Genomic DNA, 55278 nt, shown 5'->3' on the forward strand with positions numbered 1-55278 from the left:
CCGATCTTCGCTCCCGGAAGGAAGTTCAGGGTGACATCGTCGAGGATCACCTTGTCGCCGTGCGCTTTGCGCGCCTTGCGCATGGTGTAGATGTACTCAGCCAAGAGAAACCGTCCGGCAGCTTGAAATCTGGCAGTGGGCAGATACACCCCATCTTGCCCGACGTCCACCCCGCGACGGAAACCCGTATAAGTGCGCGCTCCTGACCTGGGGTTTTCGCTAGCGGCGTCGGGTCAGCAGCAGTGCGGTGGCTGCTGCCGCGCCGGCCGCGGCCGTGATGCCGGCCGAGCGGAAGGCGCGGGTCGAGCGCCAGCTCAGGATCGACCAGCGGGACTGGGCGGAGAGCACGGAGCCGGTGCTCAGCCAGGAGCCCGCCGAGATCAGGGACAGGGCGGAGCCGATGGAGCCGACCGAGAGGGTGCTGCCCACGGAGCCGATGGACAGGACCGAGCCGACGGAGCCGATGGACAGGGCGGAGCCCACCGAGCCGATCGAGAGGACCGAGTCCTGCGACCAGAGGGACAGACGGGAGCCCGAGGACGTGCAGGGTGCCGAGGGTGCGGTCGGATCGGTCATGACGGCATCCTGCCCCCGGTCCGGCCGGCCCGCACCCCGTACGCCCGATTCCCTTGCCGTGACTCGCTGTTGAGTTGCCGAGGAACAGGTACCGCCCGCCTGCTCAGCCCCGCGTCCGCGCCTGCGCCTCTTCCTTCTTGCGGACCACGACCAGTGCCGCCCCGCCGATCACCACGAACCCGATGGCGAGGCCCGCGATCAGCGGGGTCGTGCTGGAGCCGCCCGTCGCGGCGAGGTTGGTGTCGTCGGCCGTGCCGCCCACCGTGGCCGGGCTCGGCTCACTGAGGGTCTGGACCGCGTCGCCGGCGCTCGCGCTGCCCTGCGTCCTGCAGTCGAGGATGCCGGTGAAGCGCTGGTCGAGCCCGTTCGGGCCGGTGATCGTGAAGTCGTAGGGCTGGTCCTCCTGCAAGGGGATCGTCACGGTGTGCGACTCCCCCGCCGGGATCTCGTAGTCGGCGCCCATCAGGGAGAAGGTGAACGCCTCGTCGCCCTGGTTGGCCGCGGTGATGTCGACACCGCTCTTCGCGCAGTTCCGCGCCGCCGAGAGGGCCGGTATGGCCCCCTTCTCCGCCCAGCTCGCACTCGCCGTCGCCGAGACCGTGGACTCGCTGGAGCCGGCCAGGATCTGGGTCTGGCTGCGGCTCTCGGAGGCGAAGGCCCGGCCGACCGGCACGGTGGTCGAGGCCTGCACGGTCAGCTCGGCCGAGCCGGCCGCCGCGTCCTCGGGCACGTCGAAGAAGACCTGGCTGCCGTCGGCCGCCGTGGTGAGGGGCTTGCCGTCCTTGCCGACGATCCGCACACCCGTGGTGGCCGCGTCGGCCGGCGGGGTCAGCGTGACGCCGGCCGCGTTGGTGTGCACGGTCACCGGACCGAGCAGCTCACCGGGGTGGCCGGAGACCGCGGGCCGGTCGAGCGACAGGGAGGCCCTGGGCTCCGCCACGTCGACGGCGCTCTTCGAGAGGTAGTCCGCGAGCTTCTCCGCCTGCGGGTCGACGGCGTCGACGTCCGCCCCGTCCGAGTAGCGCCAGATGGCCACCTGGGTGCCTGCCGCGGCGTCCTGCTCGGTCAGTCCGCCCTGGACACCGGCCTTGGCGGCGAGTGCCGCGAGATCGTTGACCTGCGGATAGGAGTTCTCCAGGATCCAACGGATCCTGCCGGCGTCCTTGTTGGCGCCCAGCGAGGTCCCGCTCCAGGGCGTCTCGTGGTACCGGGCGTCCCGCTGGGTGGGGTTGTGCAGGTCGACGCAGTACGTCTGCAGGGTGCCGCCGCCGTCGACGGACATCTCGAACAGGCCCGCCGAGACCTGCTGGTCCCCGGCGGTCCTGTCATGGATCACGGCGGTGCCGTACGTCTTGAGCCCGCCTATGGTGGCGGTCGCCCCGCCCTGGGTCTGTGTCGTCTCCCCGGCGAAGGCCGTACCGGCACCGGTCAGCGCGCCGGCCGCCACGAGCCCGGAGACCACCAGCGCGGAGGCGAGCCGGACCGCGGTCCCTCGCCTGCGCGCACACAGCGCAGAGAACGAAGCAAACACACATTCCCCTTCGAGCAGGACCCGTTGAAGTGGGGGTACGGTCCCACCAGCAGAATCGGCAGCCCCGGGAGTCCCAGGAGCCATGCCCGGCATCCTAGGGATCCGGCGCGGCGCACTTGACAAGTCGGATGATCTGACGACCGATCCGACTCGCAATCGTTATCGCCAGGACGGCGCACGACAGTCCCTCCGAGCAGGGCTTATCGACAAATACACCAGGTCGTTCGGGATGTGCTCGCCGATAAGCCGCAGTCCGGTCAGCTCAGTTCCAACTCCAGCTCCAGCTCCAGCTCCAGATCCAGATCCGGGCAGGAGCTGACATCACGTCACCGCCGCTGGCTCCGGCTCCCGTTGGGCTGCCTCCGGGTCCGAAATCCCTGGCGGCGTCTCCCAGTTGGGCTCGGGCTGCGCCGCCGTGGCGGCCTGTTCCGTCCTGACCGCCCGCCGGAAGGCCGACGTACCGCGCGACAGATCGTGGCCGATGGCCATCGCGTCGAGATCCGCCGAACTCCAGTTCTGCCCCTCGCGCGACTCGCTGCGCACCTTGAGCCTGCCCTGCACCATCACCGGATCGCCGACGTTGAGCGAGGCCGCCACGTTCGCGGCCAGCTGCCGGTTGGCCCACACCGTGAAGAAGTTGGTGTGGCCGTCGGTCCAGACGTTCTTCTCCCGGTCCAGGTAGCGCGCCGTCACCGCGAGCCGGAACCGGGCCGACGGGCCCGAGACCAGTTCCCTGAACACCGGCCTGGTCGCCACATTGCCCACGGCGCAGATGATCGTCTCGTTCATCGCGTATCCCTCCCTCACACGCCTACGGGCCCGTCCCGTACGGCTGCGTCCGCCGCCGCGGCCGCACGCCTCGCGCACCGCCGCCGCCACGCCGACCGCGCCTTCGCGATCGCCGTGCCGCCAGACTGCCTCCGTCGGGCCGAGCCCGCTGAGCGCTGTGGACAACCCACAGCCTGTGGACAACTCCGTCACCCGGACGAGTGAGCCACCGTCATGATCGGATTCACCTGCCCGCGATCACCGCACCGCGGCTCGACGCACCCCCACTCACCGCGCCGTCGCCCCCACCCCCGCCACCCGCCCGAACTGCTCCCGGACCTCCCGGTACCGCAGCAGTTCTGCCGCCACCGGGTCCAGCACCCGGGCCCGTCCGCACCCGGCCGCCGCTTCCCTGAGCCGACGTTCCGCGTCGGTGCCGTACCGCCGGGCGGGTCCCCGTGCCGCCATCCGGCAGCTCCACTCGATCAGCGGGCCCCCGACGATCCCGATCACCATCAGCAGCACAGGCACACCGAGGTTCGGCGCCATGAACCCGACGATCTGGCCCAACAGCCACAGTCCGCCCACCACTTGGAGGATGGTCATGGCGGCCTGGGACAGCACGGCGGCCGGCCACCAGCCGGGCCGCGGCGGCCGGCCCGGCGGCAGTCCGGCGCGCGCCGCCAGCTCGTCGAGCGCCTCGGGCAGCCCCTGCGATCCCCGTACGGCCGCCTCGCGCACCGCCTGCGCCCACGGCGCCGGCAGTCCGGCCGAGGCACGGTCGGCCAGCGTCCGCACCGCCTGCTCGACGCGCTGCCGCGCCGTGGCCTCCTCGTCGGCCTGGGCGCTCAACGGCAGCCGTCCGGTGGCCGGTTCGTACCGGTCCTGGTACCACCGCCACAGCCGTAGCCACGGCGTCCCGCACGCGCGGTTGGCGTTGCGCAGCCAGGCGCGCTCGGCGGCCTCGCCGGCCGCCGTGGCACCGACCGCGTCCGCGAGCCGCGCGGCGAACTCGTCCCGCGCCTCCTCGCTCAGCCCGGTCCGCCGGCGGGTGGCGTACACGGGCCACAGCCCGACCGCGGCGGCGTCCACGTCGGCCGAGATCCGCCGCGCCGGGGCGCCGCGCTCGGCCACGAACTGGCCCAGCGCCTCCCGCAGTTCCCCGACGCCGTCCCCGGTGAGCGCGGACAGCGCGAGCACGGTGGCGCCCGGTTCGCCGTACTCGCCGAGCGCGATCCCGTCCTCGTCGAGCAGTCGCCGTAGATCGTCGAGGACCTGGTCGGTGGCCTCGCCGGGCAGCCGGTCGGTCTGGTTGAGGACGACGAACATGACCTCCGCGTGTCCGGCCATCGGCCGCAGATAGCGTTCGTGCAGCATCGCGTCGGCGTACTTCTCGGGGTCGACGACCCAGATGACCGCGTCCACGAGCGCCAGGATGCGGTCCACGTGCTCGCGGTGCTGTACGGCGGCCGAGTCGTGGTCGGGCAGGTCGACCAGGACGAGACCGCGCAACTGGGCCTCCGCCTCGGCGCTCTGGAGGGGGCGTCGGCGCAGCCGGGGCGGGATGCCGAGCCGCTCGATGAGACTCGCCGCCCCGTCGCTCCAACTGCACGCGATGGGCGCGGCCGTGGTGGGCCGTCGTACGCCCGTCTCCGAGATGGGCACCCCGGCGAGCGTGTTGAACAGCTGCGACTTGCCGCTTCCGGTGGCGCCCGCGATGGCGACCACGGTGTGCTGCCCGGAGAGCCTGCGCCGCGCCGCCGCCTCGTCCAGCACCCGTCCGGCCTCCGCGAGCGTCCGGCTGTCGAGCCGGGTGCGGGAGAGCCCGACCAGCTCCCGCAGCGCGTCGAGGCGTGAGCGCAGGGCCCCGTCGTACGCGAGCGGGGCCGCGGGCTGGGTGCTGTGCGACCGGATCTCCACCGCGGCCACAGGCTCGGCGCCGGCGCCTTCGGCAACCCGCCGGGCGATGAGCCCGTCGCCCCAGGGTCCCGAGGAGTCGGTAGAGCCGATGGAGCCGATCGAGCCGGTGGAATCCGAGTCCGTACGGCCATGCCGGTCGCCTTTCTCCTCCTCGGGACGGCCGCCTTTCGGATCGCGCTCCTCGGGGAGACGGTTCTCGCCGCCGCCGTTCCCGTGCTCGTTCCCGTGCTCGTGCTCGTTCTCGGTACCGGTCCCGGTCTCGGTCACCGTGTCCCCCGCGTGGTCGGCGTGCTCGGTGTGGTCCTGGTCAGTGACGGCGGTCACCGGTCACCTCTCCTTCTGCAGTACGGACAGCGCGGCGATGAGCTCGGCCTGGGGTTCGGGATGGATGTCGAGGGCGTCGAGGGGGGCGAGCCGGCGTTCGCGCTCGGTGTGCATCACCCGGTCCAGATGCTCGTTGAGGAGCCGTCCGCCCCGGTCGCGCAGCCGCAGCGCCCCGTGCGCCCCGATCCGCTCGGCGAGCCCCTCCCCGGCCGAACGCGCCCGGCGGCCGCCCAGCAGCGCGGTGGCGACGAGGGCGGCGATCACCTCGGGGTCGGGCGCGAGAGCGCGCTCCAGGTCGCGCACCTCGTCCTCGGCGCACTCCTCGAGCTCCCGCCGCCACCGTCGTACGGCCATCCCGATGCGGTGCTCGGCGCTCTCCAGGGAGGGATCGCGCCTGTCGAGCTCCGGGGCGGCCGCCGCGGGTTCGCGCCGCCAGGCCTCTTCGACGCGCTCGTCGGCGGCGGTGACGGCGCACAGCAGCAGTGCGGCGAGGCTCTCCGTGAGCGCGTCGAGCAGCTCTCGGGCGGCGCAGTCGAGCGGAAAGGCGCGCCACCGCTTCAGCGCGTCCCCGGCGAGTACGGCACCTGCCTGCAGCCGCCCCCGTACGCGCGCGTGCTCGCTGTCGTACGCCCCCTCGACGGCGGAGGTGAGGCGCAGAGCGGCCGCGTACTGCGCGGCGGCGGCTCCGGCGAGCTCGGGCATGCGTGCCTTGAGGGAATCGAGCACCCCGTAGGCCGTACGGGCCATGGCGTGCTGCCGCGCGCCCGGGTCCTGCGCGAGGTGGACGAGCCAGGTCCGCAGCGGCGCCACCGCGGTGGCCGGCAGCAGCCCACCGCCCCAGGCGGACTCGGGCAGTTCGGGCACGGTGAAGCGGGGTACGTCGCCGAGGCCCGCCTTGGTGAGGAGCGCCCCGTACTGCCGGGACACCTCGGAGACGACCTGGTGCGGCACCCGGTCGAGCACCGTGACGAGGGTGGCGTCGTACTCCTTTGCGGTGCGGAGCAGATGCCAGGGGACGGCGTCGGCGTAGCGGGCGGCGGTGGTGACCATGACCCAGATGTCGGCGGCGCAGACGAGTTCGGCGGCCAGGACGCGGTTGTCGGCGACCAGGGAGTCGATGTCGGGGGCATCGAGGAGGGCGAGGCCGCGCGGGAGTGTCTCGGCGGTCTCCACGCGCAGCACGCGCGCGGGGTCCTCGCCGGGCAGCAAGAGGTCGTCCGCCGCGTCCTGGTGGGGCACCCACACGCGCGTGAGGTCGGGCAGCACGCGCATTCCGCTGAACCAGTGATGGTCCTCCGGATGGCAGACGAGCACCGGCGTCCGCGTGGTCGGCCGCAGTACGCCCGCCTCGCTGACCCGGCGTCCGACAAGGGAGTTGACGAGGGTGGACTTGCCGGCGCCGGTGGATCCGCCGATCACCGCCAGCAAGGGTGCTTCGGGTTCTCTCAACCGGGGCACCAAGTAGTCGTCGAGCTGGGCGAGCAGTTCGTCGCGGTTGGCACGCGCGCGTGGAGCCCCCGCCAGGGGCAGCGGGAAGCGTGCGGCGGCGACACGGTCGCGCAGGGCGGAGAGTGCGTCGAGCAGCTGAGGCCGTACGTCCAAGGTCACCACATGCGAAGAATGCCCAATTTTAGGGGAATTCTGAAGCATATGAGCATGTCTGCGCGCCGACAGGACACAAGGGACGGAAGGGGCGACTGGGACGCGGGCACAGTCCAGGCATAACGAGTGCACAACACCCGGTGCGCGAGGGCCCAAAAGCGATGCACGATTCGTACCTGCCTGCGATTATCAGGACCGCTTCACCGAACCTCCACATCGAGCCACGGAGGCGAAGCAACAGGGACAAGGACGCGGGAGCCCTATCCTTGTCCCCGGCAACGTCACGGAACGGCCCACACCCGGGCACCCACGACAGAGGCCACCACACCCGGCCCCCGTAGCTCAGTGGATAGAGCAGGCGCCTTCTAAGCGCTTGGCCGCAGGTTCGAGTCCTGCCGGGGGCGCCCTTTCCTCGCTCTCCTTCGGGAGAGCGTTTTTGCTGTTCAGAGCGGGTATCGCTCGGCATGAAGAAGCCCCGGCCCCTCCCCTGACGATCAAGGGAGAGCTCCGGGGCTGACCGGCTGTCACCGGGTTTTTGCGGGTGGCCGTGTCGAATACGTGTCGAAGTTCTTTGGCTGAAGATCAACCAGCGTCGGGCGGCTCGGGGAGGTCTCCGGCGGCTTCAAGTCGCTTCTTCAGGTCCGGCAGTTGCCTGTCGACGCACCGGGCGTAGGTGGCAAGCAGCAGGGGCACGCTGTTGCCGGCCCACTCGGGAACCTGCGCCGGTGGGATCCCGTCGTTCAGCCATTTGGTGAGGCGGGTGTGCCGGATGTCGTACACACGCTTGCCGGTCGGCGAGTCGAAGACGTGCGGAGCCAGCACCGCCCGGCGAGCACTACGCCAGGCCCGGCGAATGACGGAGCCCGCGAGGATGCCGCCGTTCTCGCCCTGGAACAAGATCACCCGGTTTGAGGTCTTCGTCGTCGATGTGCCGGCGGAGGATGCGTGTCAGGGCGGGATGGCCCGGCACCGTGCGCGTGTCCCCTTCGGCGCGGCCTTTGAGGTCGCGCTGCTCGTGAATCTCGCCCGTGTCGGTCCACTGCTTTCCCACTTCCGGGGTCGCCGTGTGAATCATCAGTTCGCACCACTGGTCGGCGGCGTCGACCTCGGGCAGGCTCACCTCCCGTACGCGCATCGCCACGGCCTCTTCAGGGCGCGGCCCGCAGTAATACAGGGTGGCGAAGAAGGCATGCAGCCTCTTGCCGCCTCGGGGCCGCTGACGGATCCAGTCGAGGAGTGCCGCCGCCGGCTCGGGGTTCATCAGGCTGCGCTTGTCCACGGCGTTCGTCGTCCTGGTGGCCGTCGTCACCTCCTTGCCCTTGGGCAGAGGGTTGGCCCGCAGAATGCGCCGCCGGATCGCGTACTTCATGACGACGTTGAGGATCCGGCGATGCCGCTTGCGAGACCAGGCCGCCGCCTGCTTGCCGTCCAGGCGGGTGTCGACGGCTCGTAGGACGTCGTCGACCTTTTCGGGGTCCTCCCAGACCGAGACGGGAAGCGAGTTCCGCTCAACCCATCTGAGGGTGGCCACCACGTCCCCGCGGGGCTTCCGATCGACGGTTGGCGTTGAACGCCCACTCGCGCAGCGCCGTCCGCACGGCCACGGGATCGAACTGGGTGGGCTGTGCCCGGAGCAGAGCAAGGGTGGCCGCGGTGAGGGTCTTGGCGGTGTTCTTCCGGCTATTGCCGCCGAGTTGAGGCCATCGAGCGTCCACGTACTCAACCGCGAACTTGTACCAGCTCATCGCGGCCGACTTGGAGCGATGGGAGACCGGCGGCCCCGTGGCGATGATGAATGCCTCACCCTTGCCTGTGGCTTGGATCAGTTCCGAGCGAAAGCCCTCGACGAGTGCCGGCGCGGAGCCTGCGCCTGATCAGCCCCGTGCAGCGGCGGCCTCCTCGGCGCCAACCCGCGATGAGCGCTGGGCGATTGGAACGCGTTGCCAGGCAGTACGCCAGCCCTCGGGGTGGGAGGAACGACCGTCGTGGCTCAGAGCGGAGCGCTCGGCGGTTGACCGGGAGCACTGGGGACCGTGACTGCGCACGGGTCAGTGGCCGCCTGGTAGCGCAGGTCGGTAGCCCTGATCCGCAAGCCAGGCCCGGCCCCGGCCGTGCTCCCGCTCCGCGGCGAACAGCCAATACCGCTGGAGCTCCGCCGGCGAGGTGGCCAGCACGTCCTTGAAGCGGCGAAACGCTCCTGGGCCCTGGATTGCGATGCCGAGGAAATGGGCGAGGTCCTGGTCGTCGAGGGTGGTGATGAAGTCCTCCATGTCGCGGTAAGCATCGCGCGATCCCTGACACGGGACATGGAGCCACCGCTCGGCGCCTTCTGGTTCCTCCTGGTCCCACAACTCCTCGGTGTCCGCAAGGGCGGGCCGGCACTCGCCGGTGTCCAGGTCGATGCGGCCACCGCCCCAGGCCGGATCGCCTTCGAGTAGACCGGAGAGTTTTTCCAGATCGACCGGCAGCGGCCGCAGCATCGAGACGGCACCGCCACCCGCCGCGTCGAGTTGTTCGGCGAGGACCGCGTCTCCGGGCCGGCCCCGTTCGCGCAGAGCGGATGTACACACGATCGCCGTCTCCCGGGCGCCGGGCACGCCCTGAAAGACGGCTGCGGTGAGTGTGTCTCCGCACTGCTGCAGCACGCCGACGGGGTCATGCGTACGCAGCATGGCGAGCAGCAACGGGCCGTCCACGGTGTGACAGGCGGCGCGGAGCGCCTTCAACGCGTGGTCGGTCCAAGCCTCGGTCATGCCCGCGACGCTACGCCGCCGCATGCTGCGAGTGCCATGGACTCCCGTGCGACAACCCACCGACGTGTTCTGACCCGAATTCCCTGAACTCCTATCTGAAGTCGGCGGCTTTGGCGGATGTACCGGCAGGAGGGCAAGAGGCGGGGTGCTGCATTGTTCATCAGCCAAGCGTCCGCGCAAGCCCGACGAGCGCCTCGACTGCGAGGTAGAGGACCTCATCACAGCCTGCCCACGTCGTTTCAGCCCTCGCTCGCACCGGCTATACGTCCGCCGTGTGAGCGAGTACCAGTACTACGAGTTCCAGGCCCTCAACCGACCGCTCAGCCGCGAGGAACAGGAACAGCTGCGGGCCATCTCCCCCCGGGGCCCGGATCACCGCAACCAGCTTCACCAACACTGGTCGAGCGCTACCTCGACGCCCACCTGTACGTCACCAAGCAAACCCTGGCCCTGACCACAGCGAAGCCGTACTGCCTCCACCACCACGTCGACGCGTGGGCCACCCGCACCCACCTCCTGCTCGATCTGACCAGCGAGGACGAGGGCCCGCGGACTTCCTGCGCGTGGATGGCGATCTGCTGGCGATCGCGGCCCTGTTGTTGCTACGGCTCGTCCTCGGCGCGGAGCCCCGGTTGCGCACCGACCTCCTGCACCGCCTGCACGGCACCGCTGCTCCGGCCGCCGTCCCCGGGCGCAGCTCCGCAGCCCAGCTCCTGGATGCCGCCCACACATGGCGCACCAAGCCCCCACACAGCGTCGAATAGGAACGAGCCGCAGCTCGCGCCTTCAGGAACCCGGAACGGCCTGCAAACGTTTCTGCTGGTCAGCCCACTTATTCTTCGATCACTCAAGGCAGTGAATCAGCCTGAAACCTGCAACCGGTCAACGGCGGACGCGGTTGTCCCAGGTGCTCATCGAAACATCACAGAAGAGGACAACCTTCCTCATGCCCTACGTCACGCGCCTCGCCACGGCTCTGACCGCCGCAGGAGCCCTCGTTCTCACCGCGCCAACGGGTGCGCATGCCACCGCGCTCGGGTCGACTCCCGTGCAAACCTTCGAGTACAGCGTGGGCGGCGTGACGATGAAGGTCCCGACCGGCTGTATGTTCACGCACATCATCCGAGGCAGCGGCAGGAAGATCACGTATCAGAACGCCGGCGTCGACTGCGCCTTCGTGGGAGCGCTCAGCAGCGGTTTCTGCAACTGGCGCATCGACTTCACGTACGCCGACACCGACAACCGGACCTACCGCACGTCACGTGGCCTCACCCACAGCGAGTGCAAGATCGACCCGATGAGGAACAACTCTCCCCAGAGGCTGCCTCGTTATGGCAAAGCGTGTGCCCACCTCTACGTCAACGGGGTGCGCCGCGCGAGCCAGTGCCACCACATCACGAAGTGAGTCGTTTCATGACCGAGCAGCAAGAGGATCAGGACTCGGACCAGGCCTGGGAAACACGCCGGCGCCGGATCGGGATCACCGCGTTCCTCGCCGGCCTCGTCGCCACGCTCGCCTTCTTCGCCTTCTTCCCCGGACTCCCGCACATCGTCGACTGGGGCGCCCTTCTCGTGTCCCTCGCCGTGGGCGGCCTTGCCCGATGGGCCTGTCAGTCCTCGATGACGAAGACGGCGGAGAAGAAGCCCGAACACAAGTAGTCGCCTCGGTGGAGCCCTTGGGCTCCACCGAGCGCCATTTCGAGCCGCCCACGCCTGACCGTCGACATCCCGGTCGTCTGGCACGTCAATCGCGTCCAAGACCGCCCGGCGTGACCAGGGGCCGCTGGTCGTCCCGGTGCTGGTCAGCGGCGGACGGTACGGCATCGGCGCCATGCCCGCGGAGGCCATGCGCCCACCTAACTGGTCCGGTCGCTTCCTGGCCGAGGAGGTCCCGCCCCGCAGGAGTTCACGGAGCGGCTGGTGGGCTTTCTGCGGTGTCCTCGGCAGTGCCGATCGGATAGCGGACGTAGGCGATGTGCCCGGAATCCGGGGCCCAGCACGAGACGTTGAGGGAACCCTGGCCGCCGGGGAGGGCGACCAGGTCGACCAGTGCGCCGTCCGGCAGCTCGATCAGGCGCAGGACGACGGGAAGGTCGGCGGGGTGCCCGATTGTTCCCGGCGGGTAGCTGAGATGGATCAGTCGGCGGCCGTCGGGTGAGGGGTGCGGGAACCAGTTCACCCTTTCGTCGGACGTGAGCCGGCGCACCGGTTCCCCGGCGAGGTCGTGCCGGAACAGCTGGGCGTGACCGGGCCTGTTGGACGCGACCTCCGAGTTGGAGAACACGCTCGCGCCGTCGGCGGAGAACTCCGGCCCGTCCGCGGGTGAGTACCCGTCACCGATGCGCCGTTCCGCTCCGGTCGGCAGATCGAGGGACCACAGGGCGCGTCTGCCCCACTCGTCCTTGTCCAGGATCTCCGTGCCGACGTAGAGGAGCGTGCCGCCGTCCGGGGAGACACCGTGCAGGAAGTGGCGGAACTTCCGCTCCGGCGCCTTGTCGGCCGTGATCCGCTCGGGGTGTCCGCCCTCCCACGGCACCTGGTACAGATGCCAGTCGTTGGCCGAGACGTAGTGCCAGCGGCCGTCGGGGGAGACGAGATGGTCGTTGTTGAGTTCGGGCAGCCCGGGGGTGTGGATCGGCACGAGACCCGAGGGATCCCGGCTGTCCACCCGGTACAGGGCGCCGTCGGCGTTGACGACGATCCAGCGTCCGTCCGGGTGCCAGTTGGGCGACTCGAACAACTGGTCCTCGGAGGAGAGCAGCAGCCGGGACTCGCCGGTGTCCACGTCCAGGACGCACAACTCGGCACGCTGGCCGGGAAGGAGCGTGCGCGCGTAGCGCACCGGCCGCCCGGTCTCCCGGGAGTCGAACTGGTCCTTGTCGTTCACGGCTGCGTCCACCTTCGTTTCCGGGTGTCGTGTCGCCTGCATAGGGAGGGCGCGGCTACCTGCCGGCCCGTGCCAGTTCGCCGGCGCAGCGGTAGGCCAGCACGAGGATGGTCAGTACGGGGTTCACGCCCCCGTTGGTGACGTGCAGGGACGCGTCGGTGATCCAGAGGCCGGGGTGCCCGTGGACCCGTCCGAAGGGGTCGGTCACCGAGGTCGCCGGGTCCGCGCCCATACGGGCGGTGCCCGCCTGGTGCTGGCCGGCGGACAGTGCGCTCCCCACGGGCTGCGTCCACACCCGCCGCGCGCCGGAGGCCTCCATCCACCGTCGCGCACGCGCGCGCAGTGCCGTCGCCGCTCGGACGCTCTCGGGATGCTGCGCCCCGGAGAGCCGTACGACGGCGTCACCGCCGGAATCGAGCACGCCGGCGGCGAGCGTCACCCTGGCCTCCGGATTCGGGATCTCCTGGATCGGGCCCATGATGTGGGCCGTACGCAGATAGGAGTCCCGCATCCAGCGCTTGGCCTCATGGCCCCAACGCGGGACGTCCGAGGGCCTCGCCCAGGCGTGGAACAGCACGGGCATCTTCACCACCTCGTTGGCCAGTACCCCGCCGCCGATCGCTTCGCCGCCCAGGTCGTGGGTGTAGTCGGCGGTCGCGATCGACACTCCCGGGCCCTGGAGATCCTGGACCGGTTCGTCGAACAACCCGAACGCCCCTGTGTGGTTGTGCCCCTGAAGATGGCGCCCGACCTGGTCCGAACGGTTGCCCGGTCCCGCCGGGTGCGCGTCGGTGGCACTGGCCAGCAGCAGCCGGGCGGTCTCGATGGCCCCGGCGGCCAGGACCACGGCACCGGCGCGCACTTCGCCCCGAGCGCCCGTGTTCATGTCGCGTACGACGACACCGACGGCGCGCCCGGTGCCGTCCACCCGCACCCGCCGCACCCGCTGTCCGGTGACGAGCAGGCACAGTCCCGTCCGCAGGGCCAGTGGGATGACGGTGTTGTGGGAGCCGGCGCGGGCGTCGACCGGAGTAGCCGTGGGCGGCCACGGTGGCCATCGTCTCGATGAACTCGGCCGGCGAGACCGCCCATCCCGGCCGTGTCCGAGCCGTCTCCAGCTCGGCGACGAGTTCGCTTCCCAGGACGGCTCCCGCCGCGAGTTCGGCGGTGAGCACGTCCAGGGCCGGGGTGAACAGCCCGGCCCAGTACGCCGCGTGGTCCCGCTCGGCGAGGGTGTCCAGCCAGTCGGCCAGCCCGGCCTGGCTCGCGCCGGGCTGGGAGTCGGCCGGGAGGAGGATGTCGAGCAGCTCGACGACGAGCGCGCGGTGGGAGTGGGGGATCACGGTTTCGGCCCTTCTCGATCAGGTGTCTCGCATACGACCCCGAGCCGGGGGTCAGCCGTCGGGGCCGCCGACCGCCCGCCTCAGGACCACCGGCCGCACGCCCTCAAAACTGCTGGCCGCACGCCCTCAGGACTGCTGGCTGAACGCGGCGTCGAAGGAGTGGGTGCTGGGGGCGAGGTCGAACCGCTTCAGGGCCCGGAGCGCTTCGGGGGCCCCGGCGAGGCGGTCCATGCCGGCGTCCTCCCATTCGACGGAGATGGGACCGGTGTAGCCGATGGCCGTCAGGGCGCGGAACGAGTCCTCCCAGGGGACGTCTCCGCGGCCGGCGGAGACGAAGTCCCAGCCGCGGCGGGGGTCACCCCAGGGCAGGTGCGAGGAGAGGATGCCGGCGCGGCCGTTGCCCATCCGCATCCGGGTGTCCTTGCAGTCCACGTGGTAGATCCGGTCGGCGAAGTCGGTGATGAAGCCGACCGGGTCGATCCCCTGCCAGAGCATGTGGGAGGGGTCCCAGTTGAGCCCGAAGGCCTCGCGGTGGCCGATGGCCTCCAGGGCCCGCCGGGTGGACCAGTAGTCGTAGGCGATCTCGGACGGGTGGACCTCGTGGGCGAACCGGACCCCGCACTCGTCGAACACGTCGAGGATCGGGTTCCACCGGTCGGCGAAGTCCTGGTAGCCGGCGTCGATGACGTCGGCGGGGACAGGCGGGAACATCGCCACGTACTGCCAGATGCTGGAGCCCGTGAACCCAACCACGGTCTTCACACCCAGGGCCTTGGCGAGGCGGGCGGTGTTCTTCAGCTCCTCCGCCGCGCGCTCGCGTACGCCCTCGGGTTCGCCGTCGCCCCAGACCCGGGAGCCGACGATCGCCCGGTGGCGGAAGTCGATCGGGTCGTCGCACACGGCCTGGCCCTTGAGATGGTTGGAGATGGCCCACACCTTGAGGCCGTGGCGTTCGAGGATGCCGAGGCGCTCGGCGACGTAGGCCTCGTCGTCCCAGCGCCAGGCGTCCAGGTGCTCGCCGGAGACGGCGATCTCCAGGCCGTCGTAACCCCATTCGGACGCGTGACGGGCTACTTCCTCCAGCTTGAGGTCGGCCCACTGGCCGGTGAACAGGGTGAAGGGGCGGGGCATGGCTACTCCGTAAGGTGTTGGGGCGGTTTCGGGTCACAGCCGGACGGGCTTGGTCGCGGAGGACTCCTCGATCGCGGCCAGGACACGCTGGACCTGCAGCCCCTCCTCGAAGGAGGGGCTCGGGGCGACGCCGTCGCGGACGGCGACGAGGAAGTCACGGATCTGATGGGTGAAGGTGTGCTCCCAGCCGATGGTGTGCCCTTGCGGCCACCAGGCACCCACATAGGGGTGGTCGGGTTCGGTGACGAGGATCCGCCGGAAGCCCGCCTCGGTGGCCGGAGCGGAGGCGTCGAGGAATTCCAGCTCGTTGAGGCGCTCCAGGTCGAAGGCCAGCGCCCCCGCGGTGCCGTAGACCTCGATGCGCAGTGAGTTCTTGCGGCCGAGTGCCACCCGGGAGACCTCCACGGAGGCCACCGCGCCGCGGGCCAGGGACAGGGTGGCCCAGGCCGCGTCGTCGACCGTGACGTCCTCGGGACCGTCGGGGCCCGGGCGCTGAGCGGTGAAGGTGTGCAGGCGCCCGGCGGCCTCGGTGACCGTGTCGTCGAGGAGGAACTGGATCTGGTCGATGGCGTGGCTGGCGATGTCGCCCAGGGCGCCGGATCCGGCGGTCTCCTTCCGCAGCCGCCAGGTCATGGGCGCGGCGTCGTCCGCGAGCCAGTCCTGCAGATAGGAGGCCCTGACCTGGCGGACGGTGCCCAGACGGCCGTCGGCGACGAGCCGGCGGGCGTGGGCGAGGGCGGGCACGCGCCGGTAGTTGAAGCCGACCATGGACCGCACCCCGCGCTCGCGTGCCGAACGCGCGGCGGCGACCATGTGCTCGGCTTCCTCGATCGAGTTCGTGAGCGGCTTCTCGACCAGGACGTGCTTGCCCGCCTCCAGGGCGGCGACCGCGATCTCCGCGTGCAGCCATCCGGGGGCGCAGATGTCCACGATCTGCACGTCGTCCCGCGCGATGACCTCCCGCCAGTCCGTCGCGGCCTCCGCCCAGCCGGACCGGGCGGCCGCCCGCGCGACCTGCTCGGCGTCCCGGCCGACGAGCACCCGCTGCTCGACGGCGGGCACGTCGAAGTACGCGGCCACGTTCCGCCAGGCCTGTGAGTGGGCCCGGCCCATGAAGGCGTACCCGATCGCCGCGACGCCGAGCGGCCGCGATCCGTGCGTTGCTCCGACTTTCACGCGGAAACTCCTTCGAAGGTGGCCTCGGTGGGCGCCCAGTCCTCGGGCAGTGGGGCGGAGGCCGGTGCGGTGCTGGTGACGTCGACGAACGTGCCCGTCTCGATCGCCTCCGCGATCGAGACCATGGTGTCCACGACGTGGTGGGCGAGTTCTCCGGTGGCACGGTGCGGTGTGCCGGCGCGGAGGGACCGTGCCATGTCGAGTACGCCCATACCGCGGCCGTCGGCCGGGCCGCTGGTCGGCAGGACGGTCCACTCCTCCTCGCCCGCGCGGCAGATCCGCAGCTCGCCGTCGAAGTAGTTCGGGTCGGGCAGCCGGAGGGTCGCCTCGGTACCCGAGATCTCCACGAAGCCGTAGCGGGTGTGCGGGGACTCGAAGCTGTACAGGCTGTGGGCGGACGCTCCGCCCTCGAAGTGGAGCAGGGCGCTGACGTACGTGGGGACCTCGACCTCGAAGGTCTCGCCCGCCTTGGGGCCCGACCCGACGACGCGTGTGGCGCGGGCCCGCGACCCCAGGGCGGCGACCCGGCGCACGCTGCCGAAGGTCTCGATGAGCGCGGTGAGGTAGTAGGGGCCCACGTCGAAGAGCGGGCCCGCGCCCTGCTGGTAGAGGAAGGCGGGGTTGGGGTGCCAGGACTCCGGCCCCGGTGTCTGGAAGACCGTCTGGGCGGTGAGCGGTACGCCGATGTCGCCGCGTTCGATCACCCGGCGCGCCGACTGCAGGCCCGCGCCGAGGAAGGTGTCCGGCGCGCATCCGAGCCGCACGCCCGCTTCCTCGGCCTCCCGCAGCAGGCGCAGGCCGCTTTCGCGGTCGAGCGCGAAGGGCTTCTCGCTCCAGACGTGCTTGCCCGCGCGGACCGCGGCGGTGGCGACCTCGACGTGCGCGGCCGGGATGGTCAGGTTGACGACGATCTCCACATCCGGGTGCCGCAGCGCGACGTCGGGAGTGCCGTGCTCGGCGATCCCGAACTTCTCGGCCTGGGCCCTCGCGGCCTCGGGCAGGAGGTCGGCGACCACACGGACCTCCAGGTCCGGGAACGACGTGAGGTGGTCGAGATAGTGCGAGCTGATGACGCCGGCGCCGATGACGGCGACTCCGAGCGGTCCGCGGCTCATCGGGCCTCCGCCTCGCCGGCCGACGGGGTGGGGGCGCCTGCCTGTACGTAGCGGAGCGATTCGGACACGCCGTCGAAGATGTCGTGGGCGTAGCCGTCGAACTCCAGGACGGGGACCTCCAGCGAGGCCGCCGCGCCGATGATGCCCCAGACGTCCATCGTCCCCTGGCCCGCCGGCACTTGGGCGTTCATGTCCTGCGTCCCCGGGCCGTCCTTGATGTGGATGGCGACGACCCGGTCGCCCAGGCGTTTGAGCAGCGCCGCCGGGTCCTCTCCGCCCACGGCGGCCCAGTAGGTGTCGACCTCGAGGACGAGTTCGGGGTCGAGCAGGCCGGCGAAGTACTCCAGCGCCGAGACGCCCTCGATCTTCGTCTCCAGCTCCCACCAGTGGTTGTGGTAGCCGACGCGGATGCCGTGTTCGGCGCCCTTCTTGGCCGCGGCGTTGAGGCGGGTCGCGATGGCGCGGACCGTGTCGGCGTTCTGCCAGTGCTCCGGCGGGAGGTAGGGGTCGATGACCGTGCCGATGCCCAGACGCCCGGCGGCGGCGAAGATCTCGTCCTGGTCGCCGGAGAGCAGCGGCGCGTGGCCCGTGGGCGCGGTGACACCGCTCTCGGCGAGCGCGGCGGCCAGTTCGTCGGCCTGCGCGGCGAAGTTGTAGGGCTCCACCTGGGTGAACCCGATGTCGGCGAGGCGCCGGATGGTGCCGGGCAGGTCGTTCTGCAGGGCGTCCCGGACGGTGTACAGCTGGACGGAGCATTGCATGGCGACGGCGTCCTCTCGGAGTCGCGGGGTGGGGTGGGGGTGTGGAGTCGGCGCGGTCGGTGAGCCCGTCAGCGGCCCGCGAGGGCCACCAGGGTGTCGTCGTCCGCCACACCGGCGCGCTGGGGCAGTTCGGCGTAGTAGAGACCGAAGGCGGCCTTGCCCTTCTTCCACTGGGCGAGCATGTCGTCGGTCGTGTAGCTCACGGCGGCCGGGTCGATGATGCGGTGGGAGACGAGTTCGAGCAGGAACTCGGTGGCTTCGACGTTGCGGTCGTTCATCACGTCGAGCTGCCCGTCCGGGGTGAAGACTCCGCCGCCGTTTGAGTGCGGCGATGACGCCGTCGGCGTAGGCGATCTGGCCCTGACGACGGCTTGTAGGCCTGTACGACCTTCTTGGCCGCGTCGTTGTAGGCCGGGAGTCCCCATGGCATGTCCCAGAACTTGATGGTGCCGCCGACTCCCGAGGAGGCGGATCCGGCTCCGCAGGCGGCGAGCGCCGGAGCCGCCGCGGCGGCGGCCGCGAGACCCCGGAAGCCACGGCGCGTACAGGTCGTACCAGTGGATCGCACAGCTGCTCCTTCTTCGTTGAAGGGGTGGGGTTTTCCCAAGCTTTACTGCGGTTGCGCCGGACCCTACGGGCACTTTTGACGGAGAACAATAGAAAGTACGAAGACTCCTTATCTAACTTGGATGATGTTCACCGAAAGGGAGCTATGGAATACTCGGCTCATGGCAGAACAGCGACGTAAGGGCCATCGTGAGCCCGTCCGGGTCACCCAGAGTGAGCAGGCTCCTGCCACCGGGGCCTTTCGCGCCGGCGACCTGTTCCAGCTGCTGCGCGACGGGAGGCCGTGGACCCGGGCGCAGCTCGCCATGACGACGGGGCTCGCCCGTTCGACCGTCGCGGGCAAGGTCGACTCGCTGCTGCGCTCCGGACTCGTCGTCCCGGTCGGCGACGCCCAGTCGAGCGGCGGTCGGCCCGCGTCACGCTTCGCGTTCGAACCTCGGGCGCGCACGGTGCTGGCGGCCGACATCGGCGCAAGTCACGTACGGGTGGCCCTCACCGATCTGACCGGCCGGGTGCTGGCGGAGGAGCGCGCCGAGATGCCCGTGGCGGCGGGACCCGAGGCGCTGCTCAGGTACGTCGTCGATTCGGGGAAGCGTCTGCTCGCCGAAAGCCACCGACCGGACCAGCTGGCCGGGGTGGGCATCGGCCTCCCCGGTCCCGTCCAGCACACGACGGGCCGGCCCATCAAGCCGCCCATCATGCCGGGCTGGGACGGCTTCGACGTCGTAGGCCTGGTGCAGGCAGCCCTGCCCGCGCCGGTGCTGGTCGACAACGACGTGAACATCATGGCGCTCGGCGAGCGGGCGGGTTACTGGCCCGACGTGGACAACCTGCTGTTCGTCAAGGTCGCCACCGGCATCGGCTCCGGAGTGATCAGCAGCGGCCAGCTGCAGCGCGGGTCCGACGGCACCGCGGGTGATCTGGGGCATGTCCGTGCCGCCCGGGCGGAGGACACCGTGTGCCGCTGCGGCAACACCGGGTGTCTGGAGGCCATCGCGTCCGGAGACGCCGTCGCCCGCTTTCTGGCCGCGCAGGGCCTGGACACCGCGACCGGAGCCGACGTCGTCGCGCTCGCCGAGAACGGCAATGTCGCCGCGATCCAGGCGCTGCGGCAGGCCGGGCGTGACATCGGCGAGGTCCTGGCGACATGCGTCAACCTGCTCAACCCGAGCATGATCGTGATCGGTGGCTCCATGGCGGCGGCCGGGGAGCACCTCATGGCCGGAGTGCGCGAGGTGGTCTACCACCGCTCGCCTCCGCTCGCGACGACCAACCTCCGGATCGTCCTCTCCCGCGCCGGCGACCGGGCGGCCACCATGGGCGCCAGTCAGCTCGTCTGCCAGCACATCCTCTCCCCGGAGGGCGTCGAGACCGAACTCGCGGGCATGGCGGGCGTCGGCTGATCCCACCCGCGGCCAGGGGACACACGGAGGCCCTGGGGCACCGGTACACGCGAGGGCGAACCGGTGGCTCAGGGCCGGGACCGCGGAAGAGCGGTCCGAGCGAGGCCGTCCGCCTCGCGCTGTCCGTCAGGAGATACCGCGCGGACGGTAGCTCGCGGCGTCGTCGGGTCCCCCTCGCCGTCGTACTGGGCGACGAGCGGGTACGGGTACACCGGCCTGGTCATCGTGACCTTGCCGGCCGCGGGGTCGTAGGTCTCACCGATGAGCACCTCGGGGGCCCTGCCCTCCTCGACCCACTCCATCAGCGCGGCCATGCCGGTGGCGAGATGGGGGCCGGGGCCGAAGTACGAGAAGCCGTGGGTGTCCCCGGAGGAGATGAACAGGCGGACGAAGTCCGAGGTCTCCGCCTCCCCGCCCTTTCCCCCGCGGTCGCGCACGCGGCTGAGGTCGGGGTCGTCGCCGGCGAACTCGGCGAACTCCTCCACGCCCTGCGCGAAGAGTTCCTCGAACTGCTGGAACGTCAGAGTCCTCCAGTCCCACGCCGGGTCGCGCAGCAGCCACTTGAACCACGGTTCCGCGACCATGAAGGGGACAGGCGTGAGCTCACCGTCGATCTCCTGGGTCGCGGCAAGACCCACAGGCACGGAACCGTCGGCCCAGCTCTCGGTGCTGGGCAGCAGGCCGTACCAGAGCTGCTCACCGGTCGACGTCCTCGGGCCGTCCCAGATCGTGCGGACCACCTCGGCGTCGGCGGCCGTGATCTCACCCGCCTCCGTCACCGTCCCGACGACTCGCGCGGGGTCGAATCCACGCGTCCCGAAAGGAGCGATGTCCCCGTACTCCAGACCATGGGGGCCGTCGCACTCCTCCACCGCCGCTCGCCTGAACGCCCGCAGCTTGGCGGGCTCCAGCACGTTGCCGGTCCCTGCGGCCGAGGAAACGGACGCTCAGCGGCTTGAGCACCTTCCTGAAGAGGAGGCTCTCGCCGGGTGCCTTCTCGCCGAAGAGCACCACCGAGGTCACGCAGACCGGGCGCGGGACGCCGTGTCCGGCCATGGCCCGGGTGAGGTGGGTGACGCCCCGGGAGTACACACTGACCGGGTTCTCGCTCCTGGACGCGCCGAGCGTGGAGATCACCGCCTCCTGTCCGGCCACGACGCGTCCGACTCCGGCGGGGTCCAGCACGTCCGCGCCCGTCACCCGTAGCCGCGGATCCCGTAGGGGGAACGACTCCGGCCTGCGGGTGACGGCGGTGACCGTGTGCCCCTCGGCGAGGGCCTGGCGAGTGACCTGCCGCCCGGTCGGCCCGTTCGCGCCGAACACGGCGATCCTCACCGGTCGGTCCCCTCTCCACGAAGACGAGGGGCGGAGCCGGCCGCGCTCACGGTGCCGCGAGTTCGGCGCGGATCCGCGGAAGCACCTTCGTGCCGAGGAGTTCGATGCCGCGCAGGAAGTCCCGCTGGGGCATGCCGCCGACGTCCATCTGGAGGATCTGGCGGGTGTGGCCGAGCAGCCCGTGCAGGTGGAGGATGCGGTCGGCGATCTCGTCGGGGTCGCCGACGAAGACCATCCCGCCGGGGCCGTAGTTCGCGGCGCGGTCGGCGCGTGACGGGGCCGGGCGGCCCAGTTCCGCCAGTCCCTCGGCCATCATGCGGTGCTCGTACTCCAGGTACGTCGACCGGGCCTGGACGTCGGACCCGGCGACGAACCCGTGCGCGGAGACCGCGATCTCCGCCCGCTCGGCGGGGTGACCGGACGCGGCCCAGGCCTCGCGGTAGGCATGGCCGTAGCGCGCCCAGTGCCCGGGAGTGCCGCCGAGGACGCCGAGGAACATCGGCAGCCCCAGCTCCACGGCACGATGCACCGAATTCGGGCTGCCGCCGGTGCCCAGCCAGATCTTCAGCGGCTGCTCGGGGCGGGGGAAGACGGTGACGTTCCGCAGCGGCGTCCTGCGGTGCGGGCCCTGCCAGGTGACGTTCGCGCCGGTGTTGACGGCCATCAGCAGATCGAGCTTGGAGGCGTACAGCATGTCGTAGTCGCGCTCGTCGTGGTCGAACAGCGGGAACGTGATCGTCGACGAGCCGCGCCCGGCGACCAGCTCGACGCGTCCGGGGGCCAGCGAGGCCGCGGTCGCCAGTTGCTGGAACACCCGGATCGGGTCGTCGGTCGACAGGACGGTGACCGTGGTGCCGAGCTTGATGCGGCGGGTGACGGCGGCGGCGGCGTTGACGACCGAGGTGGGCGAGGACAGCGGCATCGCCCGCATGTGATGCTCGCCGACCCCGAAGAAGTCCAGCCCCACCTCGTCGGCGAGCTTGATCGCCTCCAGCACGTCACGGAGGGCCTGGGCGGTGGGTCCGCGGCTGCCGTCGGGGAGACGGGGGGTGTTGCCGAAGGAGTAGACGCCGAGTTCGAAGGTCATGGCCGGGTCCTGGCTTCAGTTGCTGATGGCGGGCATGGCCCGCCGGTAGCGGGCGTCGGTGAGCTGGGAGACCAGGAACGCGGCGATGTCGGCGCGGCTCATGGCGGAGCCGACCTCGTCGTGGCCGAGGAACCCGGAGCGGACACGGCCCGTGGCGGCCTTGTTCGTGGGGTTGGTGATACGGGCGATGGTGTAGTCGAGGCCCGAGCCGGTGACGGCCTCGGTCATCCCCTTCAGCTCGACCAGCGCGTGGGGGAACATCAGTCCGGCCAGGACGGGCAGGACCTTGTGCTTCCAGTGCGGCCTGTCGCGGGGGTCGGCCAGTGAGGGTGTGGCCAGACCGATGAAGCGGGTGACCTCCCGTGCCTCCATGACCTGCACGAGGGTGCGGGTTCCGTCGGCCAGCTGGGAGCCTTTCGTGGACCGTTTCAGCGAGGGGCCGAGCGCGCTGATCACGGCGTCGGCGCCGCCGACGGCCTGCTCCACGGCGGCGCGGTCGGACAGTTGCCCGGTGCGGACCGTGAGGCGCGGGTGGGCGAGGGCGAGCTTGGCGGGGGTGCGGACCAGGGCGGTGACCTCGTGGCCGTCGTCCAGGAGTCGCTGGACGACGAGCCGGCCGATGGCGCCGGTCGCGCCGAAGACGGTGACACGCATCAGGGGTGGTTCCTCGAAGACCGGTGACAGGTCGGGGTCAGAAGCTGTACGGGCCGAAGCGGCCCCAGGCCACCAGGGCGGCCAGGATCAGCAGGACGGCGTTGAAGGCGATCGCGCCCGGTTCCTTGCGGCGGGCGTGGGTGATCGCGGCCAGCACCATCACCACGGCCAGACCGGTCGCGGCCAGCGGGGTCAGCACGGAGGCGATGCCGGTCGCCGCGGGCAGGATCAGCCCGAGCGCGGCGGCGAACTCCACGATGCCGATGAGGCGGACGGTGCCCTGGGAGAAGTCGGCCGTCCAGGGCAGCTGACCGACCAGCTTCTCCTTCGGCTGGGTCGACTTCATGACACCGGCCAGGGCGAACATGGCGGCCAGCACGGCCTGGACTATCCACAAGAAGACGTTCACGTACGGAATTCCTTGACAGAGAAGGGGACGGGGGTGGGAGGGGCGGTACGCCCCTCCCGGGAGCGGACCGGTCAGGCGATGAAGCGGGCCGAATCAGGAGGTGAAGCGGGCCGGGTCACGCGGTGAAGACGGCCTCGGCGCGGTCGCGCTTCTCGTGCAGGTCCCAGTACAGGGGGGCGATCTCGTCGGCCGTGGCGGTCGGGGCGCCTTCCGGGCCGCCCCCGCCGATCCAGACGCTGATCGCCACGTGCGCGGCGTGCACACCGCTGTCGGCCAGTTCCTTGTTCAGGTTGATCACCCAGTTGCGCAGGGCCGCCGCGGCCGCGTTGACGTTGCCGAGCATCGGCACCGGGTCCAGGGAACCGCCGCCGGTGGTGAACAGCAGCGTTCCGGCGCCGGCCTCCCGCATCGCGGGCAGGACCGACCTGGCGGCCGTGACGGCGCCGTAGAGGTTGTACTCGATCTGCGGCTGCAGATTGTCGACCGTGACCTCGGAGGGGACGGCCAGGGTGTGACCGGGCACCGGGGAGTGCGGGGCCGGTGAGTACTCCAGTACGTCGATACCGCCGAAGCGGGACTTCACGGCGTCCAGGGCGGCCGTGAGGGAGGGCCGGTCCAGGATGTCGGCCGGGAACGCCTCGGCGGTGATGCCCTCCTGGCCGAGCTGGTCGACCAGCGTCTGGAGCTTCTCCTTGGTACGGGCGATCAGGGCGACGTCGAACCCGCGGCTGCCGAAGGTACGGGCGATGGCCAGGCCCATGCCGGGGCCGGCGCCGATGACGGCGATGGTGGGCATGCTGAACTCTCTTCCGGGGTGGGGGATTTGAACGCGGGGTATTGATCCGGGGGCGGATTTCAGGAGCAGGCGACGGCGATCTTGCCCGGGGTGCCGGAGGTGAAGGCGGTGAACGCCTCCGTGGCCCGCTCCAGGGGGTAGGTCGCGGTGACCGGCACCCGCAGCGAGCCGGAGACGGCCTGCTCGGCCAGCGCGGTCAGGGTCGAGGCGTTCGGGTCGGCCATGATCGGGTGGACGGTGACGTCGGGCTCCTTGACGGCGTCCGGGGTCAGACCGGTGGGTGAGGCGATCCGGCCGCCCGGTCGCAGCAGCCCGGCGAGTTCGGCGCCGTCGCCCGCCAGGTGCAGCACCGCGTCCACGCCGTCCGGGGCGATCGCGCGGACCTGGGCCGCCAGATCAGCGGTGAAGTCGACCACATGGACCTCGGCGCCGGCGCCGGTGAGGCCCGTGACGAAGTCGGTCTGCGCACCGGGGCGAGCGGTGGCGATCACCTTCGCTCCACGGGCGGCGGCGAGCTGCACGGCCAGCGAACCCACCCCACCGGCGGCACCGGAGATCAGCACCGTCCGGCCCTCGGCGAGGGCCACCGCGTCCAGGCAGTCCACCGCGGTCGCTCCGGCCACGCCCAGCGCCCCCGCGTCCGTCACCGCGAGACCCTCCGGGAGCGGGGCGACACCGTATCCGGCGGACACGGTGACGTACTCGGCGAGCGACCCGGTGCCCAGGAACGGCTTCATCAGGACGCCGAAGACCGCGTCACCGACCGCGAAGCCCTCCACGCCCGGGCCGAGCGCCTCGACGGTGCCCGCGAAGTCCTTGCCGAGCACCAGCGGGAAGCGGTGCTCCATCATGCCCTGCAGATAGCCGGCGGCGACGGCGAGGTCGAAGCCGTTCACCGACGAGGCGGCCACCTTCACCAGCAGCTCTCCGGCCTCGGGACGGGGAACGTCCACCTCGGTCACGGCGGGGGCGGCAGGAGCCGCGTCCAGGGTCACAGCGCGCATGACAGTGCCTCTCGATAAGTGGACCGGCCTTCCCGGTTCCGTTCCGTCGAGCGTAACAGCAGAAGTGGGCCGCCTGTTCCACTTGGCTAGACTGGGTGGATGACCTCCGCACCTTCCGACCCGACCCCGACCCCGGACCCGCAGCCGGAAGCCCGACTGCGCGCCGACGCCGAGCGCAACCGCGATCTCATCCTGGCCGCCGCCCGCCGCCTCTTCGCCACCGAAGGGCTCGGCGTGTCCATGGCCTCCGTCGCCCGCGAGGCGGGCGTCGGCAAAGCGACGCTCAGCCGGCGCTTCGCCGGGCGCGAGGAGCTCATCAACGCCGTCTTCGCCGACCGCATGGACGCCTACGCCGGCGCCGTCACCGAGGCGCTCGCCGACCCCGACCCCTGGCACGGCTTCACCGGCTTCATCCACGCCGTCTGCGCCATGCAGGCCGCCGACCGCGGCTTCGCCGACGTCCTGACCATGTCGTTCCCGGCCGCCAGGGCGCTGGAGGCCCGGCGCGTGGAGTCGTACAACGCGTTCCTCGACCTCATCGCCCGCGCCCGCGGCACCGGACATCTGCGCGAGGACTTCGTCCCGGAGGACCTCGTCATCCTGCAGATGGCCAACGCCGGCGTCATCGCCGCCGCCGGCGACTCCGCCCCCGACGCCTGGCAGCGGCTCGTCGGCCACATGATCCGCTCCTACGCCGCCCCCGGCGCACCCATCCCGGCGGTGCCCGAGGCCCCGGCGCCCAGGGCCCTCTTCCGCGCCATGGTCCGCCTCGCCCGGACCGGACCGGGCTCCGCGTAGGCGACGGCCCTTGAGCCGCCGTGCCCGTTCACGACGCGGCGGGCACCCCTTCGGCCAGGACGCCGGGTGAACGCGAGGGCCGCCCCCCGAGGCGTACTCGAGGGGCGACCGTTTCCGGTCGCCGGGGCGGGAGACGTCGGCGCGATCCGCGTCAGGCGCCCGGGTGCAGTCCGAGCGAGCCCGGCGAGGGGTCTCCCTTGACCTCTCCGAAGTACAGGGCGAACGTCTGCTTCCAGCGCTCGACCCCGGCGCGGTCCGCCATGAAACGGCCGCGGTGGGGTTCTTGGCCTGCTTCAGGATCGGGGCGCGCTGCCCCCAGGACATGAACGGCGTCGCCCCCTCGGGGAGCACCCACTTGACGGGCCCGGAGGCCAGGGGCGCGCCGGAGCCGCCGACGCCGATGGCCTTCTGCCCGCACGTCCGAACCGACCGCCGCCGGGCCGTACATGAAACTGAAAGCGCTCACCTGCACGGCGACCCAGGCACCGTGCGGGTCCTTGAACGGGGCGTAGACGGCGCCGGCTGGGAAGGCCGTCTCAACGCGCGGTCTGCGGGGGCGCTTCGCCGGGGGTGCACGGCAGACGCAGGGTGAAGACCGTCTCCCTGTCCGGGGTGCTGGTCACCGAGACCGTGCCGCCGTGCGCCTCGGTGAGCTGGCGGACGATGGCGAGGCCCAGGCCACTGCCGCCGGTCTGCCGGCTGCGGGACTTGTCGGCGCGCCAGAAGCGGTCGAAGACGCGGGGCAGGTCGTCGGCGGCGATCCCGGTGCCGGTGTCGGCGACCTCGATCAGGACGTCCCCGCCCGCCCGGCGGCAGCGCAGGGTGACGGTGCCTCCGGCAGGGGTGTGCCGGAGGGCGTTGGACAGCAGGTTGCCGACGGCCTGGCGCAGGCGGACGGGATCGGCGGAGAGGTCCGGGGTGTCCTCGACGCGGGTGGTGAGCGTGACGCCGGCTGTCTCGGCCCGGCCGCGGTGGGCCCCGGCGACATGGTCGAGCAGGTCCCGCAGCCGCAGGGGCTCGGGGTGCAGCCGGAAGCGGCCCGCGTCGGCCTGCGCCAGGTGCTGGAGGTCGTCGACGATGTGCTGGAGCAGCAGCGCCTCCTCCAGCAGGGAGGCGACGAACGCCTCGTCGGAGGCGGCCAGTCCGTCCTGGGCCGCCTCCAGCCAGCTGCGGATCGTGCTGAGCGGGGTGCGCAGTTCATGGGCGACATCGCTGACCATCGCCTTGCGCTCGTCCTCCACCCGCTCACGGCGCTCCGCCAGGTCGTTGAAGGCGGCGGCCAGCCGGCCGATCTCGTCGTGGGTGGTCACCGGTACCCGCAGATGCTGCTGGGCCGGGTGGCGGGCGGCGTCGGTGAGCGCGCGCAGGGGCCGTACCAGGCGGGTGCCCACGGTGACGGTGACGGCCACGGTGAGGACGAGGACGAGCGCGGCGACACCGGCGACCCGGGCCGTGTTGGCCGAGGAGAGGTCGAAGCCGGGTGCGGCCGCCGATCCGGCGGGGGTGGCGACGAACAGCAGCGCGGCCGGAGCGACGTAGGGACCGAGTTGCTCGCGGCGGGCGGTGTCGACGCACGGCTGGACGGCGCCGCCCGCGTTTCCGAGGGGACTGAAGCTGAGATCGACCTCCACGGGGCCGAGGTTCTGGCGTCTCAGACAGCCGGCGACCAGGGCGTTGAGCTTGTCGAGGGCCCGTTTCTCGGTGGGAGTGGGATCGTCCAGCCGGTAGAGCTGGCACACCTCGCCGACCTTTCGCTGGGTCCCGTTGTCGCCGCCGAGGACGAGGGCGGGCCTGCCGCTCGGCTCCTCGGTGACTCCGGCGGGGTAACCGGCGCCGCGCAGACAGGACTGCAACTTCCCCACCCGGCTCAGCAGTTCCTGCCGCTCGGCCTTCGGCAGCCGGTACGGGCCGACCGCCCGCGGGTCGATGCCGTCGGCCTTGACGCCGGGCAGCAGCGCGGGGTCGGCCCGCAGGGGGTCGATCAGCGCCGAGGCCTTGGTGGGCAGGGTGGTCATGGTGCCGGACGCGGCGATGGGCAGGCGGTCCTGGGTGGTCAGGGTGATACGGCGGCCGGTCCGTTCGGTCAGCCGTTTGAGGACGGGCGTGACCCCGGTCCAGCCGGTGTGGGCGGCGGCGTAGCCGATGAGCGTGTCGTAGATCTGGGCGTCGTCGGCGAGGACCTGTCCCTGCTCCTGCTGGATGGCGCTGGTGGTGGTGCGCGCGGCGAGCCAGGCGGTGGCCGCGACCGAGCAGACGGCGATGGTGATCGACGCGGCCAGCAGTCGGACCAGCAGGCTCCGCCGCAACGGCAGTCTGCCGTGGCGGCTCACCCGTGTCTCAGCGTCCACGGCTGCCGTCGCTGAGGCGGTAGCCGACTCCGAACACCGTCTGGAGATAGAGCGGCCGGCGCGGTACCGCCTCGATCTTCTTGCGGAGGTTCAACACATGGACGTCGATGGTGCGTTCGGTGATGTAGCGGTCGTCGCCGCGCGTGCCCGCGAGCAACTGGCGCCGGGTGAAGACGCGTTCCGGTTCGGCGGCCATCGTCGCGAGGACGTCGAACTCGCCCGGGGTGCAGGCCACTTGGCGGCCCTCGATCTCGACGGTACGGCGGACGGGGTCCACCGCGAGGGCGCCGACGCGCAGCACCGGGTCTCTCGGGGCGGCGGCCGTGCGGGTGCGCCGGAGCAACGTGCGGATACGGGCCATCAGTTCACGCGGGCTGTAGGGCTTGGTCAGGTAGTCGTCGGCGCCGAGCTCCAGGCCGAGCAGCAGATCCTCCTCGGTGCTGCGGGCGGTCAGCATCAGCACCGGCAGATCGCTCTCCCGCCGCAGGATCCGGCACACGTCCAGACCGTCGACGACCGGCATCATCACGTCGAGGACCAGCAGGTCGGGCCGTTGGCGACGGACCTCGTCGAGCGCCGCGCGCCCGTCGTGGACGAGCAGGGCGGTGTGCCCCTCCCGCTCCAGGTAGCGGCGGATGACCTCGGCCTGTTTGATGTCGTCCTCGGCCACCAGGACACGGGCGTTCATGGCGGTCAGCGTAGGCACGACGGGATCAGGTCAGACGGTTTTCTGACGACGCCCTGACAGGATCGTCATAACTTCGGGCCATGGTCTGCGCCATGTTGAAACCCTTCACTCGAGCCGCGGTGTTCACCTCCGCCGGTGCGGCCGGCCTGCTCCTCCTCACCGCGTGCGGGGGCGTCGGCGGGAACGACGACGCGGACAAGGGCGGCAAGGACGAGGTCGCCTCCCTGAACTCCCCTTCCGGGAGCGGAGGTTCGGCCAAGGCGAGCGCCGATCCCGACGCGGGCCGCCCGCAGATCCGGCTGGACAGCACCCAGGACGACGTCAACCGCATGTGGGACGGCTGGACCGCCTGTCTGAAGGAGCACGGGGTCGACAAGACGTACAAGAGACACCCGGACGCCCCCGGTGTGAAGGCCTGTGCCGGCAAACTGCCGCTCGATCCGCCGGAGCTGGACCCGGCCAAGAACCCGGACTTCGACGACGACACCCGGGCCATGGTGCAGTGCATGAACGAGCACCACATCAAGAGCGTGGTCACGGACCGGGGCTGGGGCCTGGAGGACGGGGCCAGCATGAACGCCCCCAACTACGACCAGATCATGGTCGCCTGTCAGGTGAAGGCGTTCGGTGACAAACACTGACGACACGGAGGCCGCCCGTCCTGCGAGCAGACGGCGCGTGGCACCGGTAAGACGGCGGGCGGTCATCGGGGCGGTGGCCGTGGCGGTCGTGGTGGCGAGCGCGCTGACCGTGACCGCGTGGCAGAACGACGGCGGGAAGCGGGACACCGGCGGCGGCGCCGTGCACACCGCGACCGCCGTCGTGACCCGGAGCGACCTCTCCAACGCCCAGACGCTGGACGGCAGTCTCGGCTACGGCCGGGCGACCACGGTGAAGGGCGGCAGGAGCGGCCTGCTCACCTGGCTGCCGGCGACCGGCGCCACGGTGCGCCGGGGCCGGCCGCTGTACCGGGTGGACAACGTGCCGGTACCGGTCTTCTACGGCGGCACACCGCTGTACCGGACCCTTCAGGCCCAGGGCACCACCGGTCCGGACGTGAGGACGGTGGCCGACAACCTCGAAGCACTCGGCTACGACATCGGCGTACAGCCCGCGGTGGGCACCTGGGTCACCCCGCGGCACGTCACGCCGACGGCCGCCGCGAGCTCGCCGAGCCCCTCGTCCAGCGCCTCCCCCACCGCCCCCGCGGCGCCTTCCACCACCCCCGTCCAGGTCAAACGCGGCGACGGCGTCCTGACCGCCGGTCTCATCGCCGCGATCAAGCGCTGGCAGACCGCGGCCGGCATACCGGCCACCGGCGTGCTGGGCGTCGGTGAGGTCGCGGTCCTCTCCGGTGCCGTACGGGTCGAGGGCCTCCAGGCGCAGCTCGCCGACCCGGCCGACGGGACCCTGATGACGGTCACCTCCACCGCCAAGTCGGTGACCGTGCAGGTGGATCCGGGCGAGGCGGGTTCGATGAAGCGGGGCGACACGGTGACGGTGAGCCTTCCCGACGGCTCCACCGTCCCGGGCACCATCGCCTCCATCGGCGCCACCGTCCGCACGACCGACGCGTCGAGCGGCGACGACTCCTCCGGGCAGCCCCGGCTGACCGTCGGCATCGGCCTGCGCGACACCGCGGCGGTGCGTGGACTGAACTCCGCCCCGGTCCAGGTGAAGTTCACCTCGGAGACCCGCAAGGGCGTGCTCACCGTGCCCATCGGCGCCCTGACGGCGCTGCGCGAGGGCGGGTACGCGGTCCAGTTGCCCGGCGGCCGGCTGGTGGCGGTGCGGACCGGGATGTTCTCCAAGGGCATGGTGGAGATCAGCGGTGACGGCATCGCCGCCGGGACCAGGGTGGTGACGGCGTCATGAGCGCGCCCCCGGTGCTGGCGGTGCGGGGCGCGAGCATGGTGTACCCGGGCGGGGTCACGGCGCTCCACGACGTCTGGCTGGCCGTCGAACAGGGCGAACTGCTCGGCATCGTGGGCCCGTCCGGCTCGGGCAAGTCGACGCTGCTGAACATCATGGGCACGCTGGACCGGCCGACCAGCGGCACCGTGGAGATCGACGGCCAGGACGTGGCCAGGCTCTCCGACCGCAGGCTGTCGGCGTTGCGGGGCCGCCGACTCGGCTTCGTCTTCCAGCAGTTCCACCTCACCGACGGACTGACCGCCGCCGAGAACGTCGCCACCGGCCTGCTGTACGCCGGGGTGCCGCGCCGCGAACGCCGGCCGCTCGCCCTGGAGGCACTGGACCGGGTGGGGCTGGCGCGCCGGGCCCGTCATCTGCCGCAGCAGCTCTCCGGCGGGGAGCGGCAGCGGGTGGCCATCGCCCGCGCCCTCGTCAACCGGCCCGTCCTGGTCCTCGCGGACGAGCCCACGGGGGCTCTGGACACCGCGAACGGGGTGGCCGTACTGGATCTGCTGACCGCGCTGAACCGCGAGGGGACCACCATCGCGGTCATCACCCACGACCGGGACATCGCGGCCCAGTTGCCGCGCCGGGTGGAGATCCGCGACGGCCGCCTGCGCTCCGACACCCGCGTCGACGCCGACACAGACGCCGACGCCCGTATGGAAAGCCACTCATGACCATCACATCGACGCGGCGGCACGCCACCGGCGGGGCCGGCGGCAGCAGTCCGGTGCGGCTGGCGCCGCTGGACATCCTGGGCCTGGGGCTGCTGGGCATCCGTACCCGCAAGATACGGGCGGCCCTGTCCGCGCTCGGCATCTCGATCGGCATCGCCACCCTGATCGTCGTCACCGGGATCCCGGCGTCCAGTCAGAAAGCCCTGATGAAGGAGCTCTCCGCGCTGGGCACCAACATGCTCAGGGCCGTACCGGCCAACCAGGACCCGCCGGTGCTGCTGCCCCCCGAGTCGGTGGACATGGTGCGCCGGATCGGGCCGGTCACGGCGGCCAGCGCGGTCGCCAACACCCATACGGAGGTCTTCCGCAACGACCGTCTGGGCGCCGCCGACTACACCGGCCTCACCGTCCTCGCCAGCAGACTCGACCTGCTGCGGACGATCAACGCGCGGGTGGCCGCCGGCCGCTTCCTCACCCCGTCGACGGAGAGGTTCCCCACGGCCGTCCTGGGTTCGGTGGCCGCCGCCCGTCTCGGCGTCCCGAAGATCACCACGGGCCGGCCCGCCCCGCAGATCTATGTCGGCGGCCACTGGTTCACCGTCATCGGGATCCTCGACCAGACCCCTCTCTCACCGGACATCGACCGCTCGGTCCTGGTCGGCTGGGACGCGGCGCGCACCCTGCTGAAGTTCGACGGCCACCCGACCGTGCTCTACCTCAAGGCCGAGGAGTCACAGATCGAGGCCGTACGTGACGTGCTGCCCGCCACCATCAACCCCCCGCTGCCCGGCGTGGTCCAGGTCAGCCGCCCGTCCGACGCGCTGGCCGCCAAACGGGCCACCGCGTCCACCTTCTCCGCGCTCTTCCTCGGACTCGCCGGGGTCGCGCTCCTCGTCGGTGGCATCGGAGTCGCCAACACCATGGTCATCTCGGTCCTCGAACGCCGTCGCGAGATCGGCCTGCGCCGCGCCCTGGGCGCCAACAGGGGCCAGATACGCGCCCAGTTCCTCACCGAGTCGGTCGTCCTGTCGGCCCTCGGAGGCCTCGCGGGCACCGCCCTCGGCGCCCTGGCCACCCTCGCCTACGCCGCCCACCAGCACTGGCCGCCGGTCGTCCCTCTCACCTCGGTGACCGCCGGCTTCACCGGCGCGGTCCTGATCGGCATGCTGGCCGGCGTCTACCCCTCCCTCCGCGCCGCCCGTCTGACCCCGACGGAAGCCCTGGCGACGACCTGACGGCACGGCACCCCACCGGGCCGATACGCGAGTATGGGTGATCGACAGCCACTCACCGGTGACGGGCATCCACTCACCGGTGACGGGCATCCACTCACCGGACGTATCGACGAAGGGACCGGCCGTGCGGCTCCGTTGTGCTGTGCTCGACGACTTCCAGCAGGTGGCGGCCGACGTCGCCGACTGGTCGGCCGTGGCCGACCGGGTGGAGGTCACCTCCTTCGCCGAGCACTTCGGCACCGAGGACGAACTGGCCGCCGCGCTCGCCGGCTTCGACATCGTGGTGACCCTGCGCGAGCGGGTCCCCTTCCCGGCCTCCCTGTTCACCCGGCTGCCCCGGCTGAGGCTGCTGGTCGCCTCCGGCATGCGCAACAGCGTCATCGACCTCGCCGCCGCTAAGGCGGCCGGCGTCACGGTGTGCGGGACGCAGAGCGCCTCCACTCCGCCGGTCGAGCTCACCTGGGCCCTGCTGCTCGGCCTCGCCCGGGGGATCGTCCAGGAGAACAACGCCCTGCGCGAGGGCGGCCCCTGGCAGCAGACGGTCGGCGCCGACCTGCACGGACGCCGGCTCGGTCTGCTGGGCCTCGGCAGGATCGGCAGCCGGGTCGCCCGGGTGGGCCTCGCCTTCGGCATGCGTGTCGGCGCGTGGAGCCAACACCTCACCAAGGAGCACGCCGACGAGGTGGGCGTCGAACTCGCCGCCTCCAAGGAGGAATTGCTGGCCGAGAGCGACTTCGTGTCCATCCATCTCGCCCTCTCCGACCGCACCCGCGGCCTGCTCGGCCCCGCCGAACTCGCCCTCCTCAAGCCCACCGCCCATCTGGTCAACACCTCCCGCGCCGCCATCGTCGACCAGGACGCGCTGCTGGCCGCGCTGCGCGAGGGCCGTATCGCGGGAGCCGGTGTCGACGTCTTCGACGTGGAGCCGCTGCCCGCGGACCATCCGATGCGCACCGCGCCCCGGCTGCTCGCCACCCCGCACCTCGGTTATGTCTCACGGTCGAACTACGAGACGTACTACGGACAGGCGGTGGAGGACATCCGGGCATACCTGGACGGATCGCCCACGCGGCTGCTGGGCTGAGACAACCGGGTGCCGACTGGTGTTCAAAAAGGGTGATGCACCGATGAACGCCGTGACCCTCCGTCAGTGGCCGCGTTGAACGGGAAGTGCGACGGCGGACTGTGCCGGCGCACTCACCGAGTCAGAAGGAGAACGTGATGTCTCGCATCGCGAAGGTGGCCGGCGTCGCGCTCGGCACGGGTGCCGTCGTCCTCAGCGGCGCCGGGCTGGCCATGGCCGACGCGGGCGCCCAGGGCGAGGCCGTCGGCTCGCCCGGCGTGCTGTCCGGCAACGTCGTGCAGGTCCCGATCCACATCCCCGTCAACGTGTGCGGGAACACCGTCAGCGTGATCGGTCTGCTGAACCCCGCGTTCGGCAACACCTGCGTCAACAAGAGCGACCACGACCGCGGTGGCTACGGCTACGGCCACTGAGCCCGTCATAGACACGACCGTACGCACAGCCGTACGCACGGTCGTCCGCAGAGAAGAGCCCCGGCACCTCGAGCGCCGGGGCTCTCCCCGTGTCCGGACCCGCTCAGGCGTAGCGGTAGATCCGGCTCACGTCCTCCATGTCGTCCGGGGTCACGTCCCACGGCGGCATCTTCTGGTGCCGGGCGACGATCCGCTCGTGCTGGTCGTCGCCGGCGCCGGGCGGGCTGGCCGGCAGATAGCGGGCGCCCCGGTGCCGTTGCTGCCAGCGGGTCCACTGCAGGTCGACGAAGGCGTGGTGCAGCCAGAAGACGGGGTCGTTGACGGAGGCCCCGCCGAGCATGGCGCCGCCGACCCAGCGGTGGACCCGGTTGTGGTTGCGCCAGGCGACGGTGCCCCGGCCGGTCCCCCAGCCCTCCAGGCGGTTGCGGAACCCCCTGGTGACCGTGGAGTCCCAGGGCGAGACGTCGTAGACCGGGTCGGCCAGCGCCGACTCCAGCTCGCTCTTGGTCGGCAGCTCGATCGGGTCCCGGGAGCGGCCGAGGTCACGGGTGAGGAACGAGCCGTCGGTGACGCCCTCCTTGATGGTCCACTGGCCCGCGGAGTAGGCGAACGGACCGGTCATCACCTGCCGGTCGGACCTGCGTCCGTCACCGCCGAGCAGGTCCTTCGTCCAGGGCGCCGCCGTCGCCGACCGCTCCCGGGTCCAGTCCCAGTACGGCACCGTCACCGACGCGTCCACCTTGCGCAGCGCCTTCTCCAGCTCCAGCAGGAACCGGCGGTGCCAGGGCAGGAAGGAGGGCGCCATGTGCGCCGTGCGCAGGCCGTCCTCGCCGTCGGAGGTGTAGTACTCGATGTGCGTGCGCACGAACTCGTCGTACTGCCCGCGCTTCTTGACCTCCAGCATCGCCTTCACGAACCGCCGCTTCTCGGCGGCCGTGAGCGTGCTGACGTCCTTACGCGTGTACGCCATGGCCGCCCCCCATCGCCCCCATGTGTCCCATGCCCCCCATCGGGCCCGGCGCCAGATCGCGCAGGTGTTCGCCGGGGCTCATCTCGTCGACGGCCGCCCGGGCGGCGTCCAGGGGGGTCGGATACGAGCGGTAGTGGTCGATCATGCTCAGCCAGGTGCCGTCGGCCCGGCGCATCAGATGCAGCGGCCGGCCGTCGACGGTGACATGCCACTGCTCACCGTCGTAGGCACGGCCGGGGGCGGCGGCGACGGGCATCCTGACGCCCTGGATCCGACGCCCGTGGTACGTCTCGTCGAAGGCGCCGTCGTCGGGGCCGGGTTCGGTGTGCGGGGGGCGGGAGGCGGCGACGACGGGTGCGAGGGCCAGGGCCATCGCGGGCGCGAGCAGGCCCCGCAGCATGTCCCGTCGGCTCCCGGGTCTCACCGACGTCTGCTCCGCGCCCACCGGCACCCCACCTGCGCTGACAACCATGGCTCGCTCCTCGTCCGGGTCGGTTCGGTACGAAGCGCTAACCGGTGGACCAGGGGTGGGGTCACCGTCGGTCGGCCAAGTGGACCCCATCCACGTGACCCGCGCCCCGAACCCCGGCCCCCTCGGACCTACAGACCGGGACCCAGCCCGAGGTTCGCCCCCGGCACCGTCTGCAGCACCGGCGCCAGGACACCCGCCTCCGGGAGCTTCAGGTCGGGCAGGCCCGCGTTGTCCGGGTTGGGCGGGGTGAGGGGGGCGTCCAGGTTCAGGCCGGGCGCGAGGGTGCGCAGGTCGGAGGCCGGTGTGGAGAGGCCGACGTGGTCGAACTGGTCGCCGAGGACCTGCGGCAGAGGCGCGCGGAGGCCCGCGCCGGGCAGCCCACCGGTGACCGGCAGCTGCGGAAGCACATGCTCAGGGATCAGCCGCCCCTCGACGTACCGCGGCCCGTCGGGCTTGCCCGGCGTCGGCAGCGGGATCTCGCCGCCGACCTTGGGCAGTTCCATGCCGAGGGCCTGCTCGGCGCCCTCCAGCGGCACGGGGACGGGCACCGTGCCGACCGCGGCGGCGGGCGTCGCGGCGGCGCCCATGGCGGCCGCGACTCCCGTGATGACGGCGGCAAGGGTTCCTCGGGTGGTCGACTTCATCTCGGGTACGGTCCCTTTCGCGTTTCGGCGGGCTCTGCGTGCTTACCGAGTAACGAGGCTGCCTGCGCCATCAGTTCACAATTCCCCCGGGTGCAGCAGTAATCAGCTTGTCCAGAAGTCCCACCAACGGGTCAGGATCAGCATTCCGACGACCCCGATGTGCACCACCGGGACCACCCAGGTGAATTCGTCGAGGAACGCCCTCGCCCAGCCGGGCGCGGGCAGGAATCGGAGTCTCACGTTGTACGAGGTGACGTACCAGAACATCAGGATCGTGGCGACCCACGCCAGACAGCACCACAGGCACAGCGCGTTGATCCGGTACAGCGACTGGAACTGGAGCCAGGACACGAAGCCGATCCCGAACAGGCACCCGGCGTCGAACACCAGCCAGTACCAGCGGGGGAAGACGGCGCCGGCCAGCAGACTCACACCGACGCAGATCACGACGCCGTAGGCGACCAGGCCCAGCATCGGGTTGGGGAACCCGAAGGCCGAGGCCTGGTCGCTCTTCATGACGCTGCCGCAGGACACCACGGGATTCAGGCTGCACCCCGGGGTGAAGCCCGGGTCCTCCAGCAGCCTGAACTTGTCGAGGGTGATCACCCAGGAGGCCAGCAGCCCGGCCGCGCCGGTGATCACCAGCAGCAGGGCGAGCCCGGGACCCGCGCCCTGGGCCCGCGCCCGTGCGGGTGGTCCCGCGGCCACGCCCGTCAGCCGCGCAGTCTGCGGGCCGGCAGGACGATGTGCGCGGCGGCGTTCAGGGTCTCGTCGGCGCCCGCGAAGGCGGCGAAGGCCTCGGGGTCGACGGGCTTGCCGGGCTCCGCCTCGGGCCAGGGGCGGCTGGTGAACACCAGGTAGGCGAAGCCGCGTTTGCCGACGGCCGCGAGCCACTCCGGCGGCGGGGTGCACTGGGCGTTGCAGCCCGGCAGGGTGACGACGGCCGTGCCGGCCTCGACCAGCATGCTCACCGGGAGGCTGGACTTGGCGGCGGCGTCGATCAGCTCACCGCCGACCGGCAGCCCGTTGTCCTTGAGCAGCTGCTCGACGGCGGCCGACGAGGCCTCGGCGCCGCCCGCGCCGTCCCCCAGGGGGTAGGCGAGAAGGTAGGGCATGTCACCGTCGGGGGCCTCGCCGCTCCACGCCATGACGACGAGAGTGCCCAGGTCGGCGGCGTTGAACGGGCGGGTTTCACTTGAGGTTGAGGTCACCGCGCGACCTTATCGACGGCCCCCCGCGCGGCCGGCGGCCTTCTCACCCGACCGGGTGAGCGCACCCGCCCTGTCCACACGAACGAGGGACGCCCGTCGAACAACACCGAGGGCCGATTCCGTACGACGGGAATCGGCCCCTTCGAAGAAACGTGCTCAGTGCTGCAGCGGAAGTCCGCCCAGCAGCCCGCCGTTGTTGTTCAGCGCGGCCGCCGCGCCCTTCACGGTGCTGAGCAGGGAGTCCTTGTTCTCGGTGTCCAGCGCGTTCGACTGGTGCTGCAGCGGCATCACGTCGGCGGGCTGCAGCCGACCGCTGGTGAGCGTGTTCACGGCGCCGGTGAGGCTGGAGGGCGTCATGTCGGCGGGGCTGTAGGCGAACGCGGGCGCGGCGGCGCCGGCGAGCGCGACGGTACCGGCGACGACGGCGGCAGCCTTCAGGGACTTCATCGCGTTCCTTTCTTCGGGCGACTCGGGTCACCACAGGGAATTCTGACGTCGTGCCCAACGACTCACCGTCGCGGCGGAAACCCCGTGCGCGGAAAATCTCCGCGCCCCCACCCGAATGAACCGTGTGTCTCATCCGGGTTTCCCATCCTCATATGAAAGGCCGTGAATTCGGCGGTGTCAGCCCGCGGGCAGCGCCACCGGAAGCGAGGGTGTCGCCACCGGGAGGCTGGGCGCCGGCAGCGCGGGCAGTCCGGGCAGGTTCGCCGCGGGCAGGCCGGCGCCCAGCAGGGTGGCCGCGAGCAGGTTGACCAGGCCGGTCACCACGCCCGTCACGGCCGGCGCCACCTGGGTGACATCACCGGAGGTGGCCGCCTTGACCAGGGTGTCGACGGCCGTCTGCAGGGCGGTGAGGGCGTCGCCCACGAGGTCGGCGGCCGGCGCCTTGGAGTCGTCGCCGCTCCTGGAGAGGCCGGGCAGCCCGGGCAGGGCCGGCGCGGCGGGCACCGCGGGGACGGCGGGGACGGCGGGTGTCGCGGGCACGGCGGGTGTCGCGGGCACAGCGGGTGTCGCGGGCACAGCGGGTGTCGCGGGCACAGCGGGTGTCGCGGGCACGGCGGGTGTCGCGGGCACGGCGGGTGTCGCGGGCACCGCCGGTGTCTCGGGCGTGGCCGAGACCGCCGGGGCGGCCGGGGCGGCAGCGGTGATGCCGGCGATGGCCTGCTTCACGGCGTCGGCCAGCTTGGTGGCCTCGTCCGTGGAGAGCTGGCCGTTGTCGGCCTTGAGCACGGCGTTGAGCAGATCGGTGACCGGTTTGAGCACACCGCCCAGGTCACCGAGGCTCTTGACCTGGGCGAGAAGCGCGTCCGCGCCGGGGACGGGCGCATGGACCGCGGCCTCGGCACGCCGCTCGCGGGCGGAGTCGGCCGCCACGGCGGCCGGTGCGCCGATCCCGACGAGGAGGGCGGCGCAGAGCGCGGAGGACGCGAGACGCCGTGCGGGCAGAGCACGCATGGGTGTTCCTTTCGGTGGTGCGAGGGGACCTGGTGCCCACCGTGAAAGGGCCCGGCGCGCCCTGCAACAGAGCGACCGCCAAACGAGAACCGGCCGCCCTCGCGTGGAGAGACCACGGGAGGGCGGCCGGCAAAGGGTTCGCGCCTCGGCGCGTCTACGTCAGCCGACGTCTGCCGTTGCCGACGTCAGTCGTTGACGCACTCGTTGCCGAACGCGGGGTTCAGCAGGCCGATGACGTTGACGGTGTTGCCGCAGACGTTGACCGGCACGTGGACCGGAACCTGGACGACATTGCCCGACAGCACGCCCGGGGAGTGGGCGGCAGCGCCGTGCGCGTCGGAGTCGGCCGAGGCGATACCGGCGCCACCGGCGACCGCCGCAGCAGCAGCGGTGGTAAGGACCAGGCCCTTCGCGATACGCGACATGGAGAGGTGCTCCTTGGGGGTTGACACAAACATCCGGGCGGATGCCCGGCGCTGTGTCAACGCGCGATCGCCGCGCGGGTTGTGCCGCCAATGGAGTGATCCGGCCACGGGCCCGCTTTCACCAATCCGACACACTTGTCCAGTTTCGCATGATTAATACGGTTGACGACTAGAGTTGCGCACCTCCCGATCCGCCCCTATAACCAGCCAATTCCCCGGAAGGGCACCGCCGGTCATGCGTCATTCCCTGGGTCCTCTGCTGCGCCGCGCCATGGTGGGCGTTCTTGCCCTCGGGGTGATCGGCGCTCCGGCCCGCGCCGCCGCCCCGCCGTCGCCCGAGGCCGAGCGCCTCGCGTTCACCGAGCGCTACCGCGCCGTGCAGCACGGCGGCTTCGTCCGCGCGGCCAACACGGCGATCAGCTGCCGCACGCCCGCCACCCGCCCGGCGACCGCCCCCTCCTGCCCCTCGGCCCGCGACGGCGCCACGGCCGCCAACGGCGACTTCGACATGTTCTACGTCGACGTCGACAGCGACCCCAACACCTACAACTCCTCCCGCGCCGAGGTCCGTCTGCCGGACGGCGCGCGGGTGACGTACGCGCGCCTGTACTGGGGCGGCAACCTCCGCGTCGGCGAGCAGAAACCGCCGAAGGACGACGGGCGGGTGCTGATCGCGGAGCCGGGCGGCGAGTACAAGGAGGTCCTCGCGGACACGGTGGTCGGCCACCGGGTGGCGCAGGGCGCGGACGCGTTCCAGGCCTCGGCGGACGTCACCGGGCTGGTGCGGGAGAGCCGTTCGGGGCTGTACACGGTGGCGCAGGTGAACGTGGCGATGGGGAGGTCGGCGGCGGGCGCGTGGGGCGGATGGACGCTCGTGGTGGCGTACGAGAACGCCTCCGAGCCCCTGCGTCACCTCGCGCTCTGGGACGGCTTCGACACCCTGGAATCGGCCCGGGAACTACGCCTGAGCGGCGCGGACATCCCGAAGGGCGCGAGCGGCCGGGCGGGTCTGGTGGCCTACGACGGCGACCGGGGCCGTACGGGCGATTCCTTCGCCGTCTCCACGGGCCCGCGGGCGAGCACCCCGCTGAGCGACCCGGCCAACCCCCTCGGCGACGCCCTGAACTCGACGATTGCCGAGCCGGGGGCCGCCGGAGCGCGGCGGGTGCCGTCGTACTCGAACACGCTCGGGTACGACTCCGATGTGTTCGATCTCGGTCCGGCCCTGAGGCGTGGTGGTGACCAGCTGGCCGTCCGGCTCGTTTCCCAGCGGGACGCGGCATGGGCCGGTGCGCTCTTCGTCGCCGTCGACGCACAGCAGTGAGGCGCGTTCCCGCCCGCAGTCAGCAGCGCCACCCGTGAGCGAGGAAACCGCGCGATGCACCTGTCAGCACCCGACCCCCGGCCGCGGGTCCTGCATGTCACCCAGCCGGTGGACGGCGGGGTCGCCCGTGTCGTGACGGACCTGGCGCGGGCGCAGCTCGCGGCCGGTCTGCATGTCGCGGTCGCCTGCCCGGACAGCCCTCTCGCCGCCGAACTGCGGTCGCTGGGAGCCGAGGTGAGACGCTGGGAGGCGACCCGCTCACCGGGTCCGACACTCGTTCGAGAGGTACTCCGTCTGGGGCGTGTCGTCCAGGGCGTGCGACCCGGTCTGGTGCACCTCCACAGCGCCAAGGCGGGGCTCGCCGGACGGCTGGCGGTGCGCGGGCGGCTGCCCACCCTCTTCCAGCCGCACGCCTGGTCCTTCGAGGCCGTCGACGGGGCGATGGCGCGGCTGGCGCTGAAGTGGGAACGACGGGGGGCGCGTTGGGCCTCCCGGGTGGTGTGCGTGAGCGAGGCGGAGCGCGCGACCGGTGTGCGCGCCGGGATCGACGCCCCGTGGACGGTCGTGCCGAACGGCATCGACCCCGAGCGCTTCCATCCCGCGGCCGTGGACACCGTACGAGCGGCGCTGCTCCCGGACGTCGATCCGGCGGCGCCGCTCGTGGTGTGTGTGGGGCGGCTGTGCCGGCAGAAGGGACAGGACGTCCTGCTGGACGCCTGGTACGCCGTGCACGACCGGGTGCCGCGGGCGCGGCTGGTACTGGTCGGCGACGGGCCCGACGCGGCCCGGCTGCGCTCCCGCGCACCGGAGTCGGTGCTCTTCGCCGGGCCGGTGCCCGATGCCGCCCCCTGGTACCAGGCCGCCGACCTGGTGGTCCTGCCCTCGCGCTGGGAGGGCATGGCGCTCGCGCCGCTGGAGGCGATGGCCTGCGGGCGTCCCGTGGTGGTGACGGACGTGGACGGCGCCCGCGAGAGCCTGCCGCCCCACCTCGCGCCCCGCTGCGTCGTCCCCCCGGGCGACCCGGCCCCACTCGCCGCGTCCGTCGCCGAACTGCTGCTCGACCCGCTGCTGCGCGAGTCGCTCGGCCACCAGGGACGCCGTCACGTCCTGTCCACGCACGACGTGCGGCGGGCGGCCGAGGCGGTGGCGGCCGTGTACCGCGACCTCCTGGCCGGCCGCGGCGCCCCTGAGGCAGCCCAAGGAACAGAGCCCTCCGAGTGCAGGGAGTCCATCCACTCGTGACCGCGGAAAGTACCGTCCCCTCGCCCGGTGGGCAGCCACGGGATCTCGGATTCTCGCCCGTCTCGGTCATGCCCGCGCGCGGCACCGCCGCCGGCTTCCGGTTCCCGGCCCGCCGGCCGCCCGCCCGGCCCGCCTCGCCGGTGCCGCTGCTCGGCGCGGACCTGGTGGGCGCGCTGCTCGGCGCGCTCGCGTTCGCCGAGGCCGAGCGCCGCCCGCTCTTCCTGGGCCTGCTGGTGGCCGTGTCGATGCTGCTGCGCCCGCACCGGCTCAGACCCGTGCCCGGCGTCCTGGACGAACTCCCCGCCGTCTGCGGCCGGATCGCGGTCGGGTGGCTGGCGCTCGCGGCGCTCGTGGCGGCGTACGCCCCGGTGCACGCGCTGTCCGCCCGCACCCTGCTCCTGGGCTTCGTCCTCCAGTCGGCGGCGAGTTGCGCGGGCCGCGGGATCGTCCACTTCAACCGGCGCACGGCCCTGCTGAACCGGCCCCGCACCGCCCTGGTCATCGGCCCGGCGGCGACGGCCCAGCGGGTGGCGGCGGCCCTGCTGCGCCACCCGCGCTCGGGCGTGCTGCCGGTCGGCATCGTCGCCGAGCACCACGACGGCACCGACGGGCTGCCCGTGCTGACGACCGGTCAGGACGTGCAGCGGGCGCTCATCCAGAACGGCGTGCGCGAGGTGCTGGCCGTCCACCCGTCCGTACGCACCCAGCAGGGGCCGCTGCTGCGCGCGCTCGCCGCGTCCGGGTGCGCGGTGTGGGAGGTCGACGCGGACTCCCCGTCGTACGCCACCCGCGACCAGCTCGCCGGGTTCTCCTGCCGGCGCCTGGACATGGGGTACGGGCGGCGGCACGGCAGCGCGGGCAAGCGGCTGCTGGACGTGCTGGTCTCCGGGACCCTGCTGCTGCTGGTCAGCCCGGTGCTGCTGGTGTGCGCGGTGGCTCTGCGGCTCAGTGACGGGCCGGGGGTCGTCTTCCGGCAGGAGCGGATCGGCATGGGCGGCCGCCCCTTCACCCTCCTGAAGTTCCGCACCCACCGCCCGGTCGACGAACACGAGGCCGCCACCCGCTGGAGCGTGGCGAACGAGCACCACATGTCGTGGTTCTGCCGTTTCCTGCGCCGCACCTCCCTCGACGAGCTGCTCCAGCTCTGGAACGTGCTGTGGGGCGATATGAGCCTGGTCGGCCCGCGGCCCGAACGCCCCTACTTCGTCGGCAAGTTCAGCCAGACCTACCCCGGTTACGCGGCCCGGCACCGGATGCGGACCGGGATCACCGGGCTCGCCCAGATCAACGGGCTGCGCGGCGACACCTCCATCGAGGACCGGGCCCGCTTCGACAACGCGTACATCGACAACTGGTCGCTGTGGCAGGACATCTGCATCCTGGCGCGCACCGCGGCCGCACTCGTCCGTCCGACGGGGAGCTGAGCGACGCCCATGACCCACGCCCCGACCCTGGCCCGCGTCCGCGAGTGGCCGCCGGCCGTCCCCGTGATCGCCGTGCTGGTCCTGCTGGCCCTGCCCCTCTCCCCCACCGCGGAGGGCGGCGCGGGTCCCGCCGACGCGGTGTCCGCGCTGGTGGTGCTGTACTGCGCGATCCGTCTCGTACGGGACCGCGGTCGCCCCCTGTCCCGAACGGCCGCCGTGGTGCTGGGACTTCCGGTGCTGGGTCTGGCGGTCGCCGCGATGGGAGCGTCCTCGCCGGGCGCCGGGATCACCGGGCTCGGCCGCTACCTCCAGATCTTCGTGCTGGTGCCGGCCGCGGTGGTGCTGCTGATCCGGGACCGGACCGACTTCCGGCTGCTGGCCTGGGCGTTCGTCGGGCTGGCGGTGTGGCAGGGGGCGATCGGCGTCCACCAGTACGTCACCGGGACCGGGGCCTCGTACCAGGGCGAGGACATCCGGGCGGTCGGCACCTTCGGGCCGACGGACGTGATGGGGATGGCGACCGTCGTCGCCTTCGGGCTGGTCTGCGCGCTGGGGCTGGCGCTGGGCCGGGCCCCGGTACGGCGGCGGGCGGTCGCCGCGGCCTGTGCGGTGGCCCTGCTGCTCCCCCTCGCGCTCTCCTTCAGCCGCGGGGCGTGGATCGCCACGGCGGCCACCTGTGCGGTGCAGCTGGTGCTGGCGGGGGCGCGGCGGGCGCTGAAGGTGGGCGCGGTCGCGGTCGCCGCCGGTGTGGTGCTGGTCGGGGGCTTCGGGGTCGGTTCGGCGATGCTCCAGGAGCGGATCGACAGCATCACCCGCGTCACGGACGCCCCGGACCAGTCGGTGACCGACCGCTACACCATGTGGGCGGCGGCGACCGACATGTGGCGCGAACACCCGCTGACGGGCGTGGGGTTGAAGGGCTTTCCCGAGCAACGCGACAGCCATGCCTCGCTGGCGCTGTCCTCGGGCAGCGACACGGAGGGCGCGGGCGCGGCCTACCGCAAGCAGCCGCTGCTCTCCCCGCACAACATGTATCTGCTGGTCCTGGCCGAGCAGGGGCTCATCGGGCTGCTGGCACTCGGTGGCAGCTGGCTCGCGCTGCTGGTGTGCGGGCTGCGCGGGCTGTGGCGGTCCCGGCGGACGGGGACGGGCCTCGACTGCGCGCTGGCCGCCTGCGGACTGCTGGTCTGGCAGCTGATCGACTTCGCGTACGCCGACATCGGCGGTCCGTCGACGGTGCTGACCGCGGTGGTCTTCGGGGTGGTGGCGTGGTGGTCGCTGGTCGGCGCCGCCGCCGAGGAACCACCGGTGATGCCCGCCCCGGTGCGCGAGCCGGCCGAGGAGGCTGTGACGCGATGACGGTGACGCCACGGGCTTCCCAGGGCGCGTCCGGCGCACGGCCCACGTCCCGCTCCGGGCCCTCGCCCGACATCGGCGACCCCGGTGCCGGACACCCGTGGCCGCACCTGCCCGCGGCAGACGCCGACGCCGAGGTGACGCTCCCGGCGGCACGGGCCGCCCACTCGGCCGACGCGGCCACCGGCCCGGCCGACGACGACGCCGCCGCCGACACCGCCTCCGTCACCGGCCGCTTCCTGGCCAAGGCCGCCCTGATCACCGCGGTTCTCTCCATCGCCGGGGCCCTGCTCGGACTGGTGCGGGACCAGGCGCTGGCGCGGCTGTTCGGGGCCGGCAGTGACACCGACGCGTTCCTCGTGGCCTGGACCGTGCCGGAGTTCGCGGCGACGCTGCTCATCGAGGACGGGCTGGCCTTCGCGCTGATCCCGGCGTTCAGCGCGGCCCTGGCCCGGCGGGCGCAGGGCGCCGGTGGTGACCCGGTCCGCGCCCTGGTCGGCTCCACGCTGCCACGCCTGACGCTGGCCTTCGTCGCGGTGTCCGCCCTGCTCGTCGGCACCGCCCCCTATCTCGTCGAGGCCCTCGCCCCCGGCCTGCCCGACCCCGCCCTCGCCGTCGACTGCACCCGGATCACGGCCACCTGTGTGCTGACCTTCGGCCTGGCCGGCTACTGCAGCGCCGCCCTGCGCGCCCACCGCCGCTTCCTCGCCCCCGCCGCGATCTACGTCGCCTACAACACAGGCATCATCGCCGGGATGTTCACCCTCGGCGGGCAGTGGGGGGTGCGCTCGGCGGCCGTCGGTGTCTCGGTCGGGGGGTGCCTGATGGTCGCCGTACAACTTCCCTTCCTGTGCCGGCAGTTGAGGGGGCGGGATGCCGCTGTCGCCACCGCGGCCGTCCCCGGGGACGCGCCCCGGCCGATGGACTTCGCCCTGCTCGCCACCGTCCTGCTCTTCGCCCTGTGCCGCCAGTCCCAGGTGCTCATCGAGCGGTTCCTGGCCTCGCACCTCGCCGCCGGCGCCATCTCGCACCTCAACTACGCGCAGAAGATCGCCCAGATGCCGATGGTGCTGTCGCTGATGGTGTGCACGGTCACCTTCCCGGTGGTGGCCCGCGCACTGGCCGAGGGCGACACCGAGACGGCCCGCACCCGGGTGGAGCGGGACCTCGCGCTGGCCGCCTGCATGGTGCTGCTGGGCGCGGCCACGGTGATCGCCTGCGCCCCGCAGATCGTCGAACTCCTCTTCCAGCGCGGCGCGTTCACCGCGAGGGACACGGCGGCGACGGCGAGCGTGATGCGGGTGTACGCCCTCGGGCTGCTGGGCCAGACCCTGGTCGGCGCACTCGTACGGTCGTACTTCTCGGCCGGCCGGCCCACCTGGTACCCCGTCGGCGCGATGGCCACCGGCATCGTCGTGACCTCCTGGATCGGCGCCCTGACGGTGCGCCCCTGGGGCGTCGACGGCATCGCCATCGCCAACGCGACCGGTATCACCGTCACCGCCGCCCTGCTGCTGGTCGGCATGGCCCGGTTCGGCGTCCCGATCCGGACCCGCCTGGTGCTCGCGGAGCTGAGCAAGCCGGTGCGGGCCGCGGTGATCGCGACGGTCGCCGGGGCGTTCGCGGCGCGGGGCGCGGGCGGACCCGTCCTCGGACTGGCCGTCGGCTCCCTCACCGTCGTGACGGTCTTCGTCCTGCTCGGTCTCGCCCTGGGCGCCCAGGGTTTCGCTCCCGCACTCCGTTCCGTACGCACCGTCACGCAAAGGCTCGTCCATGGCCGTTGACTCCGTAGGCACCGAAAGACCGCCCGCCCCCGGCCCGGTCCCGTGGGTGGCGATGTACCACTCGGTCGGCGACCGCTCCACCGACCCGTACCGCATCACGGTCACCCCCGAGCGGCTCGACCGGCAGCTGCGCTGGCTGCACCGCCGGGGCCTCAAGGGCGTCCCGCTGGCCGACCTGCTCGCCGCCCGCGTCCGCGGCGAGGGCCGGGACCTGGTCGCGCTCACCTTCGACGACGGCTACGCCGACTTCGTCGAGCACGCCCTTCCGGCACTCAAACGCCGGGGCTTCGGCGCCACCCTCTTCGTCCTGCCCGGCCGTCTCGGCGGCACCAACGCCTGGGACCCCGAGGGCCCGCGCAAGCCCCTCCTCACCGTCGACGGCATCCGCCACGCGGCCGCCGAGGGCGTCGAGATCGGCTCGCACGGCCTCACCCATGTCGACCTCACCGAGGCGGACGACGAGACCCTGGAGGCCGAGGTCTACGAAAGCCGGTACCGGCTCGCGGAGTTGACGGGCGCAACGGTCGCCGGCTTCTGCTACCCCTACGGCTGCGTGGACCAGCGCGCGATGGACGCCGTACGGGACGCCGGCTACGCCTACGCCTGCGCCATCGACCCCGGCCCCCTCAACGGCCTGCACGCCCTCCCCCGCCTGCACATCGGCCAGAACGACAACGCCGTACGCCTCTATCTCAAGCACCGGCTGCACCGGCTGCGCCGACGTCCGGTGGAGGGGCTGCGATGAAGGCGCTGCACGTCATCACCGGGCTCGGCGTCGGGGGCGCGGAACAGCAACTCCGGCTGCTGCTGCGGCATCTGCCGGTCGACTGCGACGTGGTGACCCTCACCAACCCGGGCGCGGTCGCCGACGGACTGGTCGCCGACGGGGTGCGCGTCACCCACCTCGGCATGGCCGGCAACCGCGACCTGGCCGCACTCCCCCGGCTCACCCGCCTCATCCGCTCCGGCGGCTACGACCTCGTCCACACGCATCTCTACCGCGCCTGCGTCTACGGCCGCCTCGCCGCGCGGCTGGCGGGGGTCCGTGCGATCGTCGCCACCGAACACTCCCTGGGCGACTCGCAGATGGAGGGCCGCAGGCTGTCGCGGGGGGTACGCGCCCTCTACCTGGCCAGCGAGCGTCTCGGCCGCTCCACCGTCGCCGTCTCGCCGACGGTCGCCGACCGGCTGAAGCGCTGGGGCGTACCCGCTCCCCGTATCGAAGTGGTCCCCAACGGCATCGACCTCACCCGGTTCCGCTTCGACCCGGTCCGGCGCCACCACACCCGCCGGCGTCTCGGCCTGCCGGACGACGCCTTCGTGGTCGGCGGCATCGGACGCCTCACGGCCGGCAAACGCTTCGACGTGCTCATCCACGCCCTCGCCCGACTCCCCGAGGACCACTGGCTGTTGCTGGTGGGCGGCGGCGACGAGGAGAACATCCTGCGGCGCACCGCGCGCGAGGCGGGGGTCGCCGACCGCGTCCTGTTCGCCGGCGAGCGGCCCTACGTCCCCGACGGCACCCCCGGCCCCGACCTCCCCTCGCTGGTCTGCGCGATGGACGTGCTCGCCTCGCCCTCCCCCGAGGAGGCGTTCGGCCTGGCGGTCGTCGAGGCGCTGGCGTCGGGCCTGCCCGTGCTGTACGCCTCCTGCCCGGCGATCGAGGACCTGCCCCCGCGGGAGGCCGCCCTCGCCCGCCGGGTCCCCTGTGACATCGCCGACTTCACGGCGGCCGTCGCCGCCACCCGAGCGGGCGGACCGACCCCGCGCACGGCGTCCGAAGCGGCCCGCCACTACTGCATCACCCGCAGCGCCACACAGCTGATGGACGTGTACGCGACCGCGGTCTCCCCGCCCTTGTCCCCGTCACCCCAGGGAGCCACCTCCTCATGACCGAGACCCTCACCGCCCCCCGCCGCCCGGCCGCCCTCTCCCGCGCCAGGACCCTCCCGTCGTGGACCCTGATCGCGGCCGGTGTCCTCGCCGGCGGTCTGCTCGGCGGCGGCTACGGCCTCGCCAAGCCGCCCACCTACGCGGCCACCAGCTATGTGGTCGCCGTACCGACCGCCAAGTCCGACCCGGCTTCCGCGCTGGGCTTCGCACAGGCCTACGGCCGCGTCGCCACGCAGCTCGCGGTGCTCGGGGACGCGCAGGTGTGGGCGGGCGTGCCGGTGCGGACGCTGCAGTCCAGCGTCCAGGCGGCCACCTCGCCGGACGCCCCGATGGTCGCGATCACGGCGACCTCCGCCCGCCCCGACCTGGCCGCCGACATGGCCAACGCGGTCGCCCGCGCCCTGACCCGGCACGCGAGCGACACCAAGGCCGAGACCAACGTCGAGCTCCAGCAGTTCGCCCGCGCCACCAAGCCGACCTCACCGTCCTCGGCCTCGCCCTCGGTGACCGGACTGGTGGGCGCGAGCGCGGGCGGGCTGCTCGGCGGCCTGGTGCTGCTGGTACGGCCCCGGCGCACGGGCGAGTCCGGGCGCCCCTCGGTGCCGAGCCCGGCCGTCGCCGCCGACGCCCACGGCCAGCTGTGACATACACGACCGAACTCCTCACCACCGAGCGCGAGTTCGCAGGGCTGTCCGCCGACTGGGGTCGTCTGCACGGCCGTTGCGCCGCCGCGACCCCGTTCCAGAGCCACGCCTGGCTGCACTCGTGGTGGCTGTCGTACGGCGGGCGCGGACGGTTGCGCACACTGGTGGTGCGGGAGAACGGTGAACTCGTCGGCGCCGCGCCCCTGATGCTCGTACGCCGTCCGCTGCCCGCGCTCGTGCCGCTCGGCGGGGCGATCTCCGACTACGGGGACGTCCTGCTGGACGACGAGCGCGGCGAGGACGCGGTGGCCGCCCTCACCGAGGGCCTCGCCGCCTGTGCCCGCACCGCGCTGATCGACCTGCGCGAGGTACGGCCGGGCGGCGCGGCCGAACGGGTCTACGAGCGGTGGCGCGGACCCCGGCGCCGGGTGCCCGACTCGCTGTGTCTGGAGCTGCCCGCCGTCCCGATGGAGGACCTGGTCGCCCGGCTTCCCTCCGCCAAGGCCCAGCAGCGCGTGCGCGCCAAGCTGCGCAAGCTCTCCGCACTCGGCGTCGAGCGGCACACCGTCGGCCCCGACGAGGTCGACAAGGCGCTGCGCCGGCTGCTGGAGCTGCATCAACTGCAGTGGCAGGGCCGGAAGGTGACGTCGGAGCACCTGCGGGAGCGGTTCTACGAGCATCTCGTGCGGTCGGTCGGACCGATGGTCCGCTCCGGGGACGCGGTCGTCACCGAGTTCCGGCTGGACGAGGACGTGGTGGCCGTCGATCTGACGCTGCTGTCGCGCCGGCTCGCGGGCGGCTATCTCTACGGCGCCCACCCCTGTCTGCGCGAGCGCAAGGCGGACGTGGCGGTGATGCTGCTCGAGGCCTGCACCCGGCAGGCGAGCGGCACCCTGAGTCTGCTGCGCGGCAACGAGCCGTACAAGCACCACTGGAAGCCCGAACCGGCCGTCAACCAGCGTCTGCTGCTGGCCCGGCGGCGCACCGCCCCGCTGCTCGCGGCGACCGTCTGCGACGTGGCCGCGCGGCGACGGGGCAAGGAGATCGTGCGGAAGTGGAGGGAGCGCGGTGGCGGCGGGCCGTGAGCGGACCGCCGCCACCGCGCCGGGTTCACCGGGTGCGCGACCACCAGTCGAAGCGCAGGCACAGCTTCCCGCCGAGCCAGTACTCGACCCAGTCGCCGAGGTCCAGCGGCGAGCAGGCCGGCGGACGGACCGGCGTCGGGGTCGGCGTGGGCGTCGGAGCCGGCTTGGTGGGCTCGGGCGTCGGGGTCGGGGTGGAGGTCGGGTCGTCGAGGCGGCCGGAGAGCATCGACCGGTAGACGGCGGACGCCTTCGGATTCTCCCCGCACTGCCAGACACCGTGCGGGCAGTAGTCGGTGAGCGTCTCGTAGAGCGGTTTGTGCTCATCCATCCAGGCGAGCATCCGCTTCATGTATTCCGCGTTGTCACCATTGCGGAAGAGTCCCCATTCGGGATAGGAAATGGGCTTGCCGTGGGATTTGGCGAAGTCCACGTGAGCCTGAAGCCCGTAAGGCTCTTTCACCTGCTCGTCGAACGACAGCCCGGTCGGCTGGTCGTACGAATCCATGCCGATGATGTCGACCGTGTCGTCACCCGGATAGCACTGCGTCCAGGGAACGGCGTCGCGACCGCGGGTCGGCGTGAAGTCGAACCGGAATTTCTGGCCCGGCACCGAACGCATGGTGGTGACGATCCTGTTCCAGTACTTCTTCCAGGCCTCCGGGTCCGGCCCGCAGCGAGAGGTGTACGTGATGCCGTTCATCTCCCAGCCGAGCACGATCACCGTGTCCGGCACCTTCAGCTCCACCAGCCGCTCGGCCAGGGCCCTGAAGTGGTGATCGAAGGCGCCGGCCGCGCCCTGGCGCAGCAGCGACCGGACCTGGAAGTCGGAGACGCCGTCCTCGTTGCGGTCCAGCATCGGCACGTTGAGGACGAGCATCCGGTCGGACTTCTCGGTGCGCCAGTCCGCCCAGACGTCGAGGAAGCCGGGAGCGCCCTCGATGTCGACCCACCGGTCGCCCGGCAGGTAGGTGTGGCCGACGCGCAGGTCACTGCCGCCCAGCCAGGTGCTGAGCTCGGCGATCCGGGCCACACCCCGGGCACCGGAGTCGAGGAAGGCGCCGAACGCGGGAGGCTCGGGCCTGGGGACGGCCGGCGGGACGACCGGCTTCTGGACGGGGGCCGGGGCCGTCGGTGCCGTCGGCGCGGGAGCGGGAGGGTCGGCGACCCGCACCACCCCCGCGGCGAATCCCGGACCGGAGGCCACTACCGCGGACACGACGACGGTCATCACCACGACGGCCAGCCGCCGGGACCGGGGACGTCGCTCTTGTGCGGCCATGCCTGCTCCTCTCTCCGCTCTCGTGCTGCGCTGTTCGCCCACCACTGAAATGCAGTTACTGACACTCAGTCATATGAACAGGAATTACGCCACCGCCGTTACGGCCAACGAGTGAGAAGAAATTGATGCCCGTGTCGCTGTTTGACATCCGAGTCCCCGCGGTTCTGCTGCGGATCGACCGGAATCCCTTTCACCACGGCACGCTCGGAGCCGTGCGCTCACTGGGCAGAGCGGGGGTCGAAGTGCATGTGGTCGCCGATTCCACGGGAAGTCCGGTATCCCGATCGCGTTTTGTACGTCAGATGCATCCCCCGCCACCACCGGGTTCATCCGCCCGTGACATCGCCGTCGCCCTGCGCCGGGTCGCCGCCCGTATCGCCCGCCCCGCCGTCCTGATCCCGATGGACGACGCGAGCGCCGTGGCGGTGGGCCGGACGCGCGCCGACCTCGCGCCGGCCTATCTGCTCCCCGACACACCCACCGCGCTGCCCGAGCGCGTCGCCGACAAGTCCGAACTGGCCGACCTGTGCGCGGCCCTGGACGTACCGCACCCCTCGACGCTGGTCCCGGACAGCCCGGCCCAGGCCGCGAGCGCCGCCTGGCGGCTCGGTCCGCCGGTGGTGGCGAAGTGGAGCCGGCCGTGGCTGGTGCCGACCGGGACCGGCCTGCGCAGCACGGTCGTGCTCCGCTCGGCGCAGGAGGCCCGGGAGCTGTACGCCCGCTCGGCCGAGGCCGGCAGCCCCCTCCTGCTCCAGGCGTTCCTGCCGCCCGGCCCCGAACTGGACTGGTTCTTCCACGGCTACGCCGACCGTACCGGCTCCGTGCGCGGCGGCGGCCCCGGTGTCAAGCTCCAGGCGTGGCCGCGCGGTGCCGGTCTCACCGCGGTGGGCCGCTGGACCCCCAACCCGCGCGTCCAGGCCCTCGCCGAGCGCCTCACCACGGAACTCGGCTACCGCGGCATCCTCGACCTCGACTTCCGCCGCTGCGCCACCACGGGGCGCTATCACCTCCTGGACTTCAACCCCCGCCCCGGAGCGCAGTTCCGGCTCTTCGCCGACGGCGCCGGGCTGGACGTCGTACGCGCGCAGCACCTGGACCTGACCCACCGTCCGCTGCCGGACCCGGCGCCGCTGCCCGACCGGGAGTTCGTGGTCGAGAACTACGCGCCCCTGTCGGCCCTGCGCCCCTCCGCCGCGGGCCGTGAACTGGCCTGGCACGCGGCGGACGACCGCGGCCCGGGCCGCGCGCTGTGGCCGTTGTGGACACGGCATGTCTCCGGCCGCGTACGGGACCGGCTGCGCGGGCCGGACACCGCGGCCGCCCCGCCGCCGCACCCACACGTGGTGCACCAGGCGCCGGCCCCTCCCCCGGGCGTGTCCGGCCTCACGGACGTATCCGGTCTCTCCGATGTCTCCGGCCTGCCCGGTGACGAGAAAGCGAGCAGTTGCTGATGTACGACCTGCTGGTGGTGGGCGCGGGCCCGTACGGCCTGTCCATCGGGTCCCACGCCGCGGCCGCGGGGCTGAACCTGCGTGTCTTCGGCCGGCCCATGGCGTCCTGGCGCGACCACATGCCGCGCGGCATGTTCCTCAAGTCGGAGCCGTGGGCCTCCAACCTCTCGGACCCGGGCGGCCGGCGGACCCTGGAGGTCTACTGCGCGGGCCGAGGGGTGACGGCACGTCACGGGGAGCCGATCCCGGTGGAGATGTTCGCCGAGTACGGCATGTGGTTCGCCCGCCACACCGGACCGGAGGTGGACGAGCGCACGGTGACCCGGGTGGCCGCCTGCCCCGGCGGCTTCGAGGCGGTCACCGACGACGGGCAGGTGCTGCACGCGCGTGCGGTGGCGCTGGCGGTGGGTGTGATGCCGTTCGTCGAGATCCCCGCGGCCCTGCGCGGCCTCGACTCCGCGCTCGTCTCGCACAGCAGCCACCACAGCGACCTCATCCGCTTCCACGGCAAGGACGTCACGGTGATCGGCGGCGGCCAGGCGGCCCTGGAGACGGCGGCGCTGCTGGCCGAACAGGGCACGCGGGTACGGGTGTTGGCACGTGCGGAGAGCCTGTGCTGGAACGACGTGCCGCCGCCCTGGGAGCGCCCCTGGTGGAAGGAGGCCCGCTCCCCGCACAGCGGTCTGGGCCCCGGCTGGCGCAACTGGTTCTACTCGCAGCGCCCCGGCCTCTTCCGCCGCCTCCCCGAGGCCACCCGCGCCCGCATCGTGGCGACCGCGCTGGGCCCGGCGGGCGCGTGGTGGGTGCGGGACCGGGTGGAGGGGGCCGTGGAGGTCCTCCTGGACCACGAGGTGAAGGAGGCGCGCGCGGTGCCGGGGGGCGTACGGCTGGAGGTGGCGAGCCGGAGGAGCGGCGCCCGTCCGCGCTCCCTGCGGACCGAACACGTCATCGCCGCCACGGGCTTCACCGCGAGCCGTGACCGGCTGACCCTGCTCTCGGACGACCTCCGCGAAAACCTGGCCACCGTCGCCGACGGCTCCCCGGTGATCGGCCAGGACTTCGAGTCCACGTACCCCGGGTTGTTCATGGCGGGCCTGGTCACGGCGTCCGGCTTCGGCCCGGCGATGCGGTTCGTGCACGGGGCGACGTACACGGCGGGCGCGTTGGTGCGGGGGGTGCGACGGCACCTGAGGGCGAAGCCGCTCGGCGCGGTCATCCCGGCGCCGGGGGGCCGGCGCAGGAGCGGGGCGCCGATGGGGGCGCGCGGCTGAGAGCCGTACCGCCCTGTCGTGACAGACCGCGGGTGCCGGACGTGTCCACCGTCCGGCACCCGGCGCACTGCGAACGCCCTAGCGACGGGACGCGGCTCGGCCTCGCCGGTACAGCACGGCCCCGGCCCCGATCATCACGGCACTCGCCCCGGCCGCGGCGAGCAGCGCCTCTCCGTCACCACCGGTGTGGGGAAGCTCCGGCGGCGTGGTCTCCCCACCGCCCGGAGGCGTCGTGTGACCACCGGGAGGCGTGGTCTCCCCACCCGGAGGGGTGGTCTGACCGCCGGGGGGTGTCGTGTGACCACCGGGGGGCGTGGTCTCGCCACCGGGGGGTGTGGTCTGGCCACCGGGGGGCGTGGTCTCGCCACCCGGAGGGGTGGTTTCTCCACCGGGAGGCGTGTGCTCACCACCAGGCGGGGTGTGCTCGCCACCCGGAGGGGTGTGTTCACCACCAGGAGGCGTGTGCTCGCCACCCGGCGGCGTGTGCTCGCCACCCGGAGGGGTGTGCTCGCCACCGGGCGGGGTGTGCTCGCCGTAGCCACCGCCTCCGCCCCCACCTCCGTGGTCGCCGTAGCCGGTGTCGCCGCCGTGGTCGCCGTAACCACCGGGGCTGCCGTAGCCGGTGTCGCCGTAGCCCGTGTCGTCCGTGTCGTCGTCAGTGCCGTAGCCGGCCTCCTCGTACGACCTCTCGTGCGCGCGGTGCTTGCCCGAACCGGACGTGTGGGCGCAGGAGTTGCCGAACGCGGGGTTGAGACCGGCGACCACGTCGACGGAGTTGCCGCAGGCGTTGACCGGCACCTCGACGGGGGCCTCGATGTTGTTGCCGGACAGGACGCCCGGCGAGTCCTTGGCGGCCCCGCCGGCGTGTGTGTCGGCGAGTGCGGGAGCGCCGCCGTACAGGGACAGGATGCTCGTCGCGGCGGCGGCCGCGACCATTCCCCTGCTCAGGGTCTGTCGCAATCTCGTTGTCTTCCTGCTTGAAGAAGTGGGAAAAGCCGGCCTCGAACGGCGAGAAGACGTCCAAGGCCGGCCGTGACACAGCC

The 55278-nt window shown here is 72.2% G+C and carries 56 protein-coding genes, 1 tRNA gene and 3 pseudogenes (1 of these 60 running past the window's edge); 23 read left to right on the forward strand and 37 right to left on the reverse strand.

The window, feature by feature from the left end:
- The 6 genes from ettA to ABZT17_RS07745 form a co-directional block, all read right to left on the reverse strand.
- Positions 1-104, reverse strand: the 5' end (the start) of a protein-coding gene (gene ettA, locus ABZT17_RS07720) for an energy-dependent translational throttle protein EttA (RefSeq protein WP_356344998.1). The gene continues 1561 nt to the left of window position 1, outside the view; only the first 104 of its 1665 coding nucleotides appear in the window; its start codon is at positions 102-104; the stop codon falls past the left edge of the window.
- A 115-nt stretch (positions 105-219) separates the two neighbouring features.
- Entirely contained in the window at positions 220-576 is a 357-nt protein-coding gene (locus ABZT17_RS07725; protein ID WP_356345001.1) for a hypothetical protein, read from the reverse strand.
- A 103-nt stretch (positions 577-679) separates the two neighbouring features.
- On the reverse strand, positions 680-2107 hold the full coding sequence (locus ABZT17_RS07730) for a Cys-Gln thioester bond-forming surface protein (RefSeq protein WP_356345003.1): 1428 nt from the start codon (positions 2105-2107) through the stop codon (positions 680-682).
- Between the two features lie 321 nt (positions 2108-2428).
- Positions 2429-2896: a single-stranded DNA-binding protein gene (locus tag ABZT17_RS07735; RefSeq protein WP_356345006.1), complete on the reverse strand. Its 468-nt coding sequence runs from the start codon at positions 2894-2896 to the stop codon at positions 2429-2431.
- 267 nt (positions 2897-3163) lie between these two features.
- Positions 3164-5119, reverse strand: coding sequence for a YfjP family GTPase (locus tag ABZT17_RS07740; protein ID WP_356345008.1), 1956 nt, complete (start codon positions 5117-5119; stop codon positions 3164-3166).
- A 3-nt stretch (positions 5120-5122) separates the two neighbouring features.
- The gene (locus ABZT17_RS07745; protein ID WP_356345010.1) at positions 5123-6730 is read right to left on the reverse strand and encodes a dynamin family protein; all 1608 of its coding nucleotides are present in this window, start codon (positions 6728-6730) and stop codon (positions 5123-5125) included.
- A gap of 322 nt (positions 6731-7052) precedes the next feature.
- Here ABZT17_RS07745 and ABZT17_RS07750 point away from each other — a divergent pair.
- A tRNA-Arg gene (locus ABZT17_RS07750) sits at positions 7053-7125 on the forward strand.
- A 178-nt stretch (positions 7126-7303) separates the two neighbouring features.
- Here ABZT17_RS07750 and ABZT17_RS07755 read toward each other — a convergent pair.
- The 3 genes from ABZT17_RS07755 to ABZT17_RS07765 all read right to left on the reverse strand — a co-directional run bounded on the left by ABZT17_RS07755 (position 7304) and on the right by ABZT17_RS07765 (position 9474).
- Positions 7304-7543 (reverse strand): hypothetical protein, encoded by a 240-nt coding sequence (locus ABZT17_RS07755; protein ID WP_356345013.1) that lies wholly within the window; start codon positions 7541-7543, stop codon positions 7304-7306.
- Between the two features lie 13 nt (positions 7544-7556).
- Positions 7557-8252 carry a hypothetical protein gene (locus ABZT17_RS07760; RefSeq protein ID WP_356345016.1) on the reverse strand — a complete coding sequence of 232 codons (696 nt, stop codon included), beginning with the start codon at positions 8250-8252 and terminating at the stop codon, positions 7557-7559.
- Between the two features lie 517 nt (positions 8253-8769).
- On the reverse strand, positions 8770-9474 hold the full coding sequence (locus ABZT17_RS07765; RefSeq protein WP_356345018.1) for a UPF0158 family protein: 705 nt from the start codon (positions 9472-9474) through the stop codon (positions 8770-8772).
- Positions 9475-10037: 563 nt separating this feature from the next.
- On the opposite strand from ABZT17_RS07765, the gene ABZT17_RS07770 reads away from it, so the two are divergent.
- The 3 genes from ABZT17_RS07770 to ABZT17_RS07780 all read left to right on the forward strand — a co-directional run bounded on the left by ABZT17_RS07770 (position 10038) and on the right by ABZT17_RS07780 (position 11133).
- Positions 10038-10238: a hypothetical protein gene (locus ABZT17_RS07770; RefSeq protein ID WP_356345021.1), complete on the forward strand. Its 201-nt coding sequence runs from the start codon at positions 10038-10040 to the stop codon at positions 10236-10238.
- A 182-nt stretch (positions 10239-10420) separates the two neighbouring features.
- Entirely contained in the window at positions 10421-10879 is a 459-nt protein-coding gene (locus ABZT17_RS07775) for a hypothetical protein (protein ID WP_356345023.1), read from the forward strand.
- A gap of 8 nt (positions 10880-10887) precedes the next feature.
- Positions 10888-11133, forward strand: coding sequence for a hypothetical protein (locus ABZT17_RS07780; RefSeq protein WP_356345025.1), 246 nt, complete (start codon positions 10888-10890; stop codon positions 11131-11133).
- Positions 11134-11380: 247 nt separating this feature from the next.
- Here ABZT17_RS07780 and ABZT17_RS07785 read toward each other — a convergent pair whose 3' ends face one another.
- The 8 genes and pseudogenes from ABZT17_RS07785 to ABZT17_RS07820 all read right to left on the reverse strand — a co-directional run bounded on the left by ABZT17_RS07785 (position 11381) and on the right by ABZT17_RS07820 (position 18165).
- Positions 11381-12361 (reverse strand): hypothetical protein, encoded by a 981-nt coding sequence (locus ABZT17_RS07785; protein WP_356345028.1) that lies wholly within the window; start codon positions 12359-12361, stop codon positions 11381-11383.
- A gap of 55 nt (positions 12362-12416) precedes the next feature.
- Positions 12417-12944: a GMC family oxidoreductase gene (locus tag ABZT17_RS07790; protein ID WP_356345157.1), complete on the reverse strand. Its 528-nt coding sequence runs from the start codon at positions 12942-12944 to the stop codon at positions 12417-12419.
- Between the two features lie 156 nt (positions 12945-13100).
- Positions 13101-13382 (reverse strand): annotated as a pseudogene (locus ABZT17_RS07795) (GMC family oxidoreductase N-terminal domain-containing protein); the annotation flags it as partial.
- A 448-nt stretch (positions 13383-13830) separates the two neighbouring features.
- On the reverse strand, positions 13831-14835 hold the full coding sequence (locus ABZT17_RS07800) for a sugar phosphate isomerase/epimerase family protein (RefSeq protein ID WP_356345030.1): 1005 nt from the start codon (positions 14833-14835) through the stop codon (positions 13831-13833).
- Between the two features lie 33 nt (positions 14836-14868).
- On the reverse strand, positions 14869-16011 hold the full coding sequence (locus ABZT17_RS07805) for a Gfo/Idh/MocA family oxidoreductase (protein WP_356345032.1): 1143 nt from the start codon (positions 16009-16011) through the stop codon (positions 14869-14871).
- Complete coding sequence (locus tag ABZT17_RS07810) at positions 16008-17126, reverse strand: Gfo/Idh/MocA family oxidoreductase (RefSeq protein WP_356345035.1); 1119 nt, start codon at positions 17124-17126, stop codon at positions 16008-16010. Before ABZT17_RS07810 ends, ABZT17_RS07805 begins: the two co-directional genes overlap by 4 nt.
- Entirely contained in the window at positions 17123-17887 is a 765-nt protein-coding gene (locus tag ABZT17_RS07815) for a sugar phosphate isomerase/epimerase (RefSeq protein ID WP_356345037.1), read from the reverse strand. Before ABZT17_RS07815 ends, ABZT17_RS07810 begins: the two co-directional genes overlap by 4 nt.
- A 68-nt stretch (positions 17888-17955) precedes the next feature.
- Positions 17956-18165: a hypothetical protein gene (locus tag ABZT17_RS07820; RefSeq protein ID WP_356345040.1), complete on the reverse strand. Its 210-nt coding sequence runs from the start codon at positions 18163-18165 to the stop codon at positions 17956-17958.
- A 450-nt stretch (positions 18166-18615) separates the two neighbouring features.
- Here ABZT17_RS07820 and ABZT17_RS07825 point away from each other — a divergent pair, with 450 nt between their 5' ends.
- Positions 18616-19857, forward strand: coding sequence for an ROK family protein (locus tag ABZT17_RS07825; RefSeq protein WP_356345042.1), 1242 nt, complete (start codon positions 18616-18618; stop codon positions 19855-19857).
- A gap of 68 nt (positions 19858-19925) precedes the next feature.
- Here the strand turns inward: ABZT17_RS07825 and ABZT17_RS07830 are convergent, their stop codons facing one another.
- From ABZT17_RS07830 to ABZT17_RS07860, 7 genes and pseudogenes are all read right to left on the reverse strand, one after another.
- A complete protein-coding gene (locus tag ABZT17_RS07830; protein ID WP_356345044.1) occupies positions 19926-20771 on the reverse strand; it encodes a tannase/feruloyl esterase family alpha/beta hydrolase in 846 nt (281 codons plus the stop codon).
- A 76-nt stretch (positions 20772-20847) separates the two neighbouring features.
- Positions 20848-21192 (reverse strand): annotated as a pseudogene (locus ABZT17_RS07835) (NAD(P)H-binding protein); the annotation flags it as partial.
- Between the two features lie 46 nt (positions 21193-21238).
- Positions 21239-22279 carry an LLM class flavin-dependent oxidoreductase gene (locus ABZT17_RS07840; RefSeq protein ID WP_356345046.1) on the reverse strand — a complete coding sequence of 347 codons (1041 nt, stop codon included), beginning with the start codon at positions 22277-22279 and terminating at the stop codon, positions 21239-21241.
- 15 nt (positions 22280-22294) lie between these two features.
- Complete coding sequence (locus ABZT17_RS07845; RefSeq protein ID WP_356345049.1) at positions 22295-22933, reverse strand: NAD(P)H-binding protein; 639 nt, start codon at positions 22931-22933, stop codon at positions 22295-22297.
- A gap of 37 nt (positions 22934-22970) precedes the next feature.
- The gene (locus ABZT17_RS07850) at positions 22971-23342 is read right to left on the reverse strand and encodes a DoxX family protein (RefSeq protein WP_356345051.1); all 372 of its coding nucleotides are present in this window, start codon (positions 23340-23342) and stop codon (positions 22971-22973) included.
- A 115-nt stretch (positions 23343-23457) separates the two neighbouring features.
- The gene (locus ABZT17_RS07855; protein WP_356345054.1) at positions 23458-24138 is read right to left on the reverse strand and encodes an SDR family NAD(P)-dependent oxidoreductase; all 681 of its coding nucleotides are present in this window, start codon (positions 24136-24138) and stop codon (positions 23458-23460) included.
- A 59-nt stretch (positions 24139-24197) separates the two neighbouring features.
- Positions 24198-25142, reverse strand: coding sequence for an NADP-dependent oxidoreductase (locus tag ABZT17_RS07860; protein WP_356345056.1), 945 nt, complete (start codon positions 25140-25142; stop codon positions 24198-24200).
- A gap of 99 nt (positions 25143-25241) precedes the next feature.
- Between ABZT17_RS07860 and ABZT17_RS07865 the strand changes: the two genes are divergently transcribed.
- Positions 25242-25940, forward strand: a complete 699-nt coding sequence (locus ABZT17_RS07865) for a helix-turn-helix domain-containing protein (protein WP_356345060.1) — start codon at positions 25242-25244, stop codon at positions 25938-25940.
- Positions 25941-26091: 151 nt separating this feature from the next.
- On the opposite strand, the pseudogene ABZT17_RS07870 reads toward ABZT17_RS07865, so the two are convergent.
- From ABZT17_RS07870 to ABZT17_RS07880, 3 genes and pseudogenes are all read right to left on the reverse strand, one after another.
- Positions 26092-26466: pseudogene (locus tag ABZT17_RS07870) on the reverse strand (ABC transporter substrate-binding protein); the annotation flags it as partial.
- Positions 26467-26476: 10 nt separating this feature from the next.
- The gene (locus ABZT17_RS07875) at positions 26477-28288 is read right to left on the reverse strand and encodes a HAMP domain-containing sensor histidine kinase (RefSeq protein ID WP_356345063.1); all 1812 of its coding nucleotides are present in this window, start codon (positions 28286-28288) and stop codon (positions 26477-26479) included.
- Positions 28278-28976, reverse strand: a complete 699-nt coding sequence (locus ABZT17_RS07880) for a response regulator transcription factor (protein WP_356345065.1) — start codon at positions 28974-28976, stop codon at positions 28278-28280. The genes ABZT17_RS07875 and ABZT17_RS07880 overlap by 11 nt, the downstream gene beginning before the upstream one ends.
- Positions 28977-29068: 92 nt before the next feature.
- Between ABZT17_RS07880 and ABZT17_RS07885 the strand changes: the two genes are divergently transcribed.
- From ABZT17_RS07885 to ABZT17_RS07910, 6 genes are all read left to right on the forward strand, one after another.
- A complete protein-coding gene (locus tag ABZT17_RS07885) occupies positions 29069-29617 on the forward strand; it encodes a hypothetical protein (RefSeq protein ID WP_356345068.1) in 549 nt (182 codons plus the stop codon).
- Positions 29618-29654: 37 nt separating this feature from the next.
- The gene (locus ABZT17_RS07890; protein WP_356345070.1) at positions 29655-30851 is read left to right on the forward strand and encodes a hypothetical protein; all 1197 of its coding nucleotides are present in this window, start codon (positions 29655-29657) and stop codon (positions 30849-30851) included.
- Complete coding sequence (locus tag ABZT17_RS07895) at positions 30848-31570, forward strand: ABC transporter ATP-binding protein (protein WP_356345073.1); 723 nt, start codon at positions 30848-30850, stop codon at positions 31568-31570. Before ABZT17_RS07890 ends, ABZT17_RS07895 begins: the two co-directional genes overlap by 4 nt.
- A complete protein-coding gene (locus ABZT17_RS07900) occupies positions 31567-32805 on the forward strand; it encodes an ABC transporter permease (protein ID WP_356345076.1) in 1239 nt (412 codons plus the stop codon). Before ABZT17_RS07895 ends, ABZT17_RS07900 begins: the two co-directional genes overlap by 4 nt.
- Positions 32806-32929: 124 nt before the next feature.
- Positions 32930-33889, forward strand: coding sequence for a D-2-hydroxyacid dehydrogenase family protein (locus ABZT17_RS07905; protein ID WP_356345160.1), 960 nt, complete (start codon positions 32930-32932; stop codon positions 33887-33889).
- 137 nt (positions 33890-34026) lie between these two features.
- Positions 34027-34302: a chaplin gene (locus ABZT17_RS07910; RefSeq protein WP_356345079.1), complete on the forward strand. Its 276-nt coding sequence runs from the start codon at positions 34027-34029 to the stop codon at positions 34300-34302.
- A gap of 103 nt (positions 34303-34405) precedes the next feature.
- Here the strand turns inward: ABZT17_RS07910 and ABZT17_RS07915 are convergent, their stop codons facing one another.
- From ABZT17_RS07915 to ABZT17_RS07950, 8 genes are all read right to left on the reverse strand, one after another.
- Positions 34406-35272, reverse strand: a complete 867-nt coding sequence (locus ABZT17_RS07915) for a tyrosinase family protein (protein WP_356345081.1) — start codon at positions 35270-35272, stop codon at positions 34406-34408.
- The gene (locus ABZT17_RS07920; RefSeq protein ID WP_356345083.1) at positions 35256-35744 is read right to left on the reverse strand and encodes a tyrosinase cofactor; all 489 of its coding nucleotides are present in this window, start codon (positions 35742-35744) and stop codon (positions 35256-35258) included. The genes ABZT17_RS07915 and ABZT17_RS07920 overlap by 17 nt, the downstream gene beginning before the upstream one ends.
- 128 nt (positions 35745-35872) lie before the next feature.
- A complete protein-coding gene (locus ABZT17_RS07925) occupies positions 35873-36388 on the reverse strand; it encodes a hypothetical protein (RefSeq protein WP_356345085.1) in 516 nt (171 codons plus the stop codon).
- 102 nt (positions 36389-36490) lie between these two features.
- Complete coding sequence (locus ABZT17_RS07930) at positions 36491-37096, reverse strand: vitamin K epoxide reductase family protein (RefSeq protein ID WP_356345088.1); 606 nt, start codon at positions 37094-37096, stop codon at positions 36491-36493.
- Between the two features lie 5 nt (positions 37097-37101).
- Positions 37102-37599, reverse strand: coding sequence for a DUF5949 family protein (locus ABZT17_RS07935; protein ID WP_356345092.1), 498 nt, complete (start codon positions 37597-37599; stop codon positions 37102-37104).
- Positions 37600-37755: 156 nt separating this feature from the next.
- Positions 37756-38046: a hypothetical protein gene (locus tag ABZT17_RS07940; protein ID WP_356345094.1), complete on the reverse strand. Its 291-nt coding sequence runs from the start codon at positions 38044-38046 to the stop codon at positions 37756-37758.
- Between the two features lie 177 nt (positions 38047-38223).
- Complete coding sequence (locus ABZT17_RS07945; protein WP_356345097.1) at positions 38224-39057, reverse strand: hypothetical protein; 834 nt, start codon at positions 39055-39057, stop codon at positions 38224-38226.
- A 185-nt stretch (positions 39058-39242) separates the two neighbouring features.
- Positions 39243-39482 (reverse strand): chaplin, encoded by a 240-nt coding sequence (locus ABZT17_RS07950; protein WP_356345099.1) that lies wholly within the window; start codon positions 39480-39482, stop codon positions 39243-39245.
- Between the two features lie 235 nt (positions 39483-39717).
- On the opposite strand from ABZT17_RS07950, the gene ABZT17_RS07955 reads away from it, so the two are divergent.
- From ABZT17_RS07955 to ABZT17_RS07995, 9 genes are read left to right on the forward strand one after another with little or no spacing between them, the layout of a single operon-like run.
- Positions 39718-40806, forward strand: a complete 1089-nt coding sequence (locus ABZT17_RS07955) for a DUF3344 domain-containing protein (protein ID WP_356345101.1) — start codon at positions 39718-39720, stop codon at positions 40804-40806.
- A 54-nt stretch (positions 40807-40860) separates the two neighbouring features.
- Positions 40861-42048 (forward strand): glycosyltransferase, encoded by a 1188-nt coding sequence (locus ABZT17_RS07960; RefSeq protein WP_356345104.1) that lies wholly within the window; start codon positions 40861-40863, stop codon positions 42046-42048.
- Positions 42045-43472, forward strand: coding sequence for an exopolysaccharide biosynthesis polyprenyl glycosylphosphotransferase (locus ABZT17_RS07965; protein WP_356345107.1), 1428 nt, complete (start codon positions 42045-42047; stop codon positions 43470-43472). The genes ABZT17_RS07960 and ABZT17_RS07965 overlap by 4 nt, the downstream gene beginning before the upstream one ends.
- Before the next feature lie 9 nt (positions 43473-43481).
- Positions 43482-44831, forward strand: a complete 1350-nt coding sequence (locus tag ABZT17_RS07970) for an O-antigen ligase family protein (RefSeq protein WP_356345109.1) — start codon at positions 43482-43484, stop codon at positions 44829-44831.
- Positions 44828-46612 carry a lipid II flippase MurJ gene (locus ABZT17_RS07975; protein WP_356345111.1) on the forward strand — a complete coding sequence of 595 codons (1785 nt, stop codon included), beginning with the start codon at positions 44828-44830 and terminating at the stop codon, positions 46610-46612. The genes ABZT17_RS07970 and ABZT17_RS07975 overlap by 4 nt, the downstream gene beginning before the upstream one ends.
- Positions 46602-47357, forward strand: a complete 756-nt coding sequence (locus tag ABZT17_RS07980; RefSeq protein ID WP_356345115.1) for a polysaccharide deacetylase family protein — start codon at positions 46602-46604, stop codon at positions 47355-47357. Before ABZT17_RS07975 ends, ABZT17_RS07980 begins: the two co-directional genes overlap by 11 nt.
- On the forward strand, positions 47354-48505 hold the full coding sequence (locus tag ABZT17_RS07985) for a glycosyltransferase (protein WP_356345117.1): 1152 nt from the start codon (positions 47354-47356) through the stop codon (positions 48503-48505). The genes ABZT17_RS07980 and ABZT17_RS07985 overlap by 4 nt, the downstream gene beginning before the upstream one ends.
- Positions 48502-49149 carry a lipopolysaccharide biosynthesis protein gene (locus tag ABZT17_RS07990; RefSeq protein ID WP_356345120.1) on the forward strand — a complete coding sequence of 216 codons (648 nt, stop codon included), beginning with the start codon at positions 48502-48504 and terminating at the stop codon, positions 49147-49149. Before ABZT17_RS07985 ends, ABZT17_RS07990 begins: the two co-directional genes overlap by 4 nt.
- On the forward strand, positions 49146-50234 hold the full coding sequence (locus ABZT17_RS07995; protein WP_356345123.1) for a GNAT family N-acetyltransferase: 1089 nt from the start codon (positions 49146-49148) through the stop codon (positions 50232-50234). The genes ABZT17_RS07990 and ABZT17_RS07995 overlap by 4 nt, the downstream gene beginning before the upstream one ends.
- 25 nt (positions 50235-50259) lie before the next feature.
- On the opposite strand, the gene ABZT17_RS08000 is transcribed toward ABZT17_RS07995, so the two are convergent.
- Positions 50260-51513 (reverse strand): glycosyl hydrolase, encoded by a 1254-nt coding sequence (locus ABZT17_RS08000; protein WP_356345126.1) that lies wholly within the window; start codon positions 51511-51513, stop codon positions 50260-50262.
- A 125-nt stretch (positions 51514-51638) separates the two neighbouring features.
- Here ABZT17_RS08000 and ABZT17_RS08005 point away from each other — a divergent pair, with 125 nt between their 5' ends.
- Together ABZT17_RS08005 and ABZT17_RS08010 are read left to right on the forward strand one after the other, a co-directional pair.
- On the forward strand, positions 51639-52964 hold the full coding sequence (locus ABZT17_RS08005) for an ATP-grasp domain-containing protein (protein WP_356345128.1): 1326 nt from the start codon (positions 51639-51641) through the stop codon (positions 52962-52964).
- Positions 52964-54235, forward strand: coding sequence for an NAD(P)-binding domain-containing protein (locus tag ABZT17_RS08010; RefSeq protein ID WP_356345130.1), 1272 nt, complete (start codon positions 52964-52966; stop codon positions 54233-54235). The genes ABZT17_RS08005 and ABZT17_RS08010 overlap by 1 nt, the downstream gene beginning before the upstream one ends.
- Before the next feature lie 78 nt (positions 54236-54313).
- Here the strand turns inward: ABZT17_RS08010 and ABZT17_RS08015 are convergent, their stop codons facing one another.
- Positions 54314-55195: a chaplin family protein gene (locus ABZT17_RS08015; protein WP_356345132.1), complete on the reverse strand. Its 882-nt coding sequence runs from the start codon at positions 55193-55195 to the stop codon at positions 54314-54316.
- Between the last annotated feature and the right edge of the window lie 83 nt (positions 55196-55278).

Source organism: Streptomyces sp. NPDC005648, from assembly GCF_040605395.1.
In the GTDB taxonomy this organism is placed as follows: domain Bacteria; phylum Actinomycetota; class Actinomycetes; order Streptomycetales; family Streptomycetaceae; genus Streptomyces.

Excerpts from the sequence above, each read along its gene's own strand:
- ABZT17_RS07725 (WP_356345001.1), bottom strand. The coding sequence starts at position 576 with ATGACCGATCCGACCGCACCCTCGGCACCCTGCACGTCCTCGGGCTCC.
- ABZT17_RS07735 (WP_356345006.1), bottom strand. The coding sequence starts at position 2,896 with ATGAACGAGACGATCATCTGCGCCGTGGGCAATGTGGCGACCAGGCCG.
- ABZT17_RS07765 (WP_356345018.1), bottom strand. The coding sequence starts at position 9,474 with ATGACCGAGGCTTGGACCGACCACGCGTTGAAGGCGCTCCGCGCCGCC.
- ABZT17_RS07775 (WP_356345023.1), top strand. The coding sequence starts at position 10,421 with ATGCCCTACGTCACGCGCCTCGCCACGGCTCTGACCGCCGCAGGAGCC.
- ABZT17_RS07780 (WP_356345025.1), top strand. The coding sequence starts at position 10,888 with ATGACCGAGCAGCAAGAGGATCAGGACTCGGACCAGGCCTGGGAAACA.
- ABZT17_RS07790 (WP_356345157.1), bottom strand. The coding sequence starts at position 12,944 with ATGCCCGTGCTGTTCCACGCCTGGGCGAGGCCCTCGGACGTCCCGCGT.
- ABZT17_RS07800 (WP_356345030.1), bottom strand. The coding sequence starts at position 14,835 with ATGCCCCGCCCCTTCACCCTGTTCACCGGCCAGTGGGCCGACCTCAAG.
- ABZT17_RS07810 (WP_356345035.1), bottom strand. The coding sequence starts at position 17,126 with ATGAGCCGCGGACCGCTCGGAGTCGCCGTCATCGGCGCCGGCGTCATC.
- ABZT17_RS07815 (WP_356345037.1), bottom strand. The coding sequence starts at position 17,887 with ATGCAATGCTCCGTCCAGCTGTACACCGTCCGGGACGCCCTGCAGAAC.
- ABZT17_RS07820 (WP_356345040.1), bottom strand. The coding sequence starts at position 18,165 with ATGAACGACCGCAACGTCGAAGCCACCGAGTTCCTGCTCGAACTCGTC.
- ABZT17_RS07825 (WP_356345042.1), top strand. The coding sequence starts at position 18,616 with ATGGCAGAACAGCGACGTAAGGGCCATCGTGAGCCCGTCCGGGTCACC.
- ABZT17_RS07840 (WP_356345046.1), bottom strand. The coding sequence starts at position 22,279 with ATGACCTTCGAACTCGGCGTCTACTCCTTCGGCAACACCCCCCGTCTC.
- ABZT17_RS07845 (WP_356345049.1), bottom strand. The coding sequence starts at position 22,933 with ATGCGTGTCACCGTCTTCGGCGCGACCGGCGCCATCGGCCGGCTCGTC.
- ABZT17_RS07855 (WP_356345054.1), bottom strand. The coding sequence starts at position 24,138 with ATGCCCACCATCGCCGTCATCGGCGCCGGCCCCGGCATGGGCCTGGCC.
- ABZT17_RS07860 (WP_356345056.1), bottom strand. The coding sequence starts at position 25,142 with ATGCGCGCTGTGACCCTGGACGCGGCTCCTGCCGCCCCCGCCGTGACC.
- ABZT17_RS07865 (WP_356345060.1), top strand. The coding sequence starts at position 25,242 with ATGACCTCCGCACCTTCCGACCCGACCCCGACCCCGGACCCGCAGCCG.
- ABZT17_RS07880 (WP_356345065.1), bottom strand. The coding sequence starts at position 28,976 with ATGAACGCCCGTGTCCTGGTGGCCGAGGACGACATCAAACAGGCCGAG.
- ABZT17_RS07885 (WP_356345068.1), top strand. The coding sequence starts at position 29,069 with ATGTTGAAACCCTTCACTCGAGCCGCGGTGTTCACCTCCGCCGGTGCG.
- ABZT17_RS07895 (WP_356345073.1), top strand. The coding sequence starts at position 30,848 with ATGAGCGCGCCCCCGGTGCTGGCGGTGCGGGGCGCGAGCATGGTGTAC.
- ABZT17_RS07900 (WP_356345076.1), top strand. The coding sequence starts at position 31,567 with ATGACCATCACATCGACGCGGCGGCACGCCACCGGCGGGGCCGGCGGC.
- ABZT17_RS07910 (WP_356345079.1), top strand. The coding sequence starts at position 34,027 with ATGTCTCGCATCGCGAAGGTGGCCGGCGTCGCGCTCGGCACGGGTGCC.
- ABZT17_RS07915 (WP_356345081.1), bottom strand. The coding sequence starts at position 35,272 with ATGGCGTACACGCGTAAGGACGTCAGCACGCTCACGGCCGCCGAGAAG.
- ABZT17_RS07920 (WP_356345083.1), bottom strand. The coding sequence starts at position 35,744 with ATGGTTGTCAGCGCAGGTGGGGTGCCGGTGGGCGCGGAGCAGACGTCG.
- ABZT17_RS07925 (WP_356345085.1), bottom strand. The coding sequence starts at position 36,388 with ATGAAGTCGACCACCCGAGGAACCCTTGCCGCCGTCATCACGGGAGTC.
- ABZT17_RS07940 (WP_356345094.1), bottom strand. The coding sequence starts at position 38,046 with ATGAAGTCCCTGAAGGCTGCCGCCGTCGTCGCCGGTACCGTCGCGCTC.
- ABZT17_RS07945 (WP_356345097.1), bottom strand. The coding sequence starts at position 39,057 with ATGCGTGCTCTGCCCGCACGGCGTCTCGCGTCCTCCGCGCTCTGCGCC.
- ABZT17_RS07950 (WP_356345099.1), bottom strand. The coding sequence starts at position 39,482 with ATGTCGCGTATCGCGAAGGGCCTGGTCCTTACCACCGCTGCTGCTGCG.
- ABZT17_RS07955 (WP_356345101.1), top strand. The coding sequence starts at position 39,718 with ATGCGTCATTCCCTGGGTCCTCTGCTGCGCCGCGCCATGGTGGGCGTT.
- ABZT17_RS07960 (WP_356345104.1), top strand. The coding sequence starts at position 40,861 with ATGCACCTGTCAGCACCCGACCCCCGGCCGCGGGTCCTGCATGTCACC.
- ABZT17_RS07970 (WP_356345109.1), top strand. The coding sequence starts at position 43,482 with ATGACCCACGCCCCGACCCTGGCCCGCGTCCGCGAGTGGCCGCCGGCC.
- ABZT17_RS07975 (WP_356345111.1), top strand. The coding sequence starts at position 44,828 with ATGACGGTGACGCCACGGGCTTCCCAGGGCGCGTCCGGCGCACGGCCC.
- ABZT17_RS07980 (WP_356345115.1), top strand. The coding sequence starts at position 46,602 with ATGGCCGTTGACTCCGTAGGCACCGAAAGACCGCCCGCCCCCGGCCCG.
- ABZT17_RS07985 (WP_356345117.1), top strand. The coding sequence starts at position 47,354 with ATGAAGGCGCTGCACGTCATCACCGGGCTCGGCGTCGGGGGCGCGGAA.
- ABZT17_RS07990 (WP_356345120.1), top strand. The coding sequence starts at position 48,502 with ATGACCGAGACCCTCACCGCCCCCCGCCGCCCGGCCGCCCTCTCCCGC.
- ABZT17_RS08000 (WP_356345126.1), bottom strand. The coding sequence starts at position 51,513 with ATGGCCGCACAAGAGCGACGTCCCCGGTCCCGGCGGCTGGCCGTCGTG.
- ABZT17_RS08005 (WP_356345128.1), top strand. The coding sequence starts at position 51,639 with ATGCCCGTGTCGCTGTTTGACATCCGAGTCCCCGCGGTTCTGCTGCGG.
- ABZT17_RS08010 (WP_356345130.1), top strand. The coding sequence starts at position 52,964 with ATGTACGACCTGCTGGTGGTGGGCGCGGGCCCGTACGGCCTGTCCATC.